Genomic DNA, 57,671 nt, shown 5'->3' on the forward strand with positions numbered 1-57,671 from the left:
GAGCCGCACCAATGCCACTATATTGCTGAGATGCTAATTTTAACTCTTTGGCAAAATGATTAGCATTATTCCAATATGCTGCTTTATTTTCAGGATGTTGTTGCGAGCGTAAAGCGGCAATAAAAAAACCAATACGTACTGCATTATTTGGGTCTAACCAAACATGCGTATCAATCGTGTCTTTTAATGCAATACCCCGTGTATTTCTCAAAGGTAAAGGCTGAAGAATCCCTGATTTTAAAATTGAAATGGCTTTGTTATTACCCGCTAACACTTTTTCTAACGGTGCTTCATGTTCTTTACCCAACCAAATCAGCAAAGAAGCATCTTGAATCATTTTACGATGTGTTGGTGTAAGTTGCACATCATGACCCGTTTGATGTTCCAATAGCAGTTGTGGCTCTTCTATTCCTTGTGTGATCTTTTTAGCAATCAAATAAATGGGATGAGTTGATACAACCAATGGTGCTTGCGCCCAACTGGTACTCACACAAATAACGCTCAAGAAAAACACAATAAAGCGGGACATGAGAACGGCTTACCAAGATCAATTTAATGTTATAGTATAACACAAGTTAAAAAATACCTATGCTATTCGTAAGATGATGAGCCTTCATGTTAATATTTGTGATCGTCTCTAACATTTAAAAGAACTCTTGAGGTCTGCTATGAGCTTATGTTCACACGAGCATCATGATACTTTACATGGCGTACATGATCATCCCAACGTCGAAGCTCGTCTTATAGAAGCAGAGAATTTGTGTGCAACCTCAGGTGCACGACTAACACCATTGCGTAAAGAGGTGCTGGAACTGATTTTAACTGCATCAGGCCCGATGGGTGCTTATGATCTTTTAGCAAAATTAAAAAGTGCATCTGAACGCCCTGCTGCACCACCGACAGTGTATCGAACTTTAGATTTCTTATTAGAAAAAGGTTTTATTCATCGCTTAACTTCAATCAATGCCTATATCCCCTGCTGTCATCCACGTGAAGGACACCAAGCGGCATTTTTGATTTGCACACAATGTCATACCGTAAAAGAAGCCTCTGCATATGGCCTAATTCAGCAGCTTGACCAACTCGCAGCGTCTGATCAATTTAATGCACATCATAGTATTATTGAAATATCAGGGATATGTCAGCCATGCTCGAGCAAAGTTTAAACCCAATTTTAGTTGCACTTGAAAAAATCAATGTGCGAATTGATGAGCGCGACATTCTCAAAAATGTTGATTTTTCACTGCACGGAAAAGAAATTGTGACACTGATTGGTCCCAATGGTGCAGGAAAATCCACCCTAATCAAAGTACTGTTAGGTATTGTTAAGCCCAATTCTGGCAAAATTCTCAGTGAGAAAAAGCTTAAACTGGCATATGTCCCCCAAAAGTTTAATCCCTCACACAGCCTGCCATTACGAGTAAAAGATTTACTCAATTTAGAGCAATGTGATAAAGCCATTAAAGCTGAAATTATTCAAGATACTGGCATTGCCAAATTAAATGAATCCAAAGTGCAGCAACTTTCAGGCGGAGAACGGCAACGGGTTTTATTGGCTCGAGCCCTACTACGCCAACCTGATGTGTTAGTACTCGATGAACCGATGCAAGGCCTGGATATTCAATCTGAAGCTGAACTTTATGATTATGTGCGAAGTATTCCCGATCGTTATGGCTGCTCCATTTTAATTGTTTCACATGACTTACAATGGGTAATGCAAGGCACGCAACGTGTAGTGTGCTTAAATAAGCATATTTGTTGTAGCGGTTTACCCGAAAATATTCAGCAACATCCTGAGTATCAGGCCTTATTTGGTACTCAACGCGTACTCTATCAACATCATCATAGCCATTGTGCGCATGGCGATACTGCCACAGCTTGTCAGCATGATCCTCGTCCACATATTCACCCAGAACCGGAAACTTAAGCCATGATGGAATGGTTACAATTACTATTGCCTGCATGGATTATGGGAACACTTTTAGTGTTTCTGACCGCCCCACTGGGGTGTTTAATGTTATGGCGCCGCATGTCTTTTTTTGCTGACACGATGGCTCATGGGACTTTATTAGGTGTAGCACTTGCAGCCGTATTAGCCCTCCCCCTCTGGATTGGAGTTACATTTACTGCGATTTTATTGGTTGCAGTATTGTGGGTTTTACATGATCCTCGCCTACCCAATGATGCTTTATTGGCACTCTGTTCGGCGACTTTATTATGCTCAGGTTTATTACTGATTCAGCATTTACCAGCATTACGGCCAGAACTTTTAAGCTACTTATTTGGTGATCTTCTTACTATCGAATGGTCTGACTTGCCAATTTTTGCAAGCGTTATTGTGATCGCTTTAGCGATTTTATATAAAAACTGGCATGCTCAAATTCAAATTGCAATTGATCCCGATATTGCAATTAGTGAGGGTGTGAATGCAAAGTGGCAGCGCTTAGTATTTATGTTGCTTTTGGCTGTGTTTACTGTTTTGGCGTTACGCGCAGTTGGCTCTTTGTTGATGGGTGCTTTATTGGTGATTCCAGCGCTTACAGCACGTTTACTTTCACACTCACCCAAGCAAATGGTTATTTTTGCTTTTATTGCTGCACAGAGTGGTATCACTATTGGCTTATGGTCTAGCGCAGCTTTAAATATTTCAACAGGCTTAAGTATTGTCTTATGTATGTCAATTTTATTTGCTGTGATCTTTACCCTACAGAAAGTGAAAAAGTTGGCTTAATTTTTTCACTCTCAAATTTCAACAGAATAATAGCTCAAGATAATTCATAAGATTTTATTGTTTATTGATGCACCAAACTCAACAACCCTGCTGCACAACTAAACAGGAAGGCAAAAGTTCGATTCATATATTTTTGTTGTTTCGGAGATTTTAAAAGTCTTAATACTTTAGCCGCCAAACCTGTATAACCTGCCATGACAATCAAATCAATAGTAATCATTGTGATTGCCATAATCACATATTGAATCCATTGTAGTTTAGACAAATCTAAAAACTGTGGCAAAACTACCAATAAAAATACAATGGCTTTTGGATTACTGATATTGACGATAAAGCCATATAAGATCAGCTTGGGAATAGATTTTATCGCTTACTCAGTTGGGATATCTATCGAATATGTTTTCGTCGTCCATTGTATGTAAGCTAAATACAGTAAATATAAAACACCAAACCATTTCACTACAAAAACGCCAACGGTGTCGTTGCAAATAATACCCCAACACCTGCTGCGACAATCGCAATTTGAACAAACAATGCCAGTTATAAACTTATTGCGTTCCAGTAACCACTGGCGAAAATTATAATTTAGACCGCTCGACATAGACGCGACGCACCCGCACCCGCACCCGCACCAGGTGAAATATAATCACCCAGCACGCCAACATATAAGCAAACCAGACTTGATACGACATAACAAAAGGATAGAAAACTTTTAACAAGCCATTATAGTGGTTTTAAAACCATACATTTCGATTAATTTAATCGTTAAAAAATATAAGACTTTACTATTCAACTGTTGCTTGATCATGCACAATAAGGGGATTGATAAATAAAAATAAAGGTAACTATTTATCTGCTACCTTATTTTTTAATTAAATATACTTATACCACCCATTCGAACGTTTGGAATTAATATTCATCATTATTTAATGTTTTTTTCTTAAAACTTTGATAACTATACCCATATCTCGTTACGTACTGACGTTAAATATTATAAATCTTCTACATTATTATTTTCATTTTTTCCAATATAAAGTATAAATTCCAAAAAGAGTTAATATAGCAATTATATTTAATTTTTTTGACTTAGTGATAACAGGAAATACTTATAAAGCAGTAAAAATGATTTTAAAGCTCATCATATCCTAGTTGACTTATATTAAATTTAAAGCTCTTTTTTTCAATACTGGGATCACTTCCCACACATTTAATCTCTTCTTTTTTACTTAAGTCATTATTAAGAATAAAAGATTGGATACAGTATTTTTTTAATTTAAACTCATTGATATTATTGAATTTTACAACCTCACCCTCCAAGATTGGAAACTTACCTCCCATCGTTAAAAATAGAGTATTTTTATAATTATTCTTGTTATTTTCACCCCCAGATAAAAATACCACTTGTGCTGGGCCTGAGCCTGAGCCTTCGTAATTATCAAAATTTACAGCAATTAAACCCAATAAATATTCTTTACTTCCAATTTTTTTGACACTCGTCATCAAGATTCTTGCCTGATCTTCTCCAGAGTAAAACCGCTTTAAATCTTTTTGGTTAAGGAGGTATTCATCTAATTTAATAAACTTATCATTGACTAATACTGTTTTTAAATCAAGTGGTAACTCAATTTGTTTATATTCATTTATCAAAAGACTACTATTAACCTTTGATTCACTGATTTTTTGCAAATTTGAGTTTAACATCTTATTTTCTGCTTTTTGACAAGCTACAAGTGAAAATAAAACTAGCAAAGGAATAAACTTTTTAATATGCATAATATGCCTTTATATATCCTGAATATTTGGTTGATAACCTTGTAAATGTAAATGATTATCATGATCACCATTTGTGAAAGCTACGTGTGGTAACGTTTTATTTGGCTGACCTTTTCTCTTCATTACTTGTGAACCAAATGCTTTGTAACCAAAAAGATATAAGGCATTTACAAATCGTACATTTTTATCCCAATCAAATCTATCTACTTGACTAACGAGAACAGGGCCATCTTTATGAGGCATTACTGCGATGGAAGCGAATGCTTCTTCGACTTAATGCTTCATATTGAGTATTGTCATCAATTAAACGGAGCTTCTGAGCTTGAATCTGTGCGGCAGATATTGGAACAGTGTTTGTAGACTCATCAACCAACCAATTAATTCCCTCGCTACGCCATAAGCGAGTTAAAAACTCATAATCTGTTTCATTCGATTGCATCACAAAAGGGCGAATATCATATTCTTGTTTTAAGCCACTGTTGTTCAAGCTTAAGCTTGAAGCAAATAAAGTACTTTTAGCTTGCCACTCTTTAAATAAAATTTCAGAAATTTCACGCACATTTTTATTCATAAACACACGACTATTACGACGCTTATGCCAAAGCGCTGTCGCATCCTCAATCGTGAGTTTATATAACGTTAATGCCCCATCACTTTGTCCCTGACTTGCACCCGTAACAATACCTGTCGTACGGTAAAGCTCGCCAAAATCAGTGACCTGATCAACAGCAACCTGACAACCAATAAATTGTTTGAGTGCGATATGCGCATTCGTAGAAAGGCATAAAATTTCGGCGTTAAGACCCAGATTTATAAAATTTTGCCCTTGAATACACTGAATAAAGACCTGAGCATTCAATGTCGGGTTTGAAAATTGTAAATGTAAAGCCCGTTTTTGTAGACTCAGTCCCAAACTTTCAATCAAAGCACTTATATTTTTCAACATGAATATTATTTTTGAAATTATTTTGGGCAATTCTAAACAAGCATATCGATATGTCTAGAGTAAAAATTGTTAATTTTTATTATTCTAACCTTAGAAAGAATAAAAGGAACCAATGACTTGATTCCTTTTTTTCTACTTAAAGTAACTCGTAATACTAGCTAGGAATACGTTTATAACAACGATATTCAGGTTTCCAAAAATTATCTTCTAAACGCTGTTGCAATACTTCATCATGAATTGCTGGTGCCACGCCATCTTCAATCGCTGCTTTTGCAACTTTAAAAGCAATAATTTTCGAAACTTGTTGCAATGCATTTAGATCTGGCAATAAATCCGCATCAATATCATTCAGTTTTGGTGAGCAATCGGCCAATGCATTACTCGCCGCCATTAACATATGATCCGTAACACGTGTAGCTTGCACCGCAATCACCCCCAAGCCAATACCTGGGAAAATATAAGAGTTATTACATTGCGAAATATTATACGTTTTGCCTTGATAATTCACAGGTGCAAATGGACTTCCCGTTGCAATTAGAGCCCGACCCTCTGTCCACTGGATAATATCAGCTGGAACGGCTTCTACACGAGATGTCGGATTCGAAAGCGGTAAGACAATCGGTCGTTCGCAATTTTCCGCTAAAGTTCGAATGACCTCTTCAGTGAATAATCCTGGCTGACCAGAGACACCAATTAACACCGTTGGTTTAGCATTTTTCACAACATCAAACAGTGAAATAGTTCCTTCTGCATCGCCCCAATGTGAAACTGCATCAATTTTTTGCACCAGTTTACTTTGGAAATTTAGTAGGTTAGGCTGGTTTTCCGTAAGCAAACCGAAACGATCGACCATATAAATCTGTGATCGAGCCTGTGCATCAGTCAAACCTTCCGCCACCATTTGTGCAACAATTTGTTCAGCAATACCACAACCTGCCGAACCTGCCCCCAAGAAAGCGACTTTTTGGTCTTTAAGCTGTTTACCAGCCGCACGACTAGCCGCGATTAAACTTCCGACAGAAACGGCTGCTGTACCTTGAATATCATCATTAAAACAACAAATTTTGTCACGATATTTTTCCAATAATGGCATTGCATTCTTTTGAGCGAAATCTTCAAATTGAATCAAAGCGGTCGGCCAACGACGTTTAACTGCGCTAATCACTTCATCAACAAAAGCATAATACTCATCACCGCTGATCCGAGGCTGTTTCCACCCCATATAAATTGGATCATTCAATAATTGCTGGTTGTTCGTACCGACGTCAATGGTGATCGGTAAAGTATAGGCTGGGCTAATCCCACCACATGCCGTATATAACGACAACTTACCAATCGGGATGCCCATTCCACCAATCCCTTGATCGCCTAGACCGAGAATACGTTCACCATCCGTGATTACAATCACTTTGACATTTTTTTTATTTACATTATGTAAAATGTCATCAATATGATTTCGCTCAGGATAAGAAATAAAAACCCCACGATGACGACGATAAATATCTGAGAAGCGTTGACATGCCTCACCCACTGTCGGGGTATAAATAATCGGCATCATTTCACTCAAATGATTTTCAATTAAGTGATAAAACAGGGTTTCATTGGTGTCTTGAATATTTCGCAAATAAATATGCTTATTGATCGCATCATTAAAAGCACAGTATTGCTGATATGAACGCTGACTTTGTTCTTCGATGGTTTCGATCACATGCGGAATTAAACCATGAAGATTAAAGTGAGTACGTTCTTGTTCATTAAATGCAGAACCTTTATTTAACAATGGGAGTTCTAAAAGGGCATTACCTGCATAAGGAATATATAAAGGATACTTTTTCAAATTTTCAGTTGTCATTTCCATTCTCATTTGTGTGGACAATGATGTAATGACCTACGTCTTTTGCCACAATACTACTTTCGTCTTAGCTAAGCTTAAGCCTATTTTTGGGTAAATGGGTATTTAGATACGTGATAATGATATCGTGAGTATTTTACAAATTGATAAATTCATTTCTTTTCTATTATTTAGAATGACTTTCTTCACATTGTTAAAGTCCAATTGATTTTTCAATGTGATTAGCTATATTGATGCTTTACTCTGATCATGACTTTTAAAATAAAAATATGCTGAAATTACCTTTCACTACCCTGCTTATTTGCTCAGTCGTTACTATCTGTGGCTGCCAAACGATTTCAAAAACCTCAACTCAAGTAAAAGATTTAATCAGAGTAGGCGAACAGAAAGCACCTCAAATTGATCAACAAGATGTTATTGATGTTAGTAAAACTACATTAGAAAAAATTGAGCAAATGACGCTGAATATGCCGACAGGTCAATGGATTTATATCGAAAATGATTTACAAGGAATTTATACGCTGCAAAATAAATCTATAGATGGCAATATGCTGCTATTGCGTTTAAATTGCAAAATAACATCGCAGCAATCAGGTTTTATTCTACGTAACAAAGATGGTCAAGATATTTTAAAAGCACATGATGAACAAGCCGGACAAATTCAATTTTTATTGGACAATAAAAATTATGGCAATCCATTCCATCTGAGCAATAGCAAAAAAATAGATGCTTTTAAAACAGCACTACAAAAAACCAAAGTTATTAAAATTTTTAATGCATCCAAATTGTATACATTTCAAAATGCTCATGCTGAGCGCTTAGAACAAGCTGTGAGCTGTAAAGATTAAAGTGTGAATTTTTAGGGTTTGATATACCCCTTAAAATGGCAAATTAAAGGCTTATAAATACAGTAATAAAATCCATCTCATATTAAAGCACGATAAAATAATGACATAAGCTCAGCAAAGTCACGCCCTCATAAAAGAGCGCAATTATTTACTTTTACCATATTCATTCAAACTAAATCTGGCATAAGAAATTAACTATTTTTACCTTTCAGGCTGAATAAGATTTATTCATACAAATGCTTTTACCTAAAGCATTCGAAATTTGCTATATTTAGCGTTTTTCTGCGACATTTATTTTCCGATAGATTATGAATACGGCCATACAAGCAGCTCTTGATCATGCAATGCAATCCCTCCAATCTGAAGGGTTACTTCCATCTGACTGGAAAAACACCAGCACATTAACGCGAACCAAAGACCGAAGTCACGGCGATTTTGCGTCGAATATTGCCATGATTGCCTCTAAACCTGCAGGTATGAAGCCACGTGATCTTGCAGAAAAAATCTTAGCCAACTTACCTGAAGTAGCTGACATTACGAAGGCGGAGATTGCTGGTCCAGGTTTCATCAACTTCTTTTTAAATGCAGATCAGCGCTTTGCGATACTTGATCAAATTCAAGCACAAAAAGATCAGTTTGGTAAAACCCAAGCCAATGCAGCAAAAAAAATCCAAGTCGAATTTGTATCTGCAAATCCAACTTCTAGCCTACATGTAGGTCATGGACGTGGTGCGGCCTATGGCATGACCGTTGCAAATTTGCTTGAAGCCACAGGTGCTAAAGTTGATCGTGAGTATTATGTGAATGATGCAGGTCGTCAAATGGACATCCTTGCAACATCAACTTATTTACGATATCTCGAATTAACAGGGCAAAGCCTAGTCTTCCCTAAAAATGCCTATCAAGGCGACTATGTTAAAGAAATCGCGCAAAGTATTATCGACAAAGATGGTGATGCCTATGTTCGTCCAGTCGCTGATGTCTATAAAGATATTCCTGAAGATGTACAATATGCAGCAGAACTTGATGCAGATGGGAATAAGGTTGTTCTTTCAGGTGATAAAGAAAAACACATTGATGGCTTAATTCACAATTCTCAAGCATTGATTGGTACAGGTTATCGTGTCTTCCATCAAGCGGCTTTACATGCCATTTTAGATGACATTAAAGATGACTTGGGTGAATTTGGGGTTACTTTTGACAAATGGTTCAGCGAAGCCTCTTTAACTGAAAAAATTGAAGAAGCCTTACAAACCCTCGATCAACGTGGCTTCTTATACGAAAAAGACGGTAACATTTGGTTTAAATCAACAGAATTTGGTGATGAAAAAGACCGTGTTGTGAAACGTCGTAATGGCCAAACCACTTATTTCGCTTCTGATATTGCGTACCACCTAAATAAATTACAACGTGGTTATACCGATATCATTGATATCTGGGGTTCAGATCACCATGGTTATATTGCCCGTGTTAAAGCGGCAATTGATGCAATGGGTTATGACTCGAAGAAACTAACTGTTCTTTTAGTGCAATTTGTCAGCTTATGGCGCGGCGGTCAGATGATCCAAATGTCATCTCGTTCAGGTCAATTTGTGACTTTACGTGATTTGCGTAAAGAAGTTGGGAATGATGCAGCACGTTTTTATTATGTGATGCGTAAGTCTGAGCAACACATTGACTTTGACTTAGACCTTGCTGTATCACAAAGTAAAGACAATGCCGTATATTACATTCAATATGCTTATGCTCGCGTCAATCGTATGGTTGATTTAAAAGTCCCAGAAAAGAATATTCCATTCGATCGTCAGCAATTGAGCAACTATGATGCTTCATTGTTAACACTTGAAGCGGAAACAGAAATTTTAGCAAAATTGGCAGCATATCCAGAAATTCTAATCCGTGCTGCAAATAGCTATGAACCCCATCAAATTGGTAATTATTTAAAAGAACTGGCTGCTTTATTCCATGCTTGGTACAACTTAGATGATGCAAAGGTTTTGGATGATCAAAATATCGCATTATCTCAAGCACGTTTATTGTTATCGGTAAACGTACAACAAGTAATCAAAAATGGTTTAACATTGTTAGGTGTTTCGGCACCTTATGAAATGTAAAAACAGCCAATAAAAGAGGAATTCCACGTGTTTGGAAAAACGCAGCGCGGTGTGTCTGAACGACCGAACAAACCGAAACAACCATTGATTCCAAAATGGTTAGGGATGCTTGTGGTCATTTTAATCGTGTTAAGTTTTGCAGTAGCACTCATGCTCTGGAAACCGTGGGCACCCGTACAGCCGAGAAATAATGATGTAACTTCCCCGCATTATCAGGAAGATACTAATAAAGATTATCGGTTCTACGACCTATTACCACAGCAACAAGTGACGCCGATACCTGAACAAGCTGTTCCTGAAACTAAAACACAGAGTCAGCCAGTTATTGTAGAAGCACCATCCCGTCCGACATCAAATGATGTCAATGTAGGTGTCGATGGTTCTGAGATAGCAGCACCACCTGCTCAACCTGAATATATTTTACAGGTTCGCAGTTATTCAGATCCTGATAGTGCTGATGCTCGTCGTGCAGAAATCATTCTAAATGGGCTTTCTGCCGATGTTGTACAAAGTACTGAAGGTGGAAAAACTTGGTATCGTGTAATTTCAGGACCTTATGAGTCACAAGATGCTGCGGTTATTGCACAACAAACGTTACAACATAGCGGTATTGATTCGATTGTGGTTAAGCGTTAATTAATCTTGTAACAATGAGGATGCTTCGGCATCCTTTTTTTATTTTTCAATTTTCGTGATAAAGGTTCTTATCAAATTAGCCACTTGGTTTGAATGAATATTGGCTAAATCATGGTGTCCATTTTCAATAATATGGAGTTCAGATTGAATCCATTTAGAGTGTAAATACTGTCCAATTGTCACAGGACTAATTGGATCATTATCCCCCCAAATTAATAATATTGGGCATTCAATTTCAGTCAAATGAATATCTAGCAATGAGTGTTGCTGTATAAACCAATCTGGTACATCAAAGCTAAGTTGATAATCCTGTCGCCAGTCTGCAACATCAAAAGGATTTAAATCGATTCCTCCTGAAGTTGCTACCAAGACTAAACCTTGAATCAGCTCAGGTTGTTGCAATGCTGCCTGAACGGCAAAAATACCACCCATCGATTGAGCAATAACAATGACAGGCTCCTGAATTTTTCTCAATACATAAGCCTGCAAATCCTCAAAATTCTGGACATCAGGATTAATTGGATAGCCACCAAAACTGGGATAGGCAATGATGGTTGAAGTATATCGGGCAGGCAGTAGATGCATCACAGGTTGCCAATAGTCTGTACTACCTGATGCACCAGGTAAAAAGATTAAATTCATATGATCTAATTTTTAACTTTCACTTTTGGCTTTAGCCCGTTGAAATGCAGGCCGTTGCTGAATCCGATTTGCATACGCAACCAGCTGAGGCTTATTCGCTTTTACCCGATCTTGCAGAGCAATAATTGGAAAGCTCATTTGAATATCTGCAAAAGAAAAATCACCGGCAAAATACACGTGTGTGGTTAAATAATTCTCTAAATAAGCAATATGTTCTTTTAATCGAGGATTGATAAAGCCCCCCTTTACCCCAGCTGAAATTTTATTGGCAATTGGCTTAATTAGAAATGGAACATGTTTTGGCATATTGCTCATGACTAAATTCATGACTAAATAAGGCATCAATGACCCTTCTGCATAATGCATCCAATATCGATATTGTTGTAAATTTACTTGATCCTGAAGTTTAAATTGATGTTTAGTGTCATATTTTTCTTGTAGATATTCTAAAATAACCGCTGACTCTGCAATGGTCAAATCACCATCGGTTAACACAGGCGATTTACCTAAAGGATGAATCTGTTTTAGTTCAGGCGGTGCGGAAAATGTTGGCAAGCGCTTGTAATATTTAATTTGATATTCAACACCTAACTCTTCCAGCGCCCAAATAACTCTTAAAGAACGTGACTGTTCAAGATGATGTAAAGTAATCATTATTGTGGCCTCTTATTTTATCCTTTGACTATAACCATAGCCATAAAGAAATAACATCCTTGTTTTACACAAAATGTCATGCTTATCCAGATGTAATTAATTGCGATATGAACGAGTAAAAGGTAAATAACAATCGATGTACTCCAAACCTACTTTACTCGTATTAACATTAGCTTTAACCGTAAATTCAACAAAATCAAAGACACGACACTCAACCTAAGCAAATCAAATCACAAGGTTCTAGGCTTTACTTTTGACCACTTAAAACTTCTGGTTTATCGGTAATATTAATGCTGACTAATTAGCCTGAGAGGTTCAGGCCAATTTTTGACTTATGTCATTAATAAGCATCACTATTATTTTGACGGACGCATTCTGTCGGGCAACACTGGTGCTTCCAGACGTGGGCCCTCATAATCAGGAATATTGCCAAATCGTGGCTCTTGGTTCATCCATTGCGCACGTGCAATACTCAACTCTTCCTGAGTGCGTCCTACAAAATTCCACCATAATAGGATAGGTGATTCAAATGGCTCACCCCCTAATAATAATAAGCGACTGCCTTGATGTAATTGCACTTCAATCTCTTTTAAACCGGGTTCTAGCACCACCATATTATTGTCATCAAGTTCATGACCATGAATGGTGGCTGTTCCCTCTAAAGCAAGAAATCCATATTCATACTTTGGATTTAACGCGATATGCGTGGTGGTCGATTGCTTGGCAGTTAAATCGACACCTAAAAGTTCCGAATGAACTTTAACTGGGGATTTGGTCTTTAAAAATTCTCCAACCAATACCGTAAATTCAATCTGATCCTGCTCCACAATCGGTAATTCGGGATAATGATCAAACTGCGCAGCCATGTTGCGTTTATCGTCTGGCAATGCAATCCACAGCTGTGCGGCATGCATATGTGTTTCAGTATCTGGTGCAACTTCGGTATGGGAAATACCATAACCTGCTGTCATTAAATTGACCTGTTTAGGCCGAATTAATTGCTTAGAACCGATGCTATCAGTATGCATCATGGTACCTTCAATCATCCAAGTGAAGGTTTGTAAACCTATATGAGGATGTGGACCAACATCTAAACCTTCGCCTTGGGGAAACGTCACGGGGCCAGCATGATCGAGGAAACACCACGCACCAATCATACGTTTATGACGACTTGGTAATGCACGTTTAATTACAGTGCCTTTACCTATTTCCGCAGAACGAATGGTAAAATCTTGAATAAATTGAGTGACATATTTTTCACAATCATCTGAATTGGAAAGCTCGGTATAATTAGTATTGGTCATATTTTTATCCTAAAACTCTTCAACGATGCAAACGTTAAATATCATTTCATTTTTTCATTAGCTTAGCGAATCACTTCACCGAAACCTATCATTAATTAATACGCTGAATACCACACATAAAACAATATTATTTTTAAACTTTTTTTTAACAAAGTATTCTCTGCACTTATCACCAGCTAAACATTAACATCTTATTCACATGAGTTTTATAAAAATTAAATGAATCATCGCCATACCTTTAATTTACTCTTTATTTTAATGTACAAAATTTGCACTTCATAATATGATTATTATATAGAAATCACATATTAGAAGTGGCTGTATGTCGATAGAAAATCAAAAAAGAGCATCATAATAACAATAAAAAATGAATGCAATTGGAGAAAATGCGGTGAAAAATAGTAATCATGAAACTGCTTATGTTATCCCAGAACAGTTGTGTACTCTTAAAAATCGCATCGTAATAGAACAAGCTTTAAAAAGCCCAATCACCCGTATTCCCGCGCCATTTGAACAATACTATCTAGACTATCAAAATAAGCACCAACGGCAGTTGCTACAACGCGTTAACCTAATCGGACAACTGACCTTTTTAAGCTATTTTTTTGTAGACTGGTTCTTACTCCCTGACATTGCAATACTTTCAGCGCTGCTGCGTTTAATTCTTATCATCAGCAGCCTATTCATCAATGGATTATTTTTTCGTTATTGCAACAATATTAAAATTTTAGATCGGTTACTTCCCATATATGTCGCCATTGCAGCTGCACTCTGGTTAAAACTACTGTTCATCTCAGATAGCCCTTTAGTAACAACCTATTTATATGCCTCAGTCATTTTTATTTTATTGGGGAATTTATGCATACAAATTTCATTTCGATACTCTATATTTACGTCATTGCTCATCAGTGCCGTTATTTTTCACGGTGTATTTCAACTGGTTAATTTTCATGGGATAGTTTTATTTTCATTAACCTATATCCCTATTTTATTACTCAGCATGTATATTAGTTGGAATAATACTTCCAATTCAAAACGAAATTTTTTGCGTATCTTATTAAATGATTGGAACTATCACGCTTTATGTGAATTAGCACATACCGATGATTTAACGCAATTAAATAATCGTCGACAATTCATGCACATTGCAGAACAGGCTATTCAAAAATGGCAGAAACACAATGTTGTGTGTTTATTGATCTTTGATATTGATTTTTTTAAAAGAATTAATGATACCTATGGGCATGATATTGGAGATGAGGTTCTTCGTATTTTAGCTGAAATTTTACGGCAAGAAATGCGCTATAACGATGTTTTAGCACGTTTTGGGGGGGAGGAATTTATCGCATTATTACCCAACACCACTCTAGAGGATGCAACCCTGATTGCTCAGCGCTTGTGTAAAAAAATTGAAAGTAATCAAATCTGTATTCAAAATAAAATATTTCTCAATTTGAGTATATCCATTGGGCTATCTCAACTTCACTCCTATGAAGATGATCTAAATGTATTGATTAAACATGCAGATATTGCACTTTATCAGGCGAAGAATAATGGCCGTAATCAAGTAGCAATTTATACTTACAACACCTAAAAAAAAGAACACCTTAGTGTTCTTTTTTTATTTTAGCCATTCAGTTCAAATCAAGCTACTGCCTAGGAAACAACGATTTGTCTAAATCATTCCCACTCAATCGTAGCAGGAGGCTTAGAAGATACGTCATAAACAACACGTGAAACATCAGCAATTTCATTCATGATACGTGTTGAAATCTTATCAACTAAATCATAAGGAAGATGTGCAAAACGTGCTGTCATGAAATCAACTGTTTCAACCGCACGAAGTGCAATCACCCATGCATAACGACGACCATCACCTACGACACCAACAGATTTCACTGGTTGGAACACAGCAAATGCTTGTGCAGTTTTGTCATACCAACCACTTGCACGAAGCTCTTGCATAAAGATGTCATCAGCAAGACGTAGAATGTCTGCATATTCTTTTTTCACTTCACCCAAAATACGCACGCCCAAACCTGGACCTGGGAATGGATGACGATAAAGCATTTCAAATGGTAAACCTAAAGTTGTACCTAAACGACGTACTTCATCTTTAAACAGATCACGAATTGGCTCAACTAATTCAAATGCTAAATCTTCTGGTAAACCACCCACGTTATGGTGTGATTTAATCACATGTGCTTTACCATTTTTAGTTGCCGCAGATTCAATCACATCTGGGTAAATTGTCCCTTGTGCAAGGAAGTTTACGCCATCAAGCTTACGTGCTTCTTCAGCAAATACACCAATGAATTCACGGCCAATAATTTTACGTTTTTTCTCAGGATCAACTTCACCTTTAAGCGCAGTTAAGAAACGCTCTTCAGCATCGGCACGAATCACACGAATACCCATGTTTTTCGCAAACATGTCCATCACTTGCTCACCTTCGTTCAAACGAAGTAAGCCATTATCGACAAATACACAAGTCAATTGGTCGCCAATCGCACGGTGTAATAGTGCAGCCACAACAGATGAATCTACACCACCTGAAAGACCCAATAAAACTTTTTGATCACCAATTTGTTGACGCAATTGTTCAACACGTAAGTCGATGATGTTTTCAGAGTTCCACAAGTTACGGCAACCACAAATACCGTGAACGAAGTTAGACAGTAATTCCGCACCTTTTTCAGTATGCGTGACTTCTGGATGGAACTGAATACCATAGAAACGGCGGGCTTCATCAGAAACCATGGCAAATGGGCAACTTGGTGTGCTGGCAGTCACTTGAAAACCTGTAGGAATCGCCGTTACTTTATCACCATGGCTCATCCACACCTTAAGTTTGCCTGCTGAGTCTTCAAGATCACCAATCAGTTTGTCACGAACTTGAATGTCTACTTCTGCATAACCAAATTCATGGACTGTACCCGGCTCTACTTTACCACCTAGCTGTTCTGACATGGTTTGTAAACCATAGCAAATACCCAGTACAGGCACACCTAAGTTGAATACAACTTCTGGCGCACGCGGACTACCTTCTTCATGCACACTTTCCGGACCACCAGACAGGATGATACCGTTCGGATTAAATGCACGAATGTCTTCTTCAGACATGTCATAGGCATACATTTCAGAATAAACACCAGCTTCACGTACACGACGGGCTATAAGCTGGCTATATTGAGAGCCGAAATCCAAAATCAGGATACGATCTTCAGTAATTTGGGTATTGGTAGTCATGGGTAAACAACTATGCAGGCAAACGAATATTAGCGCCATATTCTAGCATTTTTATCGCATTAAGCATATCTTTCATACATAGTGCATTTTTTCTTGAAATTTCAGTTTTTTAAAATTATGAAAGTGCCCCGAAAGCACTTTTAAGCCTTCAATATATCATGCATTATTTTTCTATCAAATGATCGAGACTGAATTTACCTGCGCCATGCAGCATGAGAAACAATAGCCCACCAGCCATTGCCATATTTTTCATAAAGCTAGTCGCATCTTCTGCGCTATCATGAAAAATAAGCGCTGTAATTAAACTAAATACTGCCAATCCCAATGCAGCAAAGCGCGCTTGAAAACCAAATAACAAGGCTAAACCACCACCAAATTCAACCAAAATAGTCAGAGGCAATAAGGCTGCCGAAACACCTTTCGCTTCCATATAACTAACAGTTGCAGTATAAGCTGTTATTTTCCCCCATCCTGCAAGAATAAAAATATATGCCATGAGTACACGAGCAACCAAACTCAGTATCGCTTCAGCTTGGTTGTGAGTAACAATATTTTTGATAACCACATTTGGATTTAACATGTTGTGACCTCTTGCATTTTTATTAAGCAGATGAATATAGATTAAGCATCCATAGTTCATAAATAAATAAGTAAAATGTAGACTCATCGTTGCAAATATAAAACAATCCTTGTTGTAGTTATTTAGTTTTTAATACTGACTTTCCGCGCCTACACTGCTAGCATCTGGTCACAATTTCGCATAGTTTTTGCCTTATGGAACTTTTTGATTTTATTCTACACGTAGATGAACACCTCTTTGAATTTATTAAAAATTATGGGATGTGGATTTACGGAATTTTATTCCTGATCATTTTTGTGGAAACTGGTTTTGTGGTGATGCCTTTTTTGCCCGGAGACAGCTTACTTTTTGCAGCAGGTGCTCTAGCAGCATCTACTGGTGCCATGAACCCTTGGGTATTGATTATCATACTTTTCATTGCTGCAGTATTGGGTGATACGCTGAATTACCATATCGGTAAATATACAGGACCTCGCGTCTTCGAAATTGAGTCCAAATTTATTAATAAACAGCATCTGCTTAAAACACAGCAGTTCTTTGAAAAACATGGTGGTAAAACTATTATTTTCGCCCGTTTTATTCCTTTTGCACGGACTTTTGCACCTTTTATTGCCGGTGCTGGCAGTATGAATTATAAGTTTTTCCTGTCTTATAATGTTATCGGCGGAATTTGTTGGGTGGGTTCTTTTATTACTTTAGGTTATTTATTTGGTAATATGCCAATCGTGAAAGATAATTTTACACATTTAATTTTCGGTATTATTATTCTGAGCGTACTACCAGGGATCATTGGCTATATTCGGCATAAATTTTTTAATAAAAAATTGATCTAATATCGCTATTCAATCAACATCATCCGATTAAAAAAAGCGAAAAAACACAGGCAACATACACAACATCAGTAACATCGCCGATCCTTTATAAAGTTGATCGGCGGTCATACCTCGTACATCGCCAGCCAATAATTTTCGGCCAAAATAAATCCAAAAAATTGCACTTGGAATTAGACATAAACAAAATATGCCTAAAATCCAAGCATAATTTGCAAAAGAATCCCAAGTTTCTACTGGAAAAATTCCCGCAGCAAATAAAATCACTTTTGGATTCTTTAATGTCGATAAAAATAATTGCTGTGGTTTTAACTGCTGATGGTTTTGACTATAGTTTTCTAAATGGGCGTTTTTCCATAAATGGAATGCCAGCCAAATTACATAAATCGCACTGGCAAAATGTAAAATATGAATCAGCATTGGCCATATTGGCATGCTCAGATGAATCAACAATGCCCATAAACTAATGCCATAAACATAACCGAATAATTCTGCCGGAATGAAACTAAAGGCTTTTGAAACCCCTTGATGATATGCAGCGCTAGCCAACAATGCATTGGTTGGACCCGGAATTAAGAGTACTGCAAACATTGCAAAAATAAATAGCCAACTTTCAATCATAGGGTGTCCTGTTCATTTAACGCGCCGAACACCTTAAACGAAAATGATAAAATATGACACGCTTTATACGCGGAACATATGCCATTACTCAGGAAAAAACCAATAACAATAAAAACCAATATATTGATTTTATTTGATTTTTTTATGAAATATTTTGTAAAGAATATGACAGGTGTTTATTTTAAAAATACAAACCCTGTCACATTTTGCACGCTATTTTATGATTTGACGTTTCGGAACATATGGACAATTTTTAAATTGTGCCGCTTGAGAAAGTGCTTCCTGCTGTCCATACAATTGTGATAATTCAGAATTTTTCGTGTTCGAGGATTGTCCTAAATTAACTGATACAGATGGTCCAAAGCCCCAACCACCACGTCCCCAACCACCGCCAAGTCCTAAGCCCACACCGACACCTGTTCTTTTTGCAGGTTGTACACCATTATTGATGTACTGTTGAATACGGTCAAACTCAGCACTAATTTGTGCACAATTCATAGCTTGATACTGCGTCGGTGACACATAAGAAGGCTTCACCGTTGTCGCACAAGCTATTAAAAGGAGGCTACTTAATGCCAAAAGGCTCAAATTGAGAATTTTCATATTAAAACCTTAAAACTATTTATTTTCAATTTCATTGAACAATAATTGATAGGCCTGCGTCAATTTATGATCTGTAGCTAAATGAATTAACGGCAAATTTTTATGGTGTGATTCTTTCATCAACACGGATGGGGGAAGCATCTGTTGTAAAACAGGTAGACCTTCATCTTTCAGCTGCTGCACCACTTCACGTGGTAATTTAGCTTGTGCTTGAAATTGATTGACTACAATCCCTTCAATTTCCAAACGATCATTATGATCATCCTGAGTTTCAATCACGTTTTCAATCAGCGTTTTTAATGCACGTTGTGAAAATACATCACAATCAAATGGAATTAGCACCCGATCTGCCGTAATCAATGCCGATAAAGTGAAAAAATTAAATGCTGGCGGTGTATCAATATAAATACGATCATACTGCCCCACTAAAGTTTGAATCGAATCTCGTAACTTATAGATTTTATGCTTAGCCTCTAAAGCATGTTCTAACCCACCTAAAGTTGGGCTAGCAGGCAGTACATCCAAATTTTTAAAAGGCGACGCGTGAATATAACTATTAAAACTTTTATTTTTAGATTTTAGAATAGAACCAATAGCATTACCAAGCAAACCTTTGGGCTGATTATTTCCCAAAATATCATCAAAAAAATTCTCAATATTGGGTTCTAGCGCCGTTTTATCGGTTGAATAGGTCGCATCATCTCCCAACAAATATTGACTGGAATTGGCTTGCGGATCTAAATCGATCACCAAGGTTTTAAAGCCTTGATGGGCGCTGATTGCAGCTAAATTGACCGCAATACTGGATTTTCCAACCCCACCTTTCTGGTTAAACACAACACGTGTCAGCATAAATCCCCCAATAACTTATTATAAAATTTGCCTGTAGTTTAGCTTAGACAACAGGCGACTATAGAATATATGTCTAACAATCAACCAAAAATGGGTTTAATCATGCTTAAAGAAATAATTGCAATAAATGCAACAGCACTAATCACTAATCCTGCACGGCGTTGAGCTAACAAAATCGTGTCATCTTTTTTATATATTTTAATTAATGATGACAACAAAACAAGGAATAAGATAATTTTTGCATAAAACCAAGGCTGAACTTTAAAATCATTCATACTTAATAAAATAATGCCGGTAATAGTCAAAACCGTGAATGCCAAATGCTGCATCGCAACTAAAGCGACTCTTCCTTTCGGATTAGGTTGATTGTTATGTGTTCCAATAAATAATGTCAATGCACGTACGACAAAAACCACAAATGCAATTGCAACACTCGATATATGAATCATTTTAACCAGTAAATGGGTATCCATATTACTCACTCATTATGCTTTAGGTGCATGAGCACATTCAGGGCTATTCGGAGCCTCACCCTGCCACTCACTTGGCACATAAGCATGAATGGCCAAAGCATGAATTTTACTTGGACTCAATAAGTCGGCTGCAATAGCATAGACTTTTTGATGGCGTTGCACCAAACGTAAACCTGCGAAGATTTCACTCACGATAATCACTTTAAAATGTGATTCCTTACCTGGGAAATAACCGCCATGTCCAGCAGATTCATTAATCACTTCTAAATGTGATGGTGCCAAAGTATTTAAGCTTTCAGTCAGTTGTTGTTCTAGGCTCATGTTTAATCCTTAAGGAAACGGAAAATAGCATTTAAGTATAACGCTGATCTGTACTGCACAGTATCAAAACCTACAAAGCTATCAATGCCGCCATTTTTTATAATTTTCATGCGTAGACAGAACCTATTTTAACTAAAAATAGTTTTTTTGCTTCAAAATGATTTTATTTTATTCAAATGGTCGTAGGATATACAAAAAAAGGTTGACCCTGAATCTGCATAATGTATTATAGCCGTCATGCGGGAATAGCTCAGTTGGTAGAGCATAACCTTGCCAAGGTTGGGGTCGAGAGTTCGAGTCTCTTTTCCCGCTCCAAATCTTTTTTGTTCAGTTTTTGTAGTAAAAATTGTACACCCCGCGGGAATAGCTCAGTTGGTAGAGCATAACCTTGCCAAGGTTGGGGTCGAGAGTTCGAGTCTCTTTTCCCGCTCCAAATTTAAAAAGCCTCTATTTTATAGAGGCTTTTTTTATATCTTTAATTTATATTTGAAATTAATTCTCTGGCAGTCCATCTAAGCTCGTTTTCTGTAGCCGTTCTTGACGATACAGCTGTTTCGGATCTCTTTGCATAAAAAAAGTACAAAAAATGGCAACAATTGCCATGCTCGCAATATAAATTGAAATAAGATATGGATTTCCATGCCCAATACTCAGTAGTTTTGTCGCAATCATTGGGGCTAAACCACCTCCTAGTATTCCCGCAAATTGTACTGAAATTGAAATTCCGCTATAACGAATTTCGGCAGGAAACTCTCTAGCGAATAGTTGCGCCTGAGGAGCATACATAATTGGAAATACTACGCCAATTGCAACCACAATGGCCGTCCAAACCAATAGCGGATCTTTAGTGCTCAACATACTAAAGAAAGGATAACAATATAATGCGAGCACAATTAAGCCAAACATAAACATATTGCGCTGTCCGACTTTATCTGACAGATGACCGCAGAGTGGTGTCATAAACATAATCACCGCAGCACCGCAAATCGTTGCAAATAAAATGTCCTGACGTGGTACCCCTAATTGCGTTGTCGTATAAGCCAATGCAAAAGTAGATGCAATATAAAACCATGCATTTTCAGCAGCACGCGCCAAAATAATTAATATGACTTGTTTAGGATGATTTTTAAAAACTTGCAATGCCGGAATTTTAACTTCTTCAGCTTTGGCTTTAACTTTTTCAAAGTCAGGAGACTCTGGTACTTTAACGCGAATATAAATTCCAACACCTAATAACAAGATACTGGCAAGAAAGGGTAAACGCCATCCCCAACTCAACAATGCTGACTCTGGAAGTAATGATACAGCTCCCAATGTCAGTGAAGCCAGCAATAAACCCGCACCAGTACTGGCTTGGGGTAAGCTCCCCCAAAAGCCCTTTTTCCCTTCAGGTGCATGTTCAACTGCCATTAATACAGCACCGCCCCACTCACCACCCATGGCCATACCTTGTACAAAGCGTAGAATAACGAGGAAAACAGCGGCCCAATAACCAATCGTTTCAAACGTTGGCAATAGCCCAATCAGAACCGTCGGTATGCCCATTAACATTAAAGTTAAGAGCAGCATTGACTTACGGCCCACTTTATCACCAAAGTGGCCAAAAACAATTCCACCAAGGGGACGACCGATAAAACCCACTGTATAGGTTGCAAAGGCAGCTAAGACCCCAGTCAAAGGATCTAAGTCAGGAAAGAAGAGTTTATTAAAAATCAGTGCCGCGGCAGCGCCATAAATAAAAAAGTCATACCACTCAATGGTGGTTCCTACCATACTAGAGATGCCCGCGAGCCGATGCGAAGACTTTTTATGATGTATCGGCATTTCTTGTTGTTCCATTTCCACCTCTTATTCCTTGAGTAATTACATTATTGATATCCATCTATTACGATTATTGATGTTGCTTGTATCGTGGTAATACCTTCACGTTATACTTATTAATAAACTACATAAATCCTAAAAAATTATGCAGTAGCAGTTAAATTTTCTAAAATTTCTGTCAAAATAGGACTGTGAGGTTGCCATTGAGGCCGCTTATCTTTATCAATAATTAAAGCTCGTACACCCTCAATAAAATCACCATGCTCAAACCAAATATCTTGTAAATCCCGCTCCAACTGCATGCATTGTTCAAGTGATAAACTCCGTCCAATCCACTGTAATTTCAAACTGGTCTGTTTTGCCACCAAAGAACGCTGTTGCAAAATATTTAATAAATGATGTGCCCATGGCTGTGTAGTTGGATCAGTCTCACTGGCTAAGCTTTGCTCAATTTCTGCAAGACTTTCATAAGCGAAGTGTCGATGAATACTATCTGCGCGCTGTCGTAATTCGCTTTCTACAGGATGAGTAATAAAACCAAAAACAATTTGCTCAATTACTGCTTTGTTCAGATTTTCATTGGCGACTAAGGCCTCTTGGAGCACAACTAAATGCTCACTGGGAACATGATAATCAATCAAATCTAAAGATAAGGCATCGCTACTGCTGATTTGCTCACCCGTGAGTGCCATATACACGCCAATATCATCTAAACGAGATAGGAAGTGCGTTGCAGCAACATCTGGGAAAAATCCAATTGCAGTTTCTGGCATCGCAAAACGTGATTTTTCACTGCTCACCACAATATGGCATGCCTGTGCCAAACCAAAACCACCGCCCAAAACATAACCATCTAAAAACACGATGATAGGTTTTGGAAATTTTCGAATCGCCGTCAGCATTGTGTATTCTGAAGCAAAGTACTCTTGATAGTCTGTTGAGCTATTTTGATAACACTCATATAAATAGCGAATATCTCCGCCAGCACAGAATGCTTTTGGACTATTGGAGTTAATTAGAATTGCCTGAATACCGTTGTCATGCCGCCATTGTTCAAGTTGTGTAGTAATGCCCTGAATCATCTCTAACGATAAAGCATTTAAATGCGTAGCACGATCTAAAGTCAGAATGCCCAAAGTACCTTGTTTACTACTAATTAAATTAGTTTTACTACTCATTTTTAGCCCCTATCGATTGGTAAATTTGGCTGGGCGTTTTTCAATAAATGCACGCATGCCTTCTTTTTGATCTAAAGTAGCAAACACTGAATGGAATGTTCGTCTCTCAAATCTCAGGCCTTCGGCTAGACTGACCTCAAAAGCACGATTAATGGATTCTTTAATCATCATCACAGAAATAAGTGATTTCTCTGCAATCTTTTCCGCAGCTTGTAACGTTTGTTCTAGTAATTCTTGCTGACTAAAGACACGAGCAACTAAACCACTTTTTTCTGCTTCCTGTGCGCCCATTTGTCGTGCGGTTAAACACATTTCCATCGCTTTAGCCTTGCCCACTGCTAGCGTTAAACGTTGTGTTCCACCAATGCCAGGCAATACACCTAACGTCACTTCTGGTAACGCAAATTTGGCATTTTCTGCACAATAAATAAAATCACACATTAACGCCAATTCACAGCCACCACCTAAGGCATAGCCGCTAACTGCTGCAATTAAAGGCTTACGACGTTGTGCAATCCGATCAGCCAGCGTAAAGAAATCATCAAAATAAATATTGGGAAAACTTAATTCCACCATTTCTTTAATATCTGCACCAGCAGCAAAAGCTTTTTCTGAGCCAGTCAGCACAATACAACCAATTTCAGGATCTGTTTCTAACTGATCCAGTGCCTGATTCATCTCACTAATCAGCTGTGTATTAAGCGCATTGAGTGATTTCGGGCGATTTAAAGTAATCAAACCCACACCGTTACGTTTTTCTAATAAAATGGTGTCCCATTGCATAAAATAATCCTTATTTATTTTTTATAAACTACGTGCAATAACTAAGCGTTGAATATCACTGGTGCCTTCATAAATTTGGCAAATTCGAGCATCTCGATAAATACGTTCAATTGGAAAATCTTTCAAATAGCCGTAGCCACCAAATACCTGTAAGGCTTTTGAACACACTCTTTCCGTCATTTCTGAAGCAAACAATTTCGCCATAGATGCTTCATTTAGGCAAGGCTCACCCGCTTCTTTTAAACGGGCTGCATAATGCACCAGTTGTCTTGCTGCTTCAATTTCAGTGGCCATACTGGCTAGCCGAAATGAAATCGCTTGTTGTTCAAAAATAGGTTTACCAAAGGCCATTCGTTCTTTTGCATAATGTGTGGCTTCTTCTAAGGCTGCGCGTGCTAAACCCACTGCTTGTGCTGCAATACCAATACGCCCACCTTCTAAATTTGCTAAGGCAATTTTTAAACCGTCCCCCTCGTTGCCTAACAGTAAACTCTTGTGAATTCGAACATCAGTCAAAGCAATTTGGCAGGTATCAGATGCATGTAAACCCAGTTTTTCTTCAATTCTAATCACCTCATAACCCGACGCTTCACGTGGAACCAAAAAAGCACTAATCCCTTTTTTACCCGCGCTTGGATCAGTCACTGCAAAAACAATAATGACGCCCGCGTTGTGACCCGAAGTAATGAACTGTTTTGCACCATTTAAAATATAATCATCACCATCTTTGACTGCACGAGTCTTAATCGCTGCAGCATCAGAGCCTGTATGTGGTTCCGTTAAGGCAAATGCACCGATCATTTCCCCCTGAGCTAAAGGTACTAAAAAACGTTGCTTTTGCGCCTCATTCCCAAATTTTAGAATCGGTACGCAACCTACCGAATTATGTACACTCATAATGGCTGAAGTCGCACCATCTGCAGCAGCAATTTCTTCAAGCGCCAATACATAAGCTAAATTTCCTGTTTCAGAGCCACTCCATTGTTCAGGTACTAACATTCCTAAAAAGCCCAGCTCGCCCATTTGTTGCAAAGCTTGGGCTGGAAATATGCCATGTTTATCCCATTCACTGGCATACGGTTTAATTTGTTCTTGTGCAAAGCTTTTGGCCATATCACGAATTAAAATTTGCTCTTCAGTTAATTGCATAGATGCTTCCCTTTCCCTGCATTAGCCAGCTGCGGTATTTATAGTTTGTTGTTTAGTGATTTCCTGATTCCGCAGTAAAAAGCGTTGGATTTTTCCACTCGGTGTTTTTGGTAATTCAGACACAAATTCAATTGCTCTCGGATAGGCATGAGCCGAAAGACGCTTTTTCACAAATTGGCTAAGTTCTTCGGCTAATTTAAGGGTTGGCTCAACTTTATCCACTAAAATAACAAAAGCTTTAACGATTTCCGTGCGCTCTGGATCTGGCACACCCACCACAGCGGCCTCAACCACAACTGCATGTTCTAATAAGGCACTTTCCACATCAAATGGTCCAATCCGATAACCTGAAGTGGTAATCACATCATCACTGCGCCCGACAAAACTCATGCTGCCATCCGCATGAATTTCTGCAGTATCACCCGTTAAATAGTAGTGTCCAATAAAAGGGGATTTACGGCTTTCTTGGTAGCCAGAGAACCACATCATTGGTGACTGGCTTATATCTACAGCCAATATTCCTGCTGTATCTGCTGCTAACTCTTGGCCTTGCTCATTTACTACAGCAATCCGATAACCCAAGCTTGGAAAACCTGCTGCTCCAGCACGAACGGGGTGCTCGAGACCATGATGATTACACACCACCATCCCAACTTCAGTTTGTCCATAATGATCAAATATTGGAGCATCCAACACCTGTTTAAACCAACGGATTACTTCTGGATTCAAAGGTTCACCTGCACTACTGACCTTACGAAACTGCCCACGTAAGGGTGCAATTTTTTCAGGATCAGCCGCCATCATCATTCGATACGCTGTTGGTGCACCCGCCAAATTAGTAATTTGATATTCTTTAACAATCTGACATAAACTCTCAACGCTGAAGCCACCGTCATAAAACAGGGTCGCGTGCCCTAACAACAGCGGCCCAACAATACCGTAGTACAAACCATAGGCCCAACCAGGATCAGCGATATTCCAAAAAGCATCATCCGGCGTTAAACCCACCGCATCTTGCATATAACGCCCAAATGCAATCAGCGCTTTTAAAGGTACCTGTAAAGGTTTCGCTGGACCCGTTGTGCCTGATGTAAACATCAATAGAAAAGGATCATCGCTATTCAGCATTTCCAGTTCACAATATGCTGATTGCTGCTCAATTTCAGCCCAGAAATTAAAATCTCCTTTTGGTAAATGATCTCGTGCTCCTACCACAGTAACAATTGCTGGACAATCAGCGACTTCATTTAACTTGTCACGATTCCCCATATCCGTCACCACCAATTTACTTTTGGCGAGTGCAACACGATGTTCAATGGCTTTTGGACCAAATGCAGTAAATAAAGGTTGGTAAACAGCACCTATACGCCAAGCTGCCAAAATCGTAATAATCAACTCAGGTGTACGTGGCAATAATCCAGAAATGCGATCACCCTTCCTAACACCTTGAGACTTTAAGAAGTTAGCAAATTGACTTGAGCGTTGTTTTAATTCATTAAATGTATACTCAGCTTTTCGACCGTCCTTAGATTGCCAAAACAAAGCCACCTGTGCTGATTCTGCATGACGGTCACAGCACTCATAACAGGCATTAAGGGCATCTAAAGAACCAGATAACAAACTATTTGCCGCATTATGTAAATCAAATGCAGATACTGTTTCTTGATATTTCAACATAGGGTTAACCTCAGTCTGGATTTGTTGTTATTCATGACACATGGGTTAATTTCTTCAGTAAACAGTCATCCAATGACAATACCATTACTTCTGAGCAGGTAAATATTGCTGGATAATACTAGAGAAATCCAAGTTTGCATGACCTTGTAAACACAATTGTTGATAGAGCTGTTGGACTAAGCCACCCAGTAAAATAGGCTGCTTCACCTGACCAGCGGCTTCAATAGCAAGTCCTAAATCTTTCAACATCAGTTGTGTGGCAAAACCATCTTGATAACCCCAAGACGCTGGTGCATTAGCACAAATATCTGGCCATGGATTACACACTTCTGAACTCCAACAACGACCACTCGAACTATTAATCACTCCCGCCAAGGCATGTGGATCAATACCAAGCTTCACACCCAGTGCCATCCCTTCAGCCACAGCAGTCATGGAAATACCGAGAATCAGGTTATTACAAATTTTAGCCACTTGGCCTGTACCTACAGCACCGCAATGCACCACATTTTTTCCCATCAAGCTCAATACGGGTTTAACTGCCTGATAGGTTTGCTCAGATGCACCCACCATAAAGGTTAAAGTACCTGCTTGTGCACCAATGGTGCCGCCAGAGACAGGTGCATCGCACACGATAATCTGTTTTATTTCAGCTGCAGTAGCAATATCTTTAATGGTTTGAGGATCAATCGTACTGCAATCCAAACATAAGCTGCCTGCTTTGAGCACTGCTAAGACACCATCCTCTCCAAGATAAACATCGCGGACATGCTTAGCTGCTGGCAACATACTAATAACGATATCTGCTTCTTTGGCTGCTGCTTGAGGACTACTACAAACGATGCCCCCACTTTCTTTGAAATGTTGTAATGCAACTGTACTTAAGTCATAACCCCAAACCTTTTGCCCAGCTTTCAGCAGATTTTGTGCCATGGAACCGCCCATGTTTCCTAAACCAATAAAGGCAATTTTCATACTTACCTCCTTAGCGCAAACTGATGGTGGTATTTACAGCACCCGTTTCTTGATTATCTTCAAACCAACGACTGGTGATAGTTTTGGTCTGTGTATAAAATTGTACAGCCTGCTTTCCATACGGGCCTAAATCACCCAATTTAGATCCTCTAGAACCAGTAAAACTAAAGAAAGGAACCGGTACTGGAATTGGAATATTAATACCCACTTGACCAATGTTGATTAACTGTTGGAACGTTCGTGCTGTTGCACCATTTTGAGTAAATAATCCAACCCCATTGCCAAATGGATTGGCATTGACCAACGTAATTGCCTCTTCCAAAGTATCGACACAAATAATGGCGAGTACTGGACCAAAAATTTCTTCTTGATAAATGCGCATGTCCGTCGTAACGTGATTAAAAATTGTAGCACCGACAAAGTTACCTTGTTCATAGCCTTTAACTTGAATATCACGACCATCTAGTAGTAGCGAAGCACCTTGCTCAACACCGCTATTAATTAAATCAATTACACGTGCTTTAGCGCGTGGAGAAATCACAGGTCCAATATCAGTATTCGGTTCATGCCCAGCATTCACACTCAAAGTTTTAGCCTTTTTGATCAATTCGCTAATCCATTGCTGGCTATCACCCACCATCACAGCAACAGAAAGTGCCATACAGCGTTGCCCTGCTGCACCAAATGCAGCACCAACTAGGGCATTTAAAGTTTGCTCTTTATTGGCATCAGGCATCACCACCACATGATTTTTTGCACCCATCATCGATTGAACACGTTTGCCATATTGGCCTGCTAAATTATAAACATGCGTTCCGACTGCAGTAGAGCCCACAAACGAAATGGCCTTGATATCCGAATGGGTACACAGCATATCTACGACTTCTTTACCTCCGTGAACCACATTTAACACACCTGCTGGAACACCCGCTTCAATAGCTAGTTCAACGAGCATCATGGTTGAAAGTGGATCTTGTTCCGAGGGTTTTAAAACAAAGGTATTGCCACAAACTATTGCCATCGGGAACATCCACAATGGAATCATGGCTGGAAAGTTAAACGGTGTAATACCAGCACATACACCTAATGGTTGCTGTAAGGTATAGGTATCTACACCACGTGCTACGCCTTCAAGATACTCGCCCATTTGCAAGGTTCCAATGGAACAGGCATGTTCAACCACTTCCAAACCACGTTGTATATCCCCTTCAGCATCGGCCAAAGTTTTACCTTGTTCAGCAGTCAATACTTGCGCAATGCTTTTGGCATTGATGCGAATTAAATCTTGCAGTTTAAGCATAATCCGCATACGTGCTTGAATCGGAGTCTGTTTCCAGCTTGCAAATGCATTCTGTGCTGCAGCAATTGCAGCATTCACTTCCTCACGAGTTGCAAATGGAACCGTCCCAATGACTTCCTGAGTCGCTGGGTTAACAATATCCTGCCATTCCTGAGTCCCTGACTCAATAAATTCACCATTGATGAGCAATTTAGCAGTTGTTAATTGTATTTTCTGAATCGAGTTCATAACCTCTCCATGGGGGATACTTTTTATTGTGATGACTTGGCGAAAATACGGACTGAAAACGTATGATCATTATTCTAATGTGGTATCAGCCTATCAAAGAAAACTTTGACCACCAATGCAAATTGATGCACGATGACTGTGCAAAATTGCACAGGAAGTGAAGAATAAGATGAAAGCAGATTGGGATCATTTACATTTTTTTTTAGTCTTGGCTCGTGCCAAAACCTTGACCAATGCTGCGCGCTTAATTGGCGTTGAACATAGTACTGTTGCACGGCGTATTCAGGCGTTAGAACTGGCTTTAGGTACACAATTATTCAAACGTGAAGCTACGGGTTATGAATTAACACTCGAAGGAATGGCTTTAGTACCTCGGGTTGAACAAATGGAGTATGCATTTTTACAAATTGAAAAACCGCATCAACCCTTACAGGGCCGAGTCCGAATTGGCGCACCAGAAGGTTTTGGTACGGTATTTTTGGCACATTTACTGGCTGAATTTTCGAAACAATATCCCTTATTAACAATCGACCTCATTCCTGTACCGAAGATGATTAAGCTATCACATCGCGAAGCCGATATCGTGATTTCAATTGATCGCCCTAAATCTGGTCCCTATATTATTACTCGTCTTTCAGATTACTGTTTAAAAATTTATGGCAGTAATGACTATTTGGCAAAAAATCCTCCTATTCACTGTTTAGATGATTTAACCCAACATCGCTTTGTGAATTATATTGATGATTTAGTCTATAGCCCCGAGTTATATTGCTTAGAACGTTTACCTTTACAATTAGCTGCAAATTTTCGTAGTAGCAGTATTTTAGCGCAGCAAATTGCTGTCAGTGCTGGTGCGGGACTGGCGATTTTGCCTATGTTTATTGCTGAGAAGAAACCTGAACTAGAACAAGTATTAACACAGCAGGTACGTTTTATTCATACTTTTTGGATGCTAACCTTGGTCGATTTACAACACGAACCTAGAATTAAATTAGTCTGGGATTTCTTACGTAAACAAGCCGATATCCAACAAAGTGTCTTGATGGATTAATCCATTAAAGATCATAAAATTAACTGCTGCATAGGCAATACTAAACTCCGCCCCCTTAAAACTCCCAATAAAAAAGCCAATCTGAAGATTGGCTTTAAAGACAAAATTTTAAAAAGAGTGACTAACGCTCACGCAATGCTTCTTGAGCCTTATTAAAAGGTTTGAGTAAGTATTCAATGATGGTTTTCTGCCCCGTCCGAATATCCACTGTGGCCACCATACCTGGAGTAATTGAAAACGTTTTTCCAGCCTTATTCATCAATTTATCTTTATCGGTACGAATATAAACACGGTAGTAGAATTGATCTTGTTTCACTTCATCACGAATGGTATCTGGAGAAATAACGGTTACCTTTCCATCTAAACCACCGAATATTGAATAATCATACGCCGTGATTTTAACCAGCGCAGCTTGGCCTGGATGAATAAAGGCAATATCACGTGGTGAAATATGAGCTTCTATTAACAATTGCTCATCAATAGGCACAATCGTCATCAGCTTCCCATTTTGCGGAACAACACCACCAATAGTCGTCACTGCAATTTCTTTCACAACACCACGGACAGGTGCCTTAAAGGTTGATCTTTTAACAACGTCAGTACGACCTGCTACCACTTGTTGTAAGGACTGAATATCTGCATTGGCTTTAGCTAACTCTTCACGAGATTTTACATAATAGTCATTTCGTTTATCGTTAATTTGATTCTCGAAATTATTAATTTCACGTTTAAGCCTTAAAACTTCCACTTCTGAAGCTGCACCTTTAGCAACTAAGGGCTGAGTCATTTGTAATTCATTCTGAACCAAGACTAAAGCATTTTTCAAACCAGCAATGGATTCATCCAAATTTGAACGCCGTGAGGTATATAATGCTGTTTCTTCACGTACCAAATTAGGCATACTTAAAACCGCTTTCGGGAAACTCAATGTGGTCCCATTCACTTCGGCCTCTAAACGCGCAGCCGTCGCTTGTGTCGCAAGAAGTTTGGTTTGACTTTCACCCACTTGTGATTCAAATCGGGTCGGATCTATCTGAGCGAGAATTTGTCCTTTTTGAACAATATCACCTTCTTTAACCTCTAAGCTGGTGAGCACACCACCATCCAAAGACTGAATCGTTTGCTCTTTTGAAGACGGAATGACTTTACCTGTCCCCGTCGAAACCTCTTCAAGCTTAAACAGACATGCCCAAACAATAAAGGCCAACAACCCAATCGCGACAATCCAAATCACAAACGTTGATTTGGGTAAGGGCGGTTCTGTGAAACGCATAGCAGATGGGTTGGTTGGACGCTGTAGGATATCGGAGGCTACTTCATTTTTAAGCTGTGGCTTGGGTACTTCTGGTAATTGATGTTCTTGGCTCATGCTGAAACTCCTCCTACATTAGGCTGATTTCCAGGATTTAAAATGGCATCACGCGGGCCATCTTTCACAATTTTTCCATCATGAATCACAATAATTCGATCAACCAGTTGCAAAACTGCGGGACGATGCGTAGCCACCACCAAAGTGCGATGGCCTAACCACTCTTTTAAATGCTGAATCAGTAACTTTTCAGAGACATCATCAATGGATGCTGTTGGCTCATCCAATAATACAATGTTCGGATTACGTAATAAAAGCCGTGTCAGCAATAACGCTTGTCTTTGACCACCAGAGAAACCAACACCGCCTTCAAGCACCAAATAATCCAAACCTTCTTTCTTTTTTTCAATAATTTCTATGGCATTGGTAATTGTTAAAGCCCGAATAATGTCTTGATCTGTGGCTAAAGGCGCGCCTAAGGTTAAATTTTCACGGATTGTACCGAAGAATAAATGTGCATTTTGATTCAGCAAAGACATATCACGCCGAATATCATCAGGATCAATTAAAGACTGATCAATTCCATCTAAACTAATACTTCCTTGAACGGGCATTTGCATGCCAGAAAGTAACTGTAATAAAGTTGATTTACCTGCGCCATTGCGCCCTAGAATAGCAACCTTCTCACCGGCACGAATTTTCAATTGTGGAATGACTAAAGTTGGACGCGGATCATCCTCACCATACTTAAACATCACCCCTTTAAAATCATAGTCACCTACGATGACTTTACGATGAATCAATTGCGCACGATCAGGACGATCTACTGGCTTTTTCATCAGCTCATCTAAGCCTTCTTTAGCCACTTTAGCCTGTTGCCAACGGCCTAATACACCTGTGATTTGTGAAATTGGTCCAAGCATCCGCGAAGATAGAATCGAACACGCGACTAAAGCACCTGTGGTCATGTCACCTTTCATGACAGCAAAGCAGCCCACCAACACCACAATGGCATAGGTTAATCCCTGAATTTTCTGTGTCCACGCATTAAGCCAACCAGTAATCTTTCTTTGACGCATACTAATATCAGCAGAGACCTCATTCATATGGTTCCACTGATTTTGAAAACGCGCTTCAGCTCTTAGTAATTTAATATCCTCAATTCCTTGCACGGCTTCGACAAGAATAGCATTCCGAATTGAAGATTCACGCATCCCTTCTTTGGCCAACTGTGCAAGTTTTTTCTGCGCTAAAAAACTTGGGATCAACATTAATGGAACAACTAGGACCATCACCCAAAAAATGTTTCCGCCAATCAACCAAAAAATTACAAGGAATAAAAAGAAAAAAGGTAAATCTGCAACAGCACTAATCGTGGTTGAAGTGACTAGCTCACGCACCCCTTCCAATTCACGAATTTGTGAAATAAAAGAACCAGTAGATTTTGATCGATCTTTATTTCGAATACGCAGCGCATGCCCGAAGACACGATCTGAAATTTTTAAATCTGCACGTTTACCAATAATATCTGACAAATAAACCCGTGCAACTCTTAAACTAAATTCAAAAATAGCAGCAATCAGTACACCACCCGCCAGTACCCATAGGGTTGGTACAGATTGTGATGGAACAACACGATCATAGACTTGCATCGAAAAAATAATCGTGGCGAGTGCCAGAATATTGGCAATCATCGACGCAACCATAATGTCGGTATAACGCTTCCAGTCTTTTAAGACAATGTCCCAAAACCAGCTCTTTTCATAGGGCTTTATATATTCATCTACACGTGCATCAGGAACAGAAGTTTCTGGTCTAAAGATATAAATCTGTTTGGCATTCGACTGTAGCTCTTGCAAACTAAATGTCTGAGAAAGGCCTTGATCCCCACTGAGCTGTAAACTGGCATTGCCTTGGTTATCTACTTTTTCAATAACTGCAATTTGACCATCATTAAACTCAATCACCACGGGTAAGCGCCATGGATTTAAGGCATCTGTTGTAAAATCACCTTTACGAAAATTAAGTCCAACTTGGCGCGTAATAATCACCAAAAGGTCATCAATATTTTGATATTGATTCCAATCCAGTTGCAACCGAATCTGTTCTTCTGAAGGTTGAAGACGATAATGTTGTGCAACCGTGAATATGGCCTGCAGCCATGGTTGATAATTTAATGTTTTATTCATGGCTGAATTTCAAACCCTTGAATTTTTGTATTATTTAAATGATAAACGTCTCTACTCTTACCTGTAACATGAATATACACCGCTACAGTGTCATAAATATCATAGCGAGCAGACTCTCTTTCTGCTCTTGAACTATGATACGACTGCTCTGAGCTAAGTAAATCTAAAATAGAGCGTTTTCCGAGTTTGTATTGTTCTTCGTACAATTCACGCGTTTTGGCGGTGGATTGTTCGCGATTCTGTAAAACTGAGATCTGCTTATTGGTATTTTCAATATTTTCACGTGCCGTGCGGGTGGAGTCTAAGATATTTAAATAAATAGCATTTAGTTTTGAACGTGCTGCTTGTTCAGCAAATCCCGCTGATTTCACCTGAGAAGCAACTGCACCGCCTTGATAAAAATTACTACTCATTGAAATGGCAATCGAGCTATCTGAATCATTTTCGATCCCTGTATTGGGGTTCCTTCCATTGAGTGCTTTATTCAGAGAACCAACCAAAGAAATAGTTGGATAACGGCTCAGTTCAGTTTGTTTTTTTTGACTTTTTGCGACTGCAATTTCAGCTTGAGCCGCAATCATTGCAGGAATTGTATTCATCGTTGGAACATCATAAAGTCCAGATTTACTGACCAACTCATCCGGAATAATAAAATGAGCACGCTCAACATCAAAGCCCAATAATGTTTTTAACTTTTGTTGTTCTTGTCGTAAAAAATTTTGCTGTGCAATTAAATATGACTTTGAATATTCCACATAACTTTGCGCTTGCACTGGATCGGCATTACTACTAATACCCGCATTGGCTCTGAGACGTGCAATTTCATATAATCGACTGACCCCCACCACCTGATCTTGCGCAATTTTAACCGTAGCTTGATATCTGAGTATCCTTAAAATAGCACGTGCTGTTTGCGTTGCAATATCATCAATACTGCCCAGTACATTGGCTTGCTCTACCGTTAGTTTATTTTTTTGTGTACTGACACTCGATTCGACCTTGCCAAAATCATAGAGTCGTTGATTCGCTTGAATAGTATAAACTTGGCGCCCTTTATCACTGCCCGTAAAGTCGCCAGTATTCATTCCTGCTTGTAATTGAGGGTAATATCCAGCTTTGGCAACATCGATATTGGCATTTTGTGAAGCTAAAGTAGCAATTGTTTCTGCAATAGCAGGATTCCTTTGCACCGCAACCTGTACCGCTTCATCAATACTCAATTGTCTATTTTTGACCGCATTATTTACAGTCTTTGAAAGACCTTCTGTATATAAATTATTGAGGGATGCTTTCTGACCAACAATCGATGATTCAATCACTGGAAGTTCATTCAATCGTACGTCAGGTTCAAATTGAAAATTAGTAAGTTCTTGCATCTGCACCGTTTTATAGCTTTGGTCATCTTGCGGCTTAATCAGGTTCTGAACACTATTCTTAATATTTTTCAAATAATTTAGATCTTGTGCATATACAGATGTATGCATACATACTGTTAAACCAAGAAGGGTACTTAAATTTTTAAAAGAAATAGAGGGACTTTTAGCTTTAAACATTCGGAACTTGTACCTAAAAATAGCTTTTAATTTATTCTCAGCATTCGATTTATTTTCAATGATTCCCAATCTAGAACATTGCACTTTTTTAAATTACAGGAAGTCATATTTTGGCTTATATATGCTAGGAATATCACCCTATAAAATTTTATTTTACACTAGAACTATCTGTATCTGAACATAAATTTCAATAATTAAGCAAAGCATCAAAGTATGCTCTTGAATAGAAAAATGTAAACTACAACACAAACGCAGATATCTTAAAATTTGCTTAAAAAACATCCACACACTACACAGCATGTGGAAAAATAACGTTGACTAATGCATTCCATGACACGAAATTTCTATATCTGAACATTCACTGAAGCATATTTATCTGACTGTATTAAGATACAAAGTCATGCTTGAATTCAATCATCCTAAAAGTTGGGTTTAGTGCTGCTTTATCCTTCTGTATACTGCGTGCTTAACGATAAGAAATGAGTATTATGACAAACCTCACTTGCTTTAAAGCCTATGATATCCGTGGCAAACTCGGTACAGAGTTAAACGAAGAAATTGCCTATAAAATTGGGCGTGCCTACGGCCAAATTTATAGCCCTCAAAAAGTCGTGATTGGCTGCGATGTACGTTTAAGCAGTGAAGATTTAAAACAGGCAACCATTCGTGGACTAAATGATGCGGGTGTCAATGTACTTGATTTAGGCATGACAGGAACAGAAGAGGTCTATTTCGGTGCATTTCATCTAGATGTCCAAGGTGGAATTGAAGTAACTGCGAGCCATAATCCAATGGATTATAATGGCATGAAATTAGTTCGTGAAAATGCACGTCCTATTGGAGCAGATACTGGGTTAAAAGAGATTCAAGCTTTGGCTGAGTCAGGTCATTTCCAAGAATTTTCGCAAAAAGGTACAACTGAACAATACAACATTCTGCCTGAATTTATTGATCACCTAATGACTTACATCGATCCTGCGAAACTTCGTCCGCTCAAACTTGTCATGAATGCAGGTAATGGTGCTGCAGGTCATGTCATTGATGCACTTGAGCAAAAATTTAAGCAACTCCATCTTCCAATCGAATTTATTAAAATTCATCATGAACCGAATGGACACTTTCCGAATGGTATTCCGAATCCAATTCTGGTTGAAAATCGTGATAGCACGCGAGATGCAGTATTAGCACATCAAGCGGATATTGGAATTGCATGGGATGGCGACTTTGATCGTTGCTTCTTATTCGATGAAAAAGGCCAATTTATTGAAGGCTATTATATTGTCGGATTGTTGGCCCAAGCTTTTTTAATTAAGCAGAAAGGCGAAAAAATCGTGCATGACCCACGCTTGGTGTGGAATACCTTGGATATTCTGAATGAATATGATGGTATTGCCGTGCAATCTAAATCGGGACATTCTTTCATTAAAGACACGATGCGTGAACATAACGCCGTGTACGGTGGTGAAATGAGTGCACACCATTATTTCCGTGATTTTGCTTATTGCGACAGCGGGATGATTCCATGGTTATTGGCAATTGTGGTACTTTCAGAAACTAAGCAATCCCTGTCTAGTCTAGTTGAAGACATGATTAGAAAATTCCCGTGTAGTGGTGAAATTAACTTTAAAGTCAAAGATACAGCAGACACGATTCAAAAGATTTTTGATCATTTTTCCAATCAAAATCCCAATATTGATTATACAGATGGTGTTAGTTTAGATTTTGGTGCTTGGCGTTTCAATGTCCGCGCTTCAAATACTGAACCTTTATTACGCCTCAATATTGAAAGTCGTGCAGATCAAAATCCTAAGCCGATGCAAGAATATGTTGATGAGTTGACTCAGTTAATTCAAGATTAGATTCAAGCTGATCTAAAAACAGGAGTCTGAGTGATTCCTGTTTTTAGATCTATATAATAATTTAATTTTTATAACCAATAGGATTCTGTTTTTGCCAATTCCAGCTATCGGCCAACATATCTTCAAGCTGATATTGTGGCTTCCATCCTAGCTCTGCAACTGCGCGGGTATTGTCTGCAAACGAGGTGGCAACATCACCTTCTCGACGCGGTGCAAATTCAAATGCCACTACAACACCATTTACTTTTTCAAACGCATCTTTAACTTCAAGAACAGAAGCACCATTACCTGTACCAATATTCCAAGCACGGCAACCCTGTTGCTCTAAACGATTATTCAGTGCGCATAAATGTGCATTCGCCAAATCGACGACATGGATATAATCACGGATACCAGTACCATCCACTGTCTCGTAATCATTACCATAAATCGAAAGTTTATCGCGACGACCAACAGCAACTTGCGTGATATAAGGCATTAAATTATTGGGAATTCCTTGAGGATCTTCCCCAATACGACCACTTTTATGTGCACCCACTGGATTGAAATAACGTAGTAGTGCAATCGACCAGCGTTCATCTGCCTGAGAGGTTTTTTCTAATAATTGCTCAACTATAAGTTTGGTATAACCATAATTATTGCTTGGCATACCGGTAGGCATGCTTTCATTCAGTGGTGAGATATTGGCTTCATCATACACTGTCGCAGACGAGCTAAACACCAAGTTATGTACTTCTGCACGTTGCATCGCCTGTACTAAGCTAATTGAACCAGCAATATTATGGTCAAAATAAGTAAGTGGAATCTTCTGACTTTCCCCTACTGCTTTTAGCCCCGCAAAATGAATCACGGCTTCAATGGAATATAAATTAAATAATTGATCTAAAGTTTTTCCATCACGAATATCCCCTTCAACAAAAGTTAAACTTTTATTCGTAAGCTCTTGAACTCGATTTAAAGATTCAACAGAACTATTCGATAAATTATCCAATACCACCACATTATGCCCAGCATTCAGTAATTCAATACAAGTGTGAGAACCAATATAACCCGCGCCACCTGTAACTAAAATAGTTGCCATATTTAACTCTCTTGCTGACTTAGCAGAATGCGAATTAAGCCCTGTGTTGAGGCATCTAATTGCGATAAATCCTGTTCTGTTCTATTTAAAATCGGTAATAGTTGATTTGCGATATCTTTGCCTTTTTCAACGCCCCATTGATCAAATGGATTAATATTCCAAATCACCGATTGGACAAAAACCTTATGTTCATACAAAGCAATCAGCATCCCCAAGCTATAAGGACTTAATTCTTCTAATAAAATGGTCGTACTCGGCTGATTACCTACATATTGTTTATACGCGGGTAACGTTGATAATTCATCTGGATCAAGTGCCTGATTACCAAAAGCCAATAACCGTGACTGTGCTAAACAATTGGATAAAGCCAAATGATGTTGCTCAACCAAAGCCTCTGCATTTTCAGCATAGGTAAACTGATTGGCATTATAGCGTTGTACGGGCGCAATAAAATCGCAACTGACTGAATGAGTACCTTGATGCAAAAGTTGATAAAAAGCATGTTGAGCATTCGGCCCTACTTCGCCCCAAATAATTGGACAAGTATCTAAGCTAACTTTTTCTTCATTTTTTTGGATGGATTTACCATTCGATTCCATCTCAAGTTGCTGCAAATACGCCGCAAAATATTTTAAACGGCCATCATAGGGCAATACCGCATGCGTCTGAATATTAAGAAAGTTATTATTCCAAATTCCCAACATTCCCATCAATACAGGAAGATTATTGGCAAAAGTCTCTTGCTGAAAATGCTCATCAATCGCATATGCACCAGCTAGTAACTGCTTAAAACCCTCAACACCAATATTGAGAGCAATGGGCAAACCAATACAAGACCATAAAGAATAACGCCCACCCACCCAATCCCAGAGTAACAACTGATTATCCGGTGCAATTCCCCATTCCGTCATTTTTTCTGGTTTAGTTGATATTCCAATAAAATGACTTTTTAAGACACATGCTTTATCTCCCAATGATTTTTCTAACCATTGACGAACAGTTTGCGCATTTGATAGTGTATCAATCGTGCCAAAAGATTTTGACGAGATGATAAATAGTGTCGTTTCAGGTCTAAGCTTATGTAATAAAGCAGAGAGCTGACTACCATCCATGGTAGAAACAAAATGTACATTTAAAGGCTTAGCTGTTTTTACTTTGTAATCTGAAAGTGCATGACTAACCATCACGGGACCTAAATCAGATCCGCCTACACCGATATTCACCACATCTTGAATAACTTCACCGGTACATCCACGATATTGCCCCGCATGTATTTTATTGACTAAATCATACATACGATCCAATTGCGAATGCACTAACTGGCTAAGTGCTGAAAAATCTTCACTATTCTTGGGTAAACGCAATGCCCAATGCATGGCTGCACGTTGCTCGGTATAATTAATTTTAGCTTCGGAAAAAAGTGCTTTAATCCTAGCATTGAGTTTTTTTGTTTGAGCCAACTCAAGCAATGTATTCAAAACGGTTCCGTCAATCCGCTGCTTACTATAATCAAATACAATTTGATTAAATTGATGTGAGAAATGCTCAAACCGTTGTGTATTATCTGCAAATAAATGATTTAAATGTATCTCTTTAAATTCATTAGCAGAATGACTTAAATCTTGTAGTAGCTTGTCAGAGCCTTGTTGATATTCACTCATGCTCGCCCGACTCCCGCATAGATAAAACCCTGTGCTTTCACATATTCGGGATTGTAAACATTACGTCCATCTAAAATAAATGCGTGTTTCATCAAAGCTTTTAACTGTTTAAAATCTGGACTTAAATATTGTTTCCATGCAGTCATAAGACATAGTGCATCTGCAGATTGTACGGTTTGATATTGATCTTCACATAAAACCAAATCATTACGCTGACCGTACCTTTTTCTAATCTCATCTAAAGCTTGAGGATCATGTAAATGCACGATCACACCTTGAGCCCAAAGTGCATCAAGCATGACATGAATCGGGGCATTATTAATACTTGAGGTATTCTCCTTAAACGATGCCCCCCAAATTGCTACAACCTTTCCTTTTAAATCAGCATTATAGTGGTTCCACAACTTTCTAAATAAAATTTCTTTTTGTTGTTCGTTGATTTCCCACACTTGTTCTAACAACTGACTGTTCACACCTGTACCTGAAACAGTGTTGGATAAGGTCAAAATATCATGAGAAAAATTTTCTCCACCAAAACCAACCCCCGCCGATAAATAGGCCGAACCAATGCGACTATCTGCAGCTAAACCTTGCTGTACATTCAAAATATCAATACCCAGCTTTTCAGTGACTAAAGCGAGATCATTCATATAACTAATCCGAGTCGCTAACATCCCCGAGATACTCAGCTTAGTAAATTCTGCATCCAAAATCGGCATAAACAGATATTGATATTTAAATTGAAAAATAGGTCTCAGTAATTCTTGTACTAAATTCGCTGCCAAATCACTGTCAACCCCTACAATAATTTGCTTGGCCAAAGTAAAACTATTGACAGCATTACCTTCCTGAATTACATCTGGTAAATAAGCCCAAGCATCAATGGTTAAAATTTGTTTTAATTTTTCAGTACCATACAAGCCAAATGTAGAACTATTAATCATTAATTTTGGATGAGCAACAGCCAACTGAGTGATCTTGTGAGCAGCTAATATGGCTTGATTCACTTCGGTCGCGGCATAACTAAACAGAAAAACATCTTGATCCGAGTTAACTTGGTCCAGATGCTTTAATGTTAAAAAGCCTGTTTGAATTTGCTTTTTGATCAGCTGATTCACTACATCATCTTGATAGTGTATTAACAACTCAGAGCTTGTATTTGGACACCAAGTAACTTGGTGTCCATTTTCAGAGAACAATCCAGCCAAAACACCAGCTTGCAGCGTTGTCCCTAAAACAGTGATTTTCATTACGAATCCAGTCTAAATTTTATAATTTCAATTCTTGTATTAACTGTTTAAATTCATCACCCAATTTAGGATGCTCAATACCATAATGCAATACGGCTTTTAAATAACCAATTTTGCTACCACAATCAAAGGTCTGTCCCTGCATACGATATGCTTCAACAGGTTCAAGTTTTTGCAAAGCAGCAATCGCATCAGTTAATTGAATTTCATTGCCTGCACCTTTAGGTGTATTTTCTAAAAGTTGCATAATTTTTGCAGGTAAAATATAGCGCCCAACCACAGATAAATTTGAAGGTGCCATTCCGACGCTAGGCTTTTCAACAATACCTTGCATCACAACACTTTCACCTTCAGCAGGTGTAGTTTTTACATCAACAATGCCGTATTGATCAACCAACTGCTCAGGTACTGCTTCTACCATAATCTGAGCCGACTGTGATTGCTCAAAACGAGCAATCATTCTCTCGAGATCATTTTCAGTATTCATACTTTTTACCAATACATCCGGTAATAGCACAGCAAAAGCATCATGACCAATGAGAGATTTCGCACAAAGTACTGCATGTCCTAAACCCAATGGCTGAGGTTGGCGTATACTAATCACACTAATATTTTTAGGTAAAATCTCAGTAATTTCTTTAAGTAAATCAAATTTATTTTTGTTTTCTAACGTCGTTTCTAATTCAAAGTTTCGATCAAAATAATTTTCGATAGATGCTTTCGAAGCATGTGTCACCAAAATAATTTGCTCAATTCCTGCCGCCACAGCTTCTTTAACCACATATTCAATCGCCGGGCGATCAACCACTGTCACCATTTCTTTTGGAATAGACTTGCTTGCAGGTAAAAAACGAGTGCCTAACCCAGCGACAGGAAGAATTGCTTTTTTAATCATGAGAGATTCTACAACTTACTTAATAAAAAAAATTTCAATGATTTGATGATGACTTGATTTCCGAAGATTCATTCCCCGAAAAACGGCTTGCACCCACGGTCTGATCAGGTGCATTTATACCTTCCTTATTAAATAATACTTCGACTGTTTTGAACATAATTTTAAAGTCCGATACTGTTGAAAAAGTATCTACATATTGAACATCTAAATCGAATTTTTCTTCCCATGATAAATTATTACGCCCACTCACCTGAGCCAATCCAGTCATACCTGGTTTCACTTCATGCCGACGCATTTGATGAGAAGTATAATATTCCATAAATTCAGGCAATTGAGGCCTTGGACCTACAATACTCATATCACCTTTTAAAACATTCAAAAGTTGTGGCATTTCATCCAGAGTTGTTGAACGCAGTTTATGTCCAAAAGGGGTAATGCGCTGTTCATCTGGTAAAAGATTACCTTCTTTATCAAGTGCGTCCTTCATTGATCTGAATTTAATCATATGAAATAACTCTCCATTTTTCCCAGGTCTCTTTTGTAGGAAAAAAATAGGAGAGCCTAAATTCTGACGAACCTTATAAGCAACAAAAAGGAATATTGGTGATAAAAGCAAAAGTGCCATAAACGCAATAATAATATCAACCAATCTTTTCATCTGATTCATTTAAACCCATAATTTCAAATAATTTTTTGTTTGCCTTGTTTGCATCAAAATGCTCAGTGGCAATTTTATAACTTTCTAGCCCCATGATATTAATCATTTCTGGGTGTTCTATAAAATAACACATTTTATCAGCTAGCACCTGAACATTCCATTTCGGTACTAAAAAACCATTTATCCCATCACGAACTGTCTCACGGCAACCTGGCACATCGGTTGTAATCACAGGACGTCCTATAGCCATTGCTTCTTGTGTACTTCGTGGAATACCTTCTCGATAATATGAGGGTAATACAAAAACGGCACTATTCTGTATACGTTTAGCCACATCTGTTACAAAACCTGGATATTCGATAATTCCAGAATTTATCACTTGATCAAGTTGCTGTTGAGTTAGACCATAAGGGTTTTCTGTATCTAATCCACCAATAATTTTAAAAATCACTTGAGGATATTTAACTTTTACAATTTTTGCAGCTTCAATATATTCAAAAATACCCTTTTCAGCTAAAAGTCGTGCAATAAAAATAAATGAGATAGCTTGCTTATCATCCCAATTTTTATATTCATATTCTTTTAAATTAAGACCAATTGGGCCTAAAACTTCTACTGCATTTAATTTATGGTTGATTTTATTCGCCATGATTAAATCATTTGGATCATCATTATTCAGGAAAATAATTTTATCGATAAAAGGGAATACGATTCTATAGAGAACTATTTGTACAGCTTTAATGAGTTTAATTTTTAAACTTTGTCCATTTTTATGAATAGTGAAAGGACTTCCCAAGCCTTCAATCATTCCAACTATTTTCGGGACTTTATTCATTTTTGCAGCAAGCGAACCATAAACCACAGGTTTAGTAAAATAAGAAAAAACTATATCGGGTTTTATCTCAAAAATTTTAGTCTTCAACTCAAATACAGTTTTTAAATCAGCTAAAGGATTTAATCCACCACGATTCATTTTATAAATAATCGGCTGAGCACCAAGCTCTTTAATTTTATCTAATTCACTTTCTGTATACTCGCATACAAATGTATAGACTTTATAATTTTCAGAAATTAATTTTTTAATTAATTCTGAGCGAAAACCCAACAAACTTGCTGATGTATTACCAATTAATACAATTTTTTTACATCTATTTTTCATATTAATTATCCTGTCTTAAATTTCAACTTATTCAAAAAAATAATTATAAATGCCAAAAACATTAGATTAAAGAATGCACCAAACCAGCCATGATACAAATAAATAATCATAAAAACTGATATCACATTAAAAAACTGTCTATTTGCATACTTATATATAAAATAAAATAAAGGAATTATTAATAACGACCAATAAATAAATAAATAAATACTCTTTTCACGCAATAATATTAACCAGCCACTTAATCCTGTATTCGCATTCCAAGCTTCACTACTATAGGCTCCGAAATCACGAACAGCCATCATATTTGAATAGGTTAATAACTCTTTACTACCCAATAATTTATAAAAGAAATTCTGAGGAATACCTTCAAGCCAGTATGGTAAAATTTTATTTAATTCATATAGCTTTCTATATTCATCTGCATTTTCAAGAAGTAATGCAGTATGACCTAAATGCTGAAATCTGCCTAAAAGATAATCTATCGCAAATTCTAATTTATCACTATATCCTTTTATATCAAACTCAAAATCACCGCCAGTCCTGATAATAGTTTTTAAATCAATTAAAAATGGAGAACTTAATAAAATAAAAATAAAAATAAAAATATAAAATAAAATAGTTTTAATACTTACTTTTAAATACCCAACTCGACATAAATATACGAAAAATGCAATTAGCACTCCCCCCATCCATCCTCGCGCCAATGTTGAGATAAGATAGACAATAGTATTTATATTAAAAATCTTACTAGACTTAAGAGAGGGAGCCATTAAAATATATAAAATATCAGCAGATAAAAAATTAGAAATCATTACCAAAAACTGATTTACCTTATTATCAGAACCAACAACTCCCAACCCAAAAACTAAAGCAAAAAATAAAAAAACTAATTGCCAAAACAATAAAAAGATACCAGATATTCTTCCAAATATTCTGTTCTGACTAAAATTCTTATTATTAAAAATAAAATATACAAAGACTAAAAACAACAAAGAAAAAATTTGTAAAAAAAACGAATACAATAATATAGGTGTTGTAATATAAAAACTAGAAAACTCCATATTTACAATATTATTATTATACAACCCTAAAATTAAAAACAAAAAATTTGCAAAAACATATAAAAAAATAACAGTATAAAAGGGCTTAATTTTCAACATTCGCATCAACCCTTTATATTGATATCAAAAATTCACTTAAATCATTAATATAAACTTCTCTCAAATAGTAATCTGAAAAAATATTACCTATATCTATTTTAATCTCATCTTTGCATAAGGCCATATTCTCATCATAATCAAAAATAAGATTCGCCCACTCAAAAACACTATCATTATTATTTAATTTAATACAAGATTTCAATTTTGAAATTTTTATATTAAAATCATCAATAACATCTGTATATATTGGTATTACACCATTTGCTAGATATGAGTTCATTTTCGTAGGTGTTGAAACATTATTAACAATATGGTTTTGTCTAATTAAAAAACCATATTTATATTTCATTAACTCTGCATCCAATTCATCCAAAGAAACAAAATTAATTTCATAATTTTTAATATTATATTTTTTTATCAACCTTTCAGCGCTATCTTTATCTTTAGTTAATAAAGTAAGTTTTGTATTACTCAATTTTTTTTCAATTAAAGAATATAACTCTAGTGTTTCTTCAATACACTGCCACTTATCTAATCCACCTGCATATACAAATGATGAATTTTCATACTTATTAATACTGTCAAAAGATTCAATATTTAATGCTTTATTAAAACATGGCATGATAAAAAAGTTTTTATCTTCTATGTGATAAGTCTCGTTATAGTACTGATGCATTCTTTCTGAAACATAAATATTAAACCAAGAAAATTTCATAGAAAAAAACTCAACACAGTTCCAAAGCTTTTTTCTTAATAATGAATTTCTCGTCATCAACGCTTCTTCAGCACCTAACCCCTGAAACCAGGTAACAATTTTTGCTTGGGGATGTAATAATTTAACAATAAAACACCACTTTGCAGACATAACAAAAATTTTCTTTTGCCCTTTCAACTCAGCAAGAGTTTCAGTTTGTTTAACTGTATATCCTGCCTTAATAAAACCCTGCTTCACAATATCTACATAATAAATAGTTGCTTCATTCATCGTTTTTTTTGGTAAAAAAAACGTGATTTCATTACTTTCCATTTAATTCACCCAAATACTCTGCAATACGCTTACATGCTTGCCCATCCCCATATGGGTTATGTAACTCACTCATTTTATTATATTCAGTAGCATCATCTAACAAACGCTTTACTTCACTCTTTATCAATTCAGTATTCGTACCAACTAACTTTACTGTTCCTGCCTCTACCGCTTCAGGTCTTTCAGTTGTATCACGCATAACTAAAACTGGCTTTCCTAAAGATGGTGCTTCTTCTTGTATACCGCCTGAATCTGTCAAAATTAAGTATGATTTATTCATCAAATAAACAAATGGTAAATAATCTAATGGTTCAATCAAAAAAATATTTTTAATACTAGATAGATACTTATTTACCGGCTCTCTTACATTCGGATTCATATGAACAGGGTAAATAAACTGAACATTTGGATATTCGACTGCTAAATCATGAATAGCTTTACATATATTCTCAAAACCTTTTCCAAAATTTTCACGTCTATGGCCAGTAATTAATATTAATTTTTTATTAAAATCAAGATAACTAAACTTCTGGTTTAATTCATTATGAATATCTTTATTCACGTTCATTATTTTAATAATATGATGCAACGCATCAATCACAGTATTGCCTGTTACAACAATTTGATCTTCACTAATATTTTCTTTAACCAAATTATATTTTGCAGTTTCAGTAGGTGCAAAATGCAAATTACAAATAGAACCTGTTAACCGTCTATTCCCCTCTTCTGGCCATGGTGCATAAATATCATTTGTTCTTAGGCCCGCTTCAACATGTCCCACTTTAATTTTATTGAAATAACATGCAAGTGTTGCTGCAAAAGTTGTTGCAGTATCTCCGTGTACCAACACAAGATCAGGAGTATATGTTTCAAATAATACCTTAAGACCTTCCAATACCCTTGTAGTCACATCTGTTAAATCTTGACCAGCTTTCATTATATTTAAATCAAAATCTGGTTTTATGTGAAAAATATTAAGAACCTGATCTAGCATATCTCTATGCTGTCCTGTTACACATACAGCAGTATCAAACTTATCAGACTGATTAAGCTCATGAAATAAAGGAGCCATTTTAATAGCTTCAGGTCTGGTTCCAAAAATTAATAAAACTTTCATTCTACTATTCCATTATAACTTTTCATTTACGCGATTTAGTAATAGACACTAATTTAAAAAAAACTTTAGGCTTGAGCAAACCAAGCATAAAAACTACCTGATATATTGTTAACTTATATATACTTAAAGACTTTTTAACAAACTTAGAATACAACTCTTCATCTTGAATTGTTTTTGAACACAAATATGCATAACTTAATAACAAGTGTGCATATTTTTTCCGAATATCTTTGTTTTGTGTAACTGTAAATTTTGTAGTGTCTACTGTTTCATACAAGCTTTCTACACGTTTAATAATTTGTAGATTCATAAATTGATCTTTAAAAGTAACACCTACATTTTCTCGATATTTACCTAGTGTCTCTTCAAGCATATAAATATTTCCATATGTTGCTTGAATAATATGTAATTCAATATCTAATAACTCTGGATGCATATCATGAATATAATAATCAATATTATTTAAAAACATTTTAGATGAATGGCGAAATAAAGTATGAATGAGATATAAATCTAATTGATTGTATTTATTCTCTTTATGTAATACATGATCAAGACCTTTTTCATTACCAAACTGATCTACTAACAACATATTATGTGCACAAATAATACAGTCTGAATTATTTTCTAAAATATCAAATTGTTTTTGCAATTTATCTTGTTTAGCAAGATCATCACCATCCATATGTGCAATATATTTACCTTTAGCTTTTTGATACACTTGCTTTACATTTTCTACAGCACCCACATTCTTCTCATATAGCAACGGAACTATCAATTCAGGATATTTTTCTGCATATTGTTTTACAATTGATCGGGTATTATCTGTTGAACAATCTTCACCCACAATAATTTCAAAACTAAAATTTGTTCTCTGAGTAACCAAACTTTCTAAACATTCTGCAATATATTTTTCTTGATTATAAGTAACGATACAAACAGAAACTTGAATATTATTTGGTATATTCATACACGACTCTTTAAGAATTTTGACTTTATAAAACTTCTGACCGTATCAGAACTGAAAGCTGAAACAGCAAGGCAAATCAAACTAATTGACCCAATTTGTAAAAATGCCACAAATCGTTGTTCTGAGAAAATTATAATATGAGATAATAATAACACTGTAATTAGTACAGAAATTACGCTTGGTATAAAAGCTCTATACCATTTGATATTAATACCAGGTTCTATTTTCATATGAACATAACTAACCCAGATGACTAAATAAATTAACTGTACTAAGAACCAAACCCATCCTGCACCAATAGCACCATATGTTCGAGCAGCCCAAATTATAGCAGGAACTAATAAAGCCACACTGACTAAATTACCAATGAAATGGTACTTTAAGCTTCCTTTAGCGTACTGTAAATAATAAGGGAATGCACTTAATGCCAACACAGCATTACCTAAAGAATATAATTGTAAAATTGGTGCTGCTCTTTCAGCCAACAATACATCACCTGTCCACACATATAACACTGGTTTTGCTAAAGCAGCCAATACAATACCCGCTGTTACGACCACAACAACTATAAACTGAGTAGAACCCAAATATATCTGTCTAACTCCTTCAAAATTTAGCTCCCCATGCAAACGTGCCATACGAGGCATAATAGCTGAGCTTATTGGAGCGCTAATCTGTAATATGCCACCAGCTACTAAAACAGCTAAGGTAAAATATCCATACTCAGATAAAGGCAATATTCCTGATAAAATAAACTTATCCAGTTGAGTCAATAAAACCCATACTGCAGAAGTAAATGCGATCGTTAAGGCAAAACTCAACAGAGATTTTACGGGTTGTAATGACCAGCCAATTACTTCTCTTTTTTTTAGCTTTGGCAACAACAAAAAAGTATAAATAGCTAAAATGAAAAATTCTAGAATTGCGACAATCAACTGGAAAATAAAAAAACTTTTTATATTAAAACCAAAGAAATACATATAAAGCAATACGCTAGGAAAGCGAAGTGTAGCAATCGCAACATTTACCCCACTCAACCAAACAATTTTTTCAAATCCGGATACAACACCTCTATAAAGCCCTGTCATCCAGCGTAGTGCTACACAAATTGCCATGACCTGTAAACAAAATAGTACATCGACTATATTTAGGCTTTCAAGTTTTAACCAATGTGTTGCTATATATCCATCAAAGTAAAATAACAAGCCCCCACCTACCAAGGCGATTATGCTAAAAATTAGACTTAATGAACGAAAGAGCTGACGAAAGCCTAGGGCTGTTTCTACACCTGCATTATATTGTGCAGTTTGTCGGCTAATTGTAGGAGTCAAGCCAAAATCAAGTAAGTTAAATAAACCTTGAAGCATTGCAAAAAAGCCAACTAAACCATATGCCTCAGCTCCCATATATTTCATATATAAAGGTAATATTGCAATACTAATAACGACTAAATAAATTTGGCTAGCATAGCTAGCCAAGATATTTAGTCTTAAAGAGTTCATCTTCATCGAAGCTAAACCTTCATTGTCATTATAACGCTGTCATCCATTTTAAGGCTCTGCTCAAAACCTAATGACTCATAGAGTTTCAAAGCACTTACATTATTTTGCCTAACTTCTAAACTACACTTTTCAAAGTTCTTATTCTTTATAAACTCAAATAAATCTCCAAACATCTTTTTACCAATTTTCAACCCTCTGAACTCAATATCCACTAGCACCAAAGTAATAAAAGCTTCTTTAGTTTCATAATTATTACAATAAAATGAAATAAAGCCTGCTAATTTATCAGCATGATGATATTTTATAAACACTGAATTTTGATCAATTTTTAGAAAATATTCTTTTTGGGTTATACCCGACAAAACTAAAAAAGTCGGATTAATTTTCAACTCAGCTAAAACTAAATCTATACAATCATAATTATTGTATTGTTCTAACACGGATATCATGCTCCATATTATCGACCATATCCAACATAGTCTCCATATCTGGATACTGTAAAATCATCATACCCAAGGTATCATTAGAGCCACTATACAAATTTACTTGATCACCTTCAGCTGTATACATATTCGACTCAACAATCATATTTTGAGCACGTTCTGATACATTTAAACTTTCAAATTTCCCTGTATTTAAACTATGTACCATATAACTTGACCAAAAGCCCTTAACTGAGGTTTGTTGTACATAACTACAATCTAAGCCGAGAGCAGCATCTACGGTTGCCTGTATTAAATCTACTCCTGTTGCATAACGAATAACCTCAGGAATTAAACAGCCACCATTACGTGGACCTAGCTCAAGAAAGTAAAATTTGCCATCTTGCGAAAACAAGAAATCAAAATTCAAAGCACCCGTTTTCATATTCAATAAATTAAGTAGTCGTTGTGTCTCTTTATGAGCTTCTTGCAATAATTTTTCATCATGTGATGTTGGGAATGTTTGTCCTATGGGAACTAGACCATTACACAATTTATCAAAATGCTCATCCGCCCACGAATGGAAAGCTAATTGACCATCAACTACAAACCCATCACCTGCAACCTGATAACCTTGTTTAACAATTTTTTCCTCAACAACAACTTTCTTTTCGCGCGAATAATTTAATGCATATTCAAATGCAGCGTTGAGCTGATCTTTTGAAGTGATTTCTGTCACGCCCTTACTACCAGATGAGTCTACAGGCTTAATAAAAGCAGGAACACTAATCTCTTCAAGCCATTTGCTTGCTTCTTGCAGATCATAAAAGGATTCAGATCGAGGGACATTGAATCCATGCTCCTTTAAAAAGGCGCGGAATAAGTCTTTTCGAGCTAGCGTAAGTACTGATTCATATGGGTTACCTGGTAATCCCATTTCTTCAGCAATATACGCTGCTGTTGGTGCGGCAGGATCCGATGCATATGCCACAATACCATCAATTTTTAATTTTTTTGCAAGTTCAAGTACAGCATCCTGATCTGTAGTAGAAACATTATAATATTCATCTGCAAGTTTATGACCCGGATTTTCAGGTAGATAATCACAGGTAATTATATAATATCCCTGTGCTTTAGCATATTCGATAGGAGGAACTTGAGAAGGTGCAGCGCCTAAAAAAAGAATTCGTTTTGTCATTATTTAGCACACTCTTGAATTACATCAACGATCATTTGAATTTGCTCAATAATCAATGTCGGATACATAGGCAAGCATAATACCTGCTCAGATAATTGTTTAGCATTTGGTGCTTCAGACTTAAATTGCTGATAAACATTTAAGTCTGTCATTAATGGATAAAAATATTTACGAGCAAAAACATTATTCGCTTTTAGTTTTTCGAATAATTCGTCACGGCTTAATGGATATCGTTCTGAAATCACAATTGGGAAATAAGAATAATTATCTTTTTCTAGATGTAGTCGTGAAATACACTTAATACCATCGATATTCTGTAAAAAGTTACGATAATTCTCATCAATTTTTTGACGTGCTTCTAAGGTTTTATCTATTGTTTTTAATTGCAATAAGCCAAGTGCTGAATGTACCTCACTAAGTTTTCCATTCAGAGAGATACCATCAACCGTCGTTTCATCCACAATACCAAAATTTTTAAGCCTATCTATACGTTGTTTCATTTCAGCTGTATGACAAATAATAGCACCACCCTCAAAGGTATTAAAAACCTTAGTTGCATGGAAACTAATCACACTTAGATCACCATAATTCAATAGACTTTGACCCTGATACTCACAACCAAACGCATGTGCTGCATCATAAATTAGTTTTAAACTATGTTTATTCGCCAAAGCTTGTAATTGCTCAACTTCACAAGGGATTCCATAGCAATGCACTGGTAGAATTGCAACAGTTTTAGCAGTAATAGCTTTTTCAACTTTTTTTGGGTCAATATTAGAAGTTTCAGGATCGATATCTACAAATACTGGAGTCAACTTATTCCATACAATGGAATGTGCTGTAGCAACAAAAGTATAAGGAGTAGTGATTACCTCACCCTGCTCTAAGCCTAAGGCTTGCAAAGCAGTAACCAATGCAATTGTGCCATTATTAAATAGCGAAATATAATCAACACCAAGGTATTCACATAATTCTTTTTCTAATTGTTGATGTAGTGGCCCACAATTAGTTAAAATTTTATTTTTCCAGATTTGCTCAAGATAAGGAATAAACTCAGCTAATTCAGGCAAAACAGGTTGAGTTACATAAATTGGCTCATTCATACTTGATCCTCCACCAAAGAAATCAAATATTGACCATAATCATTCTTACTCATACTTTGGCCAATTTCTAACACTTGCTCTTTGGTCAACCAACCATTATGAAGTGAAATTTCCTCCAAACAGGCAACTTTATAGCCCTGACGATTTTGAACTGTCTCTACAAAATGTGCAGCCTCAAGTAAACTCTCATGTGTACCTGTATCCAACCAAGCAAATCCTCGTCCCAGCAATTCAACATTTAAATCACCACGTTCCAAATACATCTGATTGACTGTGGTAATTTCCAACTCACCACGATCAGATGGTTTCACTTGCTTTGCAATTTGAATTACATCATTATCATAAAAATAAAGACCTGTAACAGCAAAATTAGATTTAGGCTGTTTCGGTTTTTCTTCTAATGAAATTGCACATTTTTGCTCATCAAATTCAACCACGCCAAAACGCTCAGGATCCTTAACCTGATAGCCAAATACTGTTGCGCCTTTTTGACGAGTAACGGCCTGACGCAACATTGATGTAAAGCCTTGACCATAGAAAATATTATCACCAAGCACTAAGCAAACATTGCTCTTACCAATAAAATTTTCACCAAGAATAAAAGCTTGCGCCAAGCCATCAGGACTAGGTTGAACTGCATAGCTCAGCTCTATACCAAACTGTGAACCATCACCCAAAAGACGCTTAAATCCATCAATATCATCAGGAGTAGAAATAATTAGGACTTCCCGTATTCCTGCTAACATCAATACGGATAATGGATAATAAACCATTGGTTTATCATAAATAGGAAGTAATTGCTTAGAAACACCCTTAGTAATTGGATATAGGCGTGTACCTGAACCACCTGCTAAAATAATACCCTTTGTTGTTATCGACATTATACACTTACACCTAATCTTTCACGTTGATAGCTACCATCTTGGACACGACGACACCATTCTAAATTATTTAAATACCACTCAACTGTTTTTTGAATCCCTGTTTCAAAGGTTTCTTCTGGCATCCAGCCCAAGTTTTTTGCAATTTTAGATGCATCAATAGCATAACGTAAATCGTGCCCTGGGCGATCTTTAACAAAGGTAATCAAGGTCTCATAAGACTGACCATTATATTGTGGTTTTAATACATCTAAAATTTTACAAATTGTTTTTACGACATCTATATTTTGTTTTTCATTATGACCACCAATGTTATAAGTTTCACCTACAACACCCTTTGTCACAACTTGATATAGAGCTCTTGCATGATCTTCTACATGCAACCAATCTCGAATTTGATCACCCTTGCCATAAATTGGTAGAGCTTTACTATCTAAAGCATTTAAAATAACCAAGGGAATAAGCTTTTCTGGAAAATGGTACGGACCATAATTATTTGAACAATTGGTAACTATCGTCGGTAATCCATAAGTTCTTTGCCAAGCCCGTACCAAGTGATCAGAGCTTGCTTTACTTGCAGAATATGGTGAGCTGGGCGCATAGGATGTTGTTTCAGTAAATAGATCTGTTGTTCCCTCTAAATCCCCATATACCTCATCTGTTGAAATATGGTGGAATTTAAATTTTTCTTTTTTTATTTCATCTAATTGTAACCAATAGCTTCTAGTAACTTCTAATAAAGTATAGGTACCAACGATATTGGTTGTAATAAATTCTGCAGGCCCATCAATTGAACGATCAACATGCGATTCTGCAGCCAAATGCATCACAACATCGGGCTGAAACTGTTCAAATGCATATTTGAGTGCTTCAGCATCACAAATATCGATCTGTTTAAATTGATAACGAACATCTGAATCAATGTCTTTTAATGAATCTAAATTACCCGCATAGGTTAATTTATCTATATTTAACACTTCATCTTGAGTATTTTTTATAATATGCCGTACCACAGCAGAACCTATAAACCCAGCTCCTCCAGTGACTAAAATCTTCATAAATACCCTATCTACCACTATTTTAATTACAATTTAATATTGCTTTACTGTTTATCAAAAAACACTTTAAATCAAAAAGATAAATTTATATTTCACCAAACTCAATGACTAGAGGTAACCAATGCAACCCAGATCAATTATTGCTAATTTAAGCTGTTCAAGCAGAAACACACTAAACACTAAGAATAATCTTTTATCGTTCAACGAAAGTAATGTTTTCATATTTTACATGAAATGGTTCAAATTTCACATGCTAATTGACTAATTACTACCTATCGCTAATACACATTAACCATACCCAATGCTTAAATTATATAATACAATTCAGTCTCTGGATAAATTCTAAATAGCATTGTAAATAGTAATACAAATAAGGGTATTGAATGTGAAGTATCAACGCACATTATTTTTTTTAGCAATAACATTATCTTTTTCCGGTTGTGCTGTAACTTCGGGCTTTCAAACCCATGACTTACCCGATCAAGGACATTATAAAACTGATCAGGGAGCAGAACTTTCAGTCGTTCAACTTACACAAGACAATATTCCAATCATTGACTTTACTGCAAATCAAAATTACCACAATAATGTTGAACAACTATTTAGAAAACATCAAAACATATATCGCTTAAGTGCCGGTGATGTCTTATCTATTCAACTTTGGGCTTATCCTGAAATCACACCACCGATACAAGATGTGACAAACATTAAAGCAGTTGGTTATCCTATTGACCCTAATGGTAATGTACAACTTCCTTTGGTAGGTCAAGTTCATATTGCTGGGAAAACACTTGCCGAAACTAACCGCTATTTACGTAATCAATTTGCTAAATATTTAAAACATCCTGATGTTGTAGTTCGTGTTTTATCTTACGAAGGACGTCGGTATTTTGTTAATGGCCAAGTCATGCGTAGCGGTCAATATACACTCAACGATCAACCGATAAGCATATATACAGCATTAGGCCAAGCCGGCGGTATAAATACTGAAACAGGTGACAATACCAATATACAACTTATCCGAGATGGTCAAACTTATAATTTAAATACCATTTCTTTAGAAAAAAATGGGTTCTCACTACACAATTTACTGATTCATCCGAATGATACTATTTTCGTAAATGCCAAACTAAATCAAAAACTTTATGTTATGGGTGAATCAAATAAGAGTCAGGCGCTTATACTTCGTGATCAAGGTATGACACTAAGTGATGTACTCGGTGAAAGTGAAGGGATTAGCCCATATTCAGCAAGTGCTGCACGTATTTATGTTATGCGATCAAATTTACAAAACCGTACATCAACTATTTATCAGTTAAATTTGAGTAGCATCGGTAATTTAGCATTATCTAATCAATTCCAAATGCAAAAAAATGACATTGTATATATCGATGCGACGGGTTTAACTCGTTGGCAGCGTGTTATTAATCAAATTGTTCCATTTTCCAGTGCCTTATATAGTTTTGATCAATTGGGTAAAAACTAAAATGCAGATTAAAAATATACTTGTTGTTTGTATTGGAAATATCTGTCGAAGTCCTATGGCAGAATTTTTTTTAAAACAGCAACATCCTGATTTACACATTGAATCAGCGGGGATTTCTGCCATGGTTGGGCATAATGCAGATAGCAAGGCCATCCATTGTATGGATCAAATACAAATAGATATGCGAACCCATATTGCCAAACAAATCAATTCAGATTTAATTAAAAAATCAGATTTAATTCTGGTGATGAGTCATAACCAACAAAAGCATATTGAAAATAGTTTGCCCTTTGCAAAAGGAAAAGTGTTTCGATTAGGTCATTGGCAAGGGAAAAATGTGCCTGATCCTTATCAACACGATCAAGCTTTTTTTGAAGATACTTGTCATAATATTCAATCCTATGTAGCAGATTGGCAAAAACATTTAAAAATTTAATTTAGTTGTATTCTCATGACCCAGAACATAAATACCAACGATGATACTATTGATTTAAAAGAGTTATTTTTTTCTCTTATTGCTCAATGGAAAGTCATCACTCTTTGTATCACCTTAAGCTTGATTTGTGCTGTACTATATTTACGCATAACTCCTGAAATATATTCTACCGATGCGCTTATATTGGTTGAAGATGGTAAAAGTGCTGCATCTGCGGCCTTACTCGGCCAGTTAAGTGCTTTATCAGGTGCAACAGGACAAAAATCACCAGCTGATGCTGAAATCGAAATCTTAAACTCAAGACTCATATTGGGGCAGGTAATTAAAAATCTGAATCTCGATATTCTGGTACAAAATAATGAAAACAATCTTCTTCATCGTTTAATTTCAGATCAAAAAACTAAATTAATTTACAATAAAGATGCTATTGTTTATAAAAATAATCAAGGATCTTTTTCAATACAGCAACTTGAAGTTCCTAAATATTATTTAGATAAACCATT

At 36.9% G+C, this 57,671-nt stretch carries 53 protein-coding genes, 2 tRNA genes and 2 pseudogenes (2 of these 57 running past the window's edge); 15 read left to right on the top strand and 42 right to left on the bottom strand.

Annotated features, from left to right (window positions below):
* Positions 1–529, bottom strand: the 5' portion of a protein-coding gene (locus B9T27_RS02705) for a metal ABC transporter solute-binding protein, Zn/Mn family (RefSeq protein WP_086205300.1). It extends 314 nt beyond the left edge of the window; the window shows 529 of its 843 coding nt (coding positions 1–529); it begins with the start codon at positions 527–529; its stop codon lies off the left edge, out of view.
* A 139-nt stretch (positions 530–668) separates the two neighbouring features.
* Between B9T27_RS02705 and B9T27_RS02710 the strand changes: the two genes are divergently transcribed.
* Genes B9T27_RS02710 through znuB form a run of 3 tightly spaced genes read left to right on the top strand, consistent with a single transcriptional unit; the run spans position 669 to position 2,731 of the window.
* The gene (locus tag B9T27_RS02710; protein WP_086205301.1) at positions 669–1,166 is read left to right on the top strand and encodes a transcriptional repressor; all 498 of its coding nucleotides are present in this window, start codon (positions 669–671) and stop codon (positions 1,164–1,166) included.
* Positions 1,139–1,927, top strand: coding sequence for a zinc ABC transporter ATP-binding protein ZnuC (gene znuC, locus B9T27_RS02715; RefSeq protein ID WP_086205302.1), 789 nt, complete (start codon positions 1,139–1,141; stop codon positions 1,925–1,927). Before B9T27_RS02710 ends, znuC begins: the two co-directional genes overlap by 28 nt.
* A 3-nt stretch (positions 1,928–1,930) precedes the next feature.
* Positions 1,931–2,731, top strand: coding sequence for a zinc ABC transporter permease subunit ZnuB (gene znuB, locus B9T27_RS02720; RefSeq protein ID WP_086205303.1), 801 nt, complete (start codon positions 1,931–1,933; stop codon positions 2,729–2,731).
* Between the two features lie 61 nt (positions 2,732–2,792).
* On the opposite strand, the pseudogene B9T27_RS02725 reads toward znuB, so the two are convergent.
* From B9T27_RS02725 to B9T27_RS02745, 5 genes and pseudogenes are all read right to left on the bottom strand, one after another.
* Positions 2,793–3,423, bottom strand: a pseudogene (locus B9T27_RS02725) (LysE family transporter).
* Positions 3,424–3,859: 436 nt separating this feature from the next.
* Positions 3,860–4,504, bottom strand: coding sequence for a hypothetical protein (locus B9T27_RS02730; RefSeq protein ID WP_086205304.1), 645 nt, complete (start codon positions 4,502–4,504; stop codon positions 3,860–3,862).
* A 9-nt stretch (positions 4,505–4,513) separates the two neighbouring features.
* On the bottom strand, positions 4,514–4,747 hold the full coding sequence (locus B9T27_RS02735; protein WP_228146126.1) for a hypothetical protein: 234 nt from the start codon (positions 4,745–4,747) through the stop codon (positions 4,514–4,516).
* Positions 4,740–5,450, bottom strand: a pseudogene (locus B9T27_RS02740) (phage late control D family protein); the annotation flags it as partial. The pseudogene B9T27_RS02740 and the gene B9T27_RS02735, both read right to left, overlap by 8 nt.
* 154 nt (positions 5,451–5,604) lie before the next feature.
* The gene (locus B9T27_RS02745; protein WP_086205305.1) at positions 5,605–7,302 is read right to left on the bottom strand and encodes an NAD-dependent malic enzyme; all 1,698 of its coding nucleotides are present in this window, start codon (positions 7,300–7,302) and stop codon (positions 5,605–5,607) included.
* A 269-nt stretch (positions 7,303–7,571) separates the two neighbouring features.
* On the opposite strand from B9T27_RS02745, the gene B9T27_RS02750 reads away from it, so the two are divergent.
* The 3 genes from B9T27_RS02750 to B9T27_RS02760 all read left to right on the top strand — a co-directional run bounded on the left by B9T27_RS02750 (position 7,572) and on the right by B9T27_RS02760 (position 10,900).
* A complete protein-coding gene (locus tag B9T27_RS02750) occupies positions 7,572–8,150 on the top strand; it encodes a hypothetical protein (protein WP_086205306.1) in 579 nt (192 codons plus the stop codon).
* Positions 8,151–8,458: 308 nt separating this feature from the next.
* Positions 8,459–10,264 carry an arginine--tRNA ligase gene (gene argS / locus B9T27_RS02755; RefSeq protein WP_086205307.1) on the top strand — a complete coding sequence of 602 codons (1,806 nt, stop codon included), beginning with the start codon at positions 8,459–8,461 and terminating at the stop codon, positions 10,262–10,264.
* A 27-nt stretch (positions 10,265–10,291) separates the two neighbouring features.
* Complete coding sequence (locus tag B9T27_RS02760) at positions 10,292–10,900, top strand: SPOR domain-containing protein (RefSeq protein ID WP_086205308.1); 609 nt, start codon at positions 10,292–10,294, stop codon at positions 10,898–10,900.
* Between the two features lie 39 nt (positions 10,901–10,939).
* Here B9T27_RS02760 and B9T27_RS02765 read toward each other — a convergent pair whose 3' ends face one another.
* The 3 genes from B9T27_RS02765 to B9T27_RS02775 form a co-directional block, all read right to left on the bottom strand.
* Positions 10,940–11,542, bottom strand: a complete 603-nt coding sequence (locus tag B9T27_RS02765) for an alpha/beta fold hydrolase (RefSeq protein ID WP_086205309.1) — start codon at positions 11,540–11,542, stop codon at positions 10,940–10,942.
* A 12-nt stretch (positions 11,543–11,554) separates the two neighbouring features.
* Positions 11,555–12,196: a glutathione S-transferase family protein gene (locus B9T27_RS02770; RefSeq protein ID WP_086205310.1), complete on the bottom strand. Its 642-nt coding sequence runs from the start codon at positions 12,194–12,196 to the stop codon at positions 11,555–11,557.
* Positions 12,197–12,552: 356 nt separating this feature from the next.
* Positions 12,553–13,500 carry a pirin family protein gene (locus B9T27_RS02775; protein ID WP_086205311.1) on the bottom strand — a complete coding sequence of 316 codons (948 nt, stop codon included), beginning with the start codon at positions 13,498–13,500 and terminating at the stop codon, positions 12,553–12,555.
* 391 nt (positions 13,501–13,891) lie between these two features.
* Here B9T27_RS02775 and B9T27_RS02780 point away from each other — a divergent pair, with 391 nt between their 5' ends.
* Positions 13,892–15,094, top strand: coding sequence for a GGDEF domain-containing protein (locus B9T27_RS02780; protein ID WP_228146127.1), 1,203 nt, complete (start codon positions 13,892–13,894; stop codon positions 15,092–15,094).
* An 86-nt stretch (positions 15,095–15,180) separates the two neighbouring features.
* On the opposite strand, the gene guaA is transcribed toward B9T27_RS02780, so the two are convergent.
* Positions 15,181–16,749, bottom strand: a complete 1,569-nt coding sequence (guaA, locus tag B9T27_RS02785; protein WP_086205313.1) for a glutamine-hydrolyzing GMP synthase — start codon at positions 16,747–16,749, stop codon at positions 15,181–15,183.
* Positions 16,750–16,912: 163 nt separating this feature from the next.
* Positions 16,913–17,329, bottom strand: a complete 417-nt coding sequence (locus B9T27_RS02790) for a DoxX family protein (protein WP_086205314.1) — start codon at positions 17,327–17,329, stop codon at positions 16,913–16,915.
* A 194-nt stretch (positions 17,330–17,523) separates the two neighbouring features.
* Between B9T27_RS02790 and B9T27_RS02795 the strand changes: the two genes are divergently transcribed.
* A complete protein-coding gene (locus B9T27_RS02795) occupies positions 17,524–18,162 on the top strand; it encodes a DedA family protein (RefSeq protein WP_086205315.1) in 639 nt (212 codons plus the stop codon).
* Positions 18,163–18,189: 27 nt separating this feature from the next.
* Here B9T27_RS02795 and B9T27_RS02800 read toward each other — a convergent pair whose 3' ends face one another.
* From B9T27_RS02800 to B9T27_RS02820, 5 genes are all read right to left on the bottom strand, one after another.
* On the bottom strand, positions 18,190–18,780 hold the full coding sequence (locus B9T27_RS02800) for a LysE family translocator (protein WP_086205316.1): 591 nt from the start codon (positions 18,778–18,780) through the stop codon (positions 18,190–18,192).
* Between the two features lie 213 nt (positions 18,781–18,993).
* Positions 18,994–19,383, bottom strand: a complete 390-nt coding sequence (locus B9T27_RS02805; protein WP_086205317.1) for a hypothetical protein — start codon at positions 19,381–19,383, stop codon at positions 18,994–18,996.
* 15 nt (positions 19,384–19,398) lie between these two features.
* The gene (locus B9T27_RS02810; protein ID WP_086205318.1) at positions 19,399–20,235 is read right to left on the bottom strand and encodes a ParA family protein; all 837 of its coding nucleotides are present in this window, start codon (positions 20,233–20,235) and stop codon (positions 19,399–19,401) included.
* Positions 20,236–20,315: 80 nt separating this feature from the next.
* Positions 20,316–20,708 carry a SirB2 family protein gene (locus B9T27_RS02815; protein ID WP_086205319.1) on the bottom strand — a complete coding sequence of 131 codons (393 nt, stop codon included), beginning with the start codon at positions 20,706–20,708 and terminating at the stop codon, positions 20,316–20,318.
* Positions 20,709–20,720: 12 nt separating this feature from the next.
* Positions 20,721–21,029: a BolA family protein gene (locus tag B9T27_RS02820; RefSeq protein WP_086205320.1), complete on the bottom strand. Its 309-nt coding sequence runs from the start codon at positions 21,027–21,029 to the stop codon at positions 20,721–20,723.
* 239 nt (positions 21,030–21,268) lie between these two features.
* Between B9T27_RS02820 and B9T27_RS02825 the strand changes: the two genes are divergently transcribed.
* A tRNA-Gly gene (locus tag B9T27_RS02825) sits at positions 21,269–21,344 on the top strand.
* Between the two features lie 42 nt (positions 21,345–21,386).
* Positions 21,387–21,462: transfer RNA gene (locus B9T27_RS02830), tRNA-Gly, on the top strand.
* A 59-nt stretch (positions 21,463–21,521) separates the two neighbouring features.
* Here the strand turns inward: B9T27_RS02830 and B9T27_RS02835 are convergent.
* From B9T27_RS02835 to B9T27_RS02865, 7 genes are all read right to left on the bottom strand, one after another.
* The gene (locus tag B9T27_RS02835; protein WP_086205321.1) at positions 21,522–22,868 is read right to left on the bottom strand and encodes an MFS transporter; all 1,347 of its coding nucleotides are present in this window, start codon (positions 22,866–22,868) and stop codon (positions 21,522–21,524) included.
* Between the two features lie 125 nt (positions 22,869–22,993).
* Positions 22,994–24,028, bottom strand: a complete 1,035-nt coding sequence (locus B9T27_RS02840; RefSeq protein ID WP_086205322.1) for an enoyl-CoA hydratase/isomerase family protein — start codon at positions 24,026–24,028, stop codon at positions 22,994–22,996.
* A gap of 9 nt (positions 24,029–24,037) precedes the next feature.
* On the bottom strand, positions 24,038–24,811 hold the full coding sequence (locus tag B9T27_RS02845) for an enoyl-CoA hydratase (protein ID WP_086205323.1): 774 nt from the start codon (positions 24,809–24,811) through the stop codon (positions 24,038–24,040).
* A 21-nt stretch (positions 24,812–24,832) separates the two neighbouring features.
* Complete coding sequence (locus tag B9T27_RS02850) at positions 24,833–25,960, bottom strand: acyl-CoA dehydrogenase family protein (RefSeq protein ID WP_086205324.1); 1,128 nt, start codon at positions 25,958–25,960, stop codon at positions 24,833–24,835.
* Between the two features lie 21 nt (positions 25,961–25,981).
* A complete protein-coding gene (locus B9T27_RS02855) occupies positions 25,982–27,637 on the bottom strand; it encodes an AMP-binding protein (protein WP_086205325.1) in 1,656 nt (551 codons plus the stop codon).
* Between the two features lie 84 nt (positions 27,638–27,721).
* Positions 27,722–28,612 (bottom strand): 3-hydroxyisobutyrate dehydrogenase, encoded by an 891-nt coding sequence (gene mmsB / locus B9T27_RS02860; RefSeq protein ID WP_086205326.1) that lies wholly within the window; start codon positions 28,610–28,612, stop codon positions 27,722–27,724.
* Positions 28,613–28,622: 10 nt separating this feature from the next.
* Positions 28,623–30,140 carry a CoA-acylating methylmalonate-semialdehyde dehydrogenase gene (locus B9T27_RS02865; protein WP_086205327.1) on the bottom strand — a complete coding sequence of 506 codons (1,518 nt, stop codon included), beginning with the start codon at positions 30,138–30,140 and terminating at the stop codon, positions 28,623–28,625.
* 169 nt (positions 30,141–30,309) lie between these two features.
* Here B9T27_RS02865 and B9T27_RS02870 point away from each other — a divergent pair, with 169 nt between their 5' ends.
* Positions 30,310–31,191 carry a LysR family transcriptional regulator gene (locus tag B9T27_RS02870; RefSeq protein WP_086205328.1) on the top strand — a complete coding sequence of 294 codons (882 nt, stop codon included), beginning with the start codon at positions 30,310–30,312 and terminating at the stop codon, positions 31,189–31,191.
* Between the two features lie 121 nt (positions 31,192–31,312).
* Here the strand turns inward: B9T27_RS02870 and B9T27_RS02875 are convergent, their stop codons facing one another.
* From B9T27_RS02875 to B9T27_RS02885, 3 genes are all read right to left on the bottom strand, one after another.
* Complete coding sequence (locus B9T27_RS02875) at positions 31,313–32,464, bottom strand: HlyD family type I secretion periplasmic adaptor subunit (protein WP_086205418.1); 1,152 nt, start codon at positions 32,462–32,464, stop codon at positions 31,313–31,315.
* Between the two features lie 92 nt (positions 32,465–32,556).
* Positions 32,557–34,689 carry a type I secretion system permease/ATPase gene (locus B9T27_RS02880; RefSeq protein WP_086205329.1) on the bottom strand — a complete coding sequence of 711 codons (2,133 nt, stop codon included), beginning with the start codon at positions 34,687–34,689 and terminating at the stop codon, positions 32,557–32,559.
* Positions 34,686–36,242 carry a TolC family protein gene (locus B9T27_RS02885; protein WP_086205330.1) on the bottom strand — a complete coding sequence of 519 codons (1,557 nt, stop codon included), beginning with the start codon at positions 36,240–36,242 and terminating at the stop codon, positions 34,686–34,688. Before B9T27_RS02885 ends, B9T27_RS02880 begins: the two co-directional genes overlap by 4 nt.
* A gap of 488 nt (positions 36,243–36,730) precedes the next feature.
* On the opposite strand from B9T27_RS02885, the gene B9T27_RS02890 reads away from it, so the two are divergent.
* Positions 36,731–38,101, top strand: a complete 1,371-nt coding sequence (locus tag B9T27_RS02890; protein ID WP_086205331.1) for a phosphomannomutase — start codon at positions 36,731–36,733, stop codon at positions 38,099–38,101.
* A gap of 61 nt (positions 38,102–38,162) precedes the next feature.
* Here B9T27_RS02890 and galE read toward each other — a convergent pair whose 3' ends face one another.
* The 16 genes from galE to rfbB are packed head-to-tail and all read right to left on the bottom strand — an operon-like array spanning position 38,163 to position 55,246.
* Entirely contained in the window at positions 38,163–39,182 is a 1,020-nt protein-coding gene (gene galE / locus B9T27_RS02895) for a UDP-glucose 4-epimerase GalE (RefSeq protein WP_086205332.1), read from the bottom strand.
* A gap of 2 nt (positions 39,183–39,184) precedes the next feature.
* Positions 39,185–40,843, bottom strand: coding sequence for a glucose-6-phosphate isomerase (gene pgi, locus B9T27_RS02900; RefSeq protein ID WP_086205333.1), 1,659 nt, complete (start codon positions 40,841–40,843; stop codon positions 39,185–39,187).
* On the bottom strand, positions 40,840–42,093 hold the full coding sequence (locus B9T27_RS02905; RefSeq protein WP_086205334.1) for a nucleotide sugar dehydrogenase: 1,254 nt from the start codon (positions 42,091–42,093) through the stop codon (positions 40,840–40,842). The genes pgi and B9T27_RS02905 overlap by 4 nt, the downstream gene beginning before the upstream one ends.
* Before the next feature lie 19 nt (positions 42,094–42,112).
* Positions 42,113–42,988 (bottom strand): UTP--glucose-1-phosphate uridylyltransferase GalU, encoded by an 876-nt coding sequence (galU, locus tag B9T27_RS02910; protein ID WP_086205335.1) that lies wholly within the window; start codon positions 42,986–42,988, stop codon positions 42,113–42,115.
* Positions 42,989–43,022: 34 nt separating this feature from the next.
* Positions 43,023–43,646, bottom strand: coding sequence for a sugar transferase (locus tag B9T27_RS02915; protein ID WP_086205419.1), 624 nt, complete (start codon positions 43,644–43,646; stop codon positions 43,023–43,025).
* Positions 43,630–44,805 (bottom strand): glycosyltransferase family 4 protein, encoded by a 1,176-nt coding sequence (locus B9T27_RS02920; protein WP_086205336.1) that lies wholly within the window; start codon positions 44,803–44,805, stop codon positions 43,630–43,632. Before B9T27_RS02920 ends, B9T27_RS02915 begins: the two co-directional genes overlap by 17 nt.
* A 5-nt stretch (positions 44,806–44,810) precedes the next feature.
* Positions 44,811–45,968: an oligosaccharide repeat unit polymerase gene (gene wzy, locus B9T27_RS02925; RefSeq protein ID WP_086205337.1), complete on the bottom strand. Its 1,158-nt coding sequence runs from the start codon at positions 45,966–45,968 to the stop codon at positions 44,811–44,813.
* A gap of 13 nt (positions 45,969–45,981) precedes the next feature.
* On the bottom strand, positions 45,982–46,995 hold the full coding sequence (locus B9T27_RS02930) for a hypothetical protein (protein ID WP_086205338.1): 1,014 nt from the start codon (positions 46,993–46,995) through the stop codon (positions 45,982–45,984).
* The gene (gene wecB, locus B9T27_RS02935) at positions 46,985–48,112 is read right to left on the bottom strand and encodes a non-hydrolyzing UDP-N-acetylglucosamine 2-epimerase (protein ID WP_086205339.1); all 1,128 of its coding nucleotides are present in this window, start codon (positions 48,110–48,112) and stop codon (positions 46,985–46,987) included. The genes B9T27_RS02930 and wecB overlap by 11 nt, the downstream gene beginning before the upstream one ends.
* A 22-nt stretch (positions 48,113–48,134) precedes the next feature.
* Positions 48,135–49,082: a glycosyltransferase gene (locus tag B9T27_RS02940; RefSeq protein ID WP_086205340.1), complete on the bottom strand. Its 948-nt coding sequence runs from the start codon at positions 49,080–49,082 to the stop codon at positions 48,135–48,137.
* Positions 49,079–50,590 carry an oligosaccharide flippase family protein gene (locus tag B9T27_RS02945; protein WP_228146129.1) on the bottom strand — a complete coding sequence of 504 codons (1,512 nt, stop codon included), beginning with the start codon at positions 50,588–50,590 and terminating at the stop codon, positions 49,079–49,081. The genes B9T27_RS02940 and B9T27_RS02945 overlap by 4 nt, the downstream gene beginning before the upstream one ends.
* A 5-nt stretch (positions 50,591–50,595) precedes the next feature.
* Positions 50,596–51,024, bottom strand: a complete 429-nt coding sequence (locus B9T27_RS02950) for a GNAT family N-acetyltransferase (RefSeq protein WP_171263299.1) — start codon at positions 51,022–51,024, stop codon at positions 50,596–50,598.
* Positions 51,005–52,204: an ATP-grasp domain-containing protein gene (locus B9T27_RS02955; RefSeq protein WP_086205342.1), complete on the bottom strand. Its 1,200-nt coding sequence runs from the start codon at positions 52,202–52,204 to the stop codon at positions 51,005–51,007. Before B9T27_RS02955 ends, B9T27_RS02950 begins: the two co-directional genes overlap by 20 nt.
* Positions 52,204–53,307: a DegT/DnrJ/EryC1/StrS family aminotransferase gene (locus B9T27_RS02960; RefSeq protein ID WP_086205343.1), complete on the bottom strand. Its 1,104-nt coding sequence runs from the start codon at positions 53,305–53,307 to the stop codon at positions 52,204–52,206. Before B9T27_RS02960 ends, B9T27_RS02955 begins: the two co-directional genes overlap by 1 nt.
* Complete coding sequence (gene rfbA / locus B9T27_RS02965) at positions 53,304–54,182, bottom strand: glucose-1-phosphate thymidylyltransferase RfbA (RefSeq protein ID WP_171263315.1); 879 nt, start codon at positions 54,180–54,182, stop codon at positions 53,304–53,306. The genes B9T27_RS02960 and rfbA overlap by 4 nt, the downstream gene beginning before the upstream one ends.
* Before the next feature lie 5 nt (positions 54,183–54,187).
* Positions 54,188–55,246: a dTDP-glucose 4,6-dehydratase gene (gene rfbB, locus B9T27_RS02970; RefSeq protein WP_086205345.1), complete on the bottom strand. Its 1,059-nt coding sequence runs from the start codon at positions 55,244–55,246 to the stop codon at positions 54,188–54,190.
* A 385-nt stretch (positions 55,247–55,631) separates the two neighbouring features.
* Here rfbB and B9T27_RS02975 point away from each other — a divergent pair, with 385 nt between their 5' ends.
* The 3 genes in view from B9T27_RS02975 to B9T27_RS02985 are tightly spaced (at most 15 nt apart) and all read left to right on the top strand, a layout consistent with a single transcriptional unit that may run on beyond the window.
* Positions 55,632–56,732: a polysaccharide biosynthesis/export family protein gene (locus tag B9T27_RS02975; RefSeq protein WP_086205346.1), complete on the top strand. Its 1,101-nt coding sequence runs from the start codon at positions 55,632–55,634 to the stop codon at positions 56,730–56,732.
* Position 56,733: 1 nt separating this feature from the next.
* Positions 56,734–57,168: a low molecular weight protein-tyrosine-phosphatase gene (locus tag B9T27_RS02980; protein ID WP_086205347.1), complete on the top strand. Its 435-nt coding sequence runs from the start codon at positions 56,734–56,736 to the stop codon at positions 57,166–57,168.
* 15 nt (positions 57,169–57,183) lie between these two features.
* Positions 57,184–57,671, top strand: partial view of a polysaccharide biosynthesis tyrosine autokinase gene (locus B9T27_RS02985; protein WP_086205348.1) — the 5' end (the start) only. 1,699 nt of this gene lie beyond the right edge of the window; the window shows 488 of its 2,187 coding nt (coding positions 1–488); the start codon lies at positions 57,184–57,186; its stop codon lies off the right edge, out of view.

Origin of the sequence: Acinetobacter sp. ANC 4648 (assembly GCF_002135345.1) — a bacterium.
GTDB lineage: Bacteria > Pseudomonadota > Gammaproteobacteria > Pseudomonadales > Moraxellaceae > Acinetobacter.

Coding starts and splice junctions, on each gene's coding strand:
- B9T27_RS02710 (WP_086205301.1), top strand. CDS start 669: ATGAGCTTATGTTCACACGAGCATCATGATACTTTACATGGCGTACAT.
- znuC (WP_086205302.1), top strand. CDS start 1,139: ATGTCAGCCATGCTCGAGCAAAGTTTAAACCCAATTTTAGTTGCACTT.
- znuB (WP_086205303.1), top strand. CDS start 1,931: ATGATGGAATGGTTACAATTACTATTGCCTGCATGGATTATGGGAACA.
- B9T27_RS02730 (WP_086205304.1), bottom strand. CDS start 4,504: ATGCATATTAAAAAGTTTATTCCTTTGCTAGTTTTATTTTCACTTGTA.
- B9T27_RS02735 (WP_228146126.1), bottom strand. CDS start 4,747: ATGCCTCATAAAGATGGCCCTGTTCTCGTTAGTCAAGTAGATAGATTT.
- B9T27_RS02745 (WP_086205305.1), bottom strand. CDS start 7,302: ATGACAACTGAAAATTTGAAAAAGTATCCTTTATATATTCCTTATGCA.
- B9T27_RS02750 (WP_086205306.1), top strand. CDS start 7,572: ATGCTGAAATTACCTTTCACTACCCTGCTTATTTGCTCAGTCGTTACT.
- argS (WP_086205307.1), top strand. CDS start 8,459: ATGAATACGGCCATACAAGCAGCTCTTGATCATGCAATGCAATCCCTC.
- B9T27_RS02765 (WP_086205309.1), bottom strand. CDS start 11,542: ATGAATTTAATCTTTTTACCTGGTGCATCAGGTAGTACAGACTATTGG.
- B9T27_RS02770 (WP_086205310.1), bottom strand. CDS start 12,196: ATGATTACTTTACATCATCTTGAACAGTCACGTTCTTTAAGAGTTATT.
- B9T27_RS02775 (WP_086205311.1), bottom strand. CDS start 13,500: ATGACCAATACTAATTATACCGAGCTTTCCAATTCAGATGATTGTGAA.
- guaA (WP_086205313.1), bottom strand. CDS start 16,749: ATGACTACCAATACCCAAATTACTGAAGATCGTATCCTGATTTTGGAT.
- B9T27_RS02790 (WP_086205314.1), bottom strand. CDS start 17,329: ATGTTAAATCCAAATGTGGTTATCAAAAATATTGTTACTCACAACCAA.
- B9T27_RS02795 (WP_086205315.1), top strand. CDS start 17,524: ATGGAACTTTTTGATTTTATTCTACACGTAGATGAACACCTCTTTGAA.
- B9T27_RS02800 (WP_086205316.1), bottom strand. CDS start 18,780: ATGATTGAAAGTTGGCTATTTATTTTTGCAATGTTTGCAGTACTCTTA.
- B9T27_RS02805 (WP_086205317.1), bottom strand. CDS start 19,383: ATGAAAATTCTCAATTTGAGCCTTTTGGCATTAAGTAGCCTCCTTTTA.
- B9T27_RS02810 (WP_086205318.1), bottom strand. CDS start 20,235: ATGCTGACACGTGTTGTGTTTAACCAGAAAGGTGGGGTTGGAAAATCC.
- B9T27_RS02815 (WP_086205319.1), bottom strand. CDS start 20,708: ATGGATACCCATTTACTGGTTAAAATGATTCATATATCGAGTGTTGCA.
- B9T27_RS02820 (WP_086205320.1), bottom strand. CDS start 21,029: ATGAGCCTAGAACAACAACTGACTGAAAGCTTAAATACTTTGGCACCA.
- B9T27_RS02835 (WP_086205321.1), bottom strand. CDS start 22,868: ATGGAACAACAAGAAATGCCGATACATCATAAAAAGTCTTCGCATCGG.
- B9T27_RS02840 (WP_086205322.1), bottom strand. CDS start 24,028: ATGAGTAGTAAAACTAATTTAATTAGTAGTAAACAAGGTACTTTGGGC.
- B9T27_RS02845 (WP_086205323.1), bottom strand. CDS start 24,811: ATGCAATGGGACACCATTTTATTAGAAAAACGTAACGGTGTGGGTTTG.
- B9T27_RS02850 (WP_086205324.1), bottom strand. CDS start 25,960: ATGCAATTAACTGAAGAGCAAATTTTAATTCGTGATATGGCCAAAAGC.
- B9T27_RS02855 (WP_086205325.1), bottom strand. CDS start 27,637: ATGTTGAAATATCAAGAAACAGTATCTGCATTTGATTTACATAATGCG.
- mmsB (WP_086205326.1), bottom strand. CDS start 28,612: ATGAAAATTGCCTTTATTGGTTTAGGAAACATGGGCGGTTCCATGGCA.
- B9T27_RS02865 (WP_086205327.1), bottom strand. CDS start 30,140: ATGAACTCGATTCAGAAAATACAATTAACAACTGCTAAATTGCTCATC.
- B9T27_RS02870 (WP_086205328.1), top strand. CDS start 30,310: ATGAAAGCAGATTGGGATCATTTACATTTTTTTTTAGTCTTGGCTCGT.
- B9T27_RS02875 (WP_086205418.1), bottom strand. CDS start 32,464: ATGCGTTTCACAGAACCGCCCTTACCCAAATCAACGTTTGTGATTTGG.
- B9T27_RS02880 (WP_086205329.1), bottom strand. CDS start 34,689: ATGAATAAAACATTAAATTATCAACCATGGCTGCAGGCCATATTCACG.
- B9T27_RS02885 (WP_086205330.1), bottom strand. CDS start 36,242: ATGTTTAAAGCTAAAAGTCCCTCTATTTCTTTTAAAAATTTAAGTACC.
- B9T27_RS02890 (WP_086205331.1), top strand. CDS start 36,731: ATGACAAACCTCACTTGCTTTAAAGCCTATGATATCCGTGGCAAACTC.
- galE (WP_086205332.1), bottom strand. CDS start 39,182: ATGGCAACTATTTTAGTTACAGGTGGCGCGGGTTATATTGGTTCTCAC.
- pgi (WP_086205333.1), bottom strand. CDS start 40,843: ATGAGTGAATATCAACAAGGCTCTGACAAGCTACTACAAGATTTAAGT.
- B9T27_RS02905 (WP_086205334.1), bottom strand. CDS start 42,093: ATGAAAATCACTGTTTTAGGGACAACGCTGCAAGCTGGTGTTTTGGCT.
- galU (WP_086205335.1), bottom strand. CDS start 42,988: ATGATTAAAAAAGCAATTCTTCCTGTCGCTGGGTTAGGCACTCGTTTT.
- B9T27_RS02915 (WP_086205419.1), bottom strand. CDS start 43,646: ATGAAAAGATTGGTTGATATTATTATTGCGTTTATGGCACTTTTGCTT.
- B9T27_RS02920 (WP_086205336.1), bottom strand. CDS start 44,805: ATGAAAAATAGATGTAAAAAAATTGTATTAATTGGTAATACATCAGCA.
- wzy (WP_086205337.1), bottom strand. CDS start 45,968: ATGTTGAAAATTAAGCCCTTTTATACTGTTATTTTTTTATATGTTTTT.
- B9T27_RS02930 (WP_086205338.1), bottom strand. CDS start 46,995: ATGGAAAGTAATGAAATCACGTTTTTTTTACCAAAAAAAACGATGAAT.
- wecB (WP_086205339.1), bottom strand. CDS start 48,112: ATGAAAGTTTTATTAATTTTTGGAACCAGACCTGAAGCTATTAAAATG.
- B9T27_RS02940 (WP_086205340.1), bottom strand. CDS start 49,082: ATGAATATACCAAATAATATTCAAGTTTCTGTTTGTATCGTTACTTAT.
- B9T27_RS02945 (WP_228146129.1), bottom strand. CDS start 50,590: ATGAAGATGAACTCTTTAAGACTAAATATCTTGGCTAGCTATGCTAGC.
- B9T27_RS02955 (WP_086205342.1), bottom strand. CDS start 52,204: ATGACAAAACGAATTCTTTTTTTAGGCGCTGCACCTTCTCAAGTTCCT.
- B9T27_RS02960 (WP_086205343.1), bottom strand. CDS start 53,307: ATGAATGAGCCAATTTATGTAACTCAACCTGTTTTGCCTGAATTAGCT.
- rfbB (WP_086205345.1), bottom strand. CDS start 55,246: ATGAAGATTTTAGTCACTGGAGGAGCTGGGTTTATAGGTTCTGCTGTG.
- B9T27_RS02980 (WP_086205347.1), top strand. CDS start 56,734: ATGCAGATTAAAAATATACTTGTTGTTTGTATTGGAAATATCTGTCGA.